This window comes from Leeuwenhoekiella marinoflava DSM 3653, from assembly GCF_900129005.1.
In the GTDB taxonomy this organism is placed as follows: domain Bacteria; phylum Bacteroidota; class Bacteroidia; order Flavobacteriales; family Flavobacteriaceae; genus Leeuwenhoekiella; species Leeuwenhoekiella marinoflava.
The window spans coordinates 172,474-228,517 of record NZ_FQUN01000007.1 but is presented as its reverse complement, the minus strand read 5'-3'; the positions used below and the strand labels follow the sequence as shown (position 1 = coordinate 228,517).

Below are 56,044 nucleotides of genomic sequence, written 5' to 3'. Positions count from 1 at the left end.
GCAGCAAATGGATTCTTGAAGTTAAATAAGGGGTAGACTTCATAGTCCAGGGCACTGATGCTATTAAGTCCAAAATCTGTAATTACGGCGTGGGTAGGCTTAGGCCTGTGTTTTGTGATTGTTGATTGTGCAGAAGCTGTACGGCACTCGTGAGGCATAAGATGCTCGAGCTCTGCTATGAACTTACGACCCAGACGTGCACCACGTGCAAGCTTATACTTACTAAAGCTACCTTCTATATGATTGAAATCAGTAAGGTTGCGCAGCAGGTAATCCTTATAATCCCAATCGTTAAGCCAGCTCTGTATATCCTTATCGTATAGCCATTTCTTAACCGGTACATTGTCCTCAATCTCTTCTGTGTAGAGCATAGGACCACGCCCCCAATCGAGCTGTGTCTTCTTAGCTAACAGTCCAGGTGCAGCGTTATTCTCATACACCGCCTTTTGTATGACTGAGGGCAGGTCATTGTTATTCCCATAGGGGTGAATGTTCCACCCACCAATGTGATTAACTGATTGTGCCCAGTCTAAATCATTTTTGCGCTCTCGTTGCTCGTCAAAGTCCCGGGGGTTATCCGTCACTTCAAATGTGAAGCTGACATCATCTGCACATACGATCGCATTACGTTGATGAAACTCTATTGATTCCCGCATAGTAGCATTTCGTTGTATTTCATTAATAATGGGAGATAGAAGAAGCCGGGCTTGCCGGTGTCTGCATCTGTGAAAGCTATAAGAGATTGACTCTTGATTCCCTTAGAGCGGCTGTAACCTGTACGCAACAGGGCACGCTGCACCTTCTTTAATCCATCACTGGTTGCGTCTGTCTCGTTGCACGAGATGTATTCAAAGGAGAATGGAATGTTAGCCTTGGTTGACTCTCGCATCCTGTCTAGTGCCTTGTAGGCTTTGAGTAGTGACATCTGTTAAGCTTTGATACAATAGTAGTAATATCGAACGCCTGCGGCTGTGACAACTGGTTGAGGCTAGCAAAAACAAGGGCTGAGAGAGGGCGCGCGCCTGCCCTGCCGTCATATATCTGCAAAAATGCACCCCTGCACGTGCAATACAGGAAACTAGCGGGGCGTGTCGAAAAGAGTATCAAATATTTTCTAAAAAAATATTTTGGGTTTAAAGGCTCAAAAACAGTCTTTTAGGCTTAGAGCTTTTTAAAATGCGAACTGAACACGGTCAAAATTTTAGCAAACATTAAAAAACGAAGAAAAAAGACAAAGCACCTTAAAATACATCATAAAAACACGTGATTTTCTCGTGTTTTATTCGTATATTTAAGTATAATTAATAACAAAAATTATATTTTATGAGTACTACAAAAACAGCCGACAAGGCACAGACAGCAAAGGTTAACAGTAAAAACAACCTTAAAAAAGTGGAGAATCCAAAACCACAGGAAACCAAAAGCACGGAAACAATTAACCAACTGATAAACCCGACCGCAGAGGGCAGAATTAAGCGCATGGAAAATTTTAAAATTCTATCAAAGAAGTACAATTTTTTACAAAACAAGGCGGAAGAGTTACACCGCTTCGAGATTAGCCAGGACGGAACCAAAGAAAAGTTAACGCTCTCTAATGCTAGCGGATTTCAAATTGAGGTATCTAATACGCAAGTCGTTGAAAAAGTTGTCGAGTTACTTAAAGCCGAGTTAAGCACTTTTCTAGCGCACAGCGAAAAGGAAATCCTAAACTACACGATTTAAAATGAAGTTAAACAAAAACCCTCGCAGCTTTGGACGGGTGCGAGGGTTTTAAAAATGTAAATATCATGAGTACTACCACACAAAATCTACAAGGCGAAGTTAATAAATTTCAGACTTCAAGCATTGTAAAAAATATACTTCACGAAAAGGGATTTTCTTTTCTTTTCAATTGGGCAGATTACGAGTTCTACAAAAACCAATGCAAGAACGCATTTAATAAGGCGTACAGCATAGCCGAGAAATTTCTAGAGCAAGCAGAGCAGGACAGCGATTTTAACCAATACCCTTTTTAATATGACCTTAGAATCACTTTACAACATTGCAAAAATTAAGGTTTCATATATACCAAACGCCCTAAAAGCAGAACGGCACAAGGTGACAGGATCTCACGCAGCCTTTGAGGTTTTAAAAGTTGCCTTTAATGAAGAAATGCACCTTTTCGAGAGTTTCAAAGTATTGCTTCTTAATAATTCTAATGATGTATTAGGCATTTATACTGCATCTAATGGCGGTATGACAGGCACTTTAGTTGATGTGCGGTTAATATTATCGCGCGCACTGGTAGCGAACGCAACCGCCATGATTTTGGCGCACAACCACCCGAGCGGAACACTAAAACCAAGCCAAGCAGACAAAGACATAACCGCCAAAATTAAAAAAGCGGCTGAATATCTTGACATCAAAGTGCTTGACCATTTAATCGTTACGGCAGAAGGTTTTCACAGCTTCGCCGATAACGGACAAATTTAAAACCTATCGTAAAAGAATACCCAATGGAGCGATTTTTATAAAAAAATCGCCCTTCGGGCGATGTGCAGTCTCCCCTCCATAAGTCAATGGCTATTGACTTATTTCCAAAACAAAAATAAAATGATGAAAAATAGACACCTACCCACGCAAATGCGTGAGTTTAATAATGCGTTTACAGGACTTGTAAGACGCTACGAACCCTCAAGAGTATTCGATGACCTATTAAGTATTATTGTGTGCTGTATGGCGCGAAAAACGCAGGAAGAATGGTATTTTGAAGTAATAAACCGCTACGAAAAGAAAGAATTAGACAGCTTCGTAAAGATGTTAGGCCATTTGATGATCATTTATGATAATTGCATAACAACAGGCAGCTGGTACGATCCGCTTGGTACTTTTTATGAGGAGCTAGCAAGCAACTCAAAAAAGAGCGGATTTGGACAGTTTTTCACACCGCCGGCACTCTGTGACCTGATGGCTCAATTGACACTGGAGAAGGATCAGTGGGGCAAAGAAATAAACGAACCTTGCAGCGGTAGCGGGCGGGCTATTCTAGCAGCGAACCAACACGCGCCCGGAAATTATTACATTGCCCAGGACATTGACCCCGTGTGCGCAAAAATGACGGCTATTAATATGTGCTTTCACCACATACGAGGCGAAGTACATTGTATGGATGTTATTGCAATGAGTAAACCCCGCTTTAGCCTATCTATCAACTACGACTGGCATAAGCACAAAACACCGCTTATCCTTAAAATTGAAAACCCGTCTTAGTGACGGGTTTTATCTTTTGGTTCCTCTGAATTTTCCCAGGAACCAAAAATTAATTTTTTTCGGTACTCTTGATCTTTTAGTTTTCTAAATAAATCAAAAGTGCTTTCTACCGAACCGCCTGAAGAATCGATGCCATACAATACTCCATCGTGAATAGAAAAACCATTCCCCAGATCCTGATCCGGTACCGGTGAATTTCCCCTTAATTCTTTTTCAGGATCTGATTGCTCAGGCATAGCGATCTTAGAACCATTGGCCATTGTTAGATATTTTTTAATCATGGCTTTAATTTACTTAATGCTAATGAAAGTTTTCTTACCTCTTTTGCTGCCTCTGCACCAGCGCAAGCCATACAAGGTTTTAATAAAACAGGCTTTCTTACAGAATGAATGTCAATGTTATTCTCACTCATCCTTAAAATATTTAGTAGGGGTTATCCACACGTGAGGCACTTCGCTTTCTTTGACTTCCTGCCACTCACAGAATGCAAATGGCCTACCCTCATAACACATCATAGAGATACGCTGATTATGCTTGAGCTCTTCTACTTTTTCAAAGTCTTCCCGCTCAGGATCACGATCTAGCATTAATTTTAAAACGTGATACAACGCCTGCTTTTTTGCACCATCTAAAATGGATTCAAAAACATCATCTGGCCAACCTTTGCTATTCTGAAGAAATTTGTTCAGATTTTCAATTAGAGCTTTGTATGAAGGATTATTCTTGTCCACAAATACTCGAGGTGGAGCATACCAATTTGGATTTGCCGTAGGCAGATTAATAGGTTCCTCAGTCCAGGCATCAGGGAACTTAACTCCAAACTTATAATCTGGGTAAATTTTTACTTCTGGCTTTTTACTCATTTTCAAAATATTTTACATCCGGATTAAAAACCGCTTTAAACTCAAAGCCTTCGCCCATATCAAAAGAGATCATTCCCAGCGTCTGACCTTTATAAACTAGCAGATACTTCATTGGGAAATCTACGTGATGTAACCGCTGCACTTCTTTATACGAGATCTCCTTATCTCCTGAAACTTGTTCCAATACCTGAAATTCCAGTTTACGCTGCTGACCTTCAATGATCATATGCGTAACACTTATGGGTTCTTGTTTTTTACAATATTCTAGCCAGGACTCTTGTACTTTATTAAGATCGATTTTTGTTAGTTTAATAGGATAAGGATCAGGTTCCGGAAATTTTCTGGGTTTACCCAATACTTCAGCATTGGATCGCATTGGGATGACAAAATCTTTAACCTTACTCTTCCAGCCCATCAATCAAATCTTTATAAAATTCGTAAAATCGCTTTTCCTGAGCAATACGCTCATTATTGTATTCGTGAATTTCTTCCTGAGGGGTGTTTTTCCATCCCTGAAAATTCAACTGAAAAAAATTGTCGAAGAACATTGTAGTGGCATCGGAGTAAACTTGATATCCTTCAGAAAAATTAGTATACTCCGGTCGCTTTCCGATTATTCGATCAACTTCAGACCTATATTGGTTCTTAGCCTGTTCCCGCGTCATCCTACCACCTTTAAATTGGACGGGATAAGAAACTCCGTCTCCTTGATGAACTTTAAGGTAATATTCACGCATATCCTGTGAGGGAATCTGTTCCCTCCCATTAGGGCCTTGAGTTAAGGCACGATTACTAATAAACAGCTTAAAATCGTCCTGCAGTACTTCCGGGATCTGATCCATGTAAACGGATCCAGACTCCAGTGCAAGTTCTTTAAGTCGCCCAAAAAGTTCAGACACAGTTAGGTTCGTTTTTTTCATAATTCACGGAATTTCAATTATATAAAAGTAGGTAATGATTAAAATACATTCAACATATTAAAAGTATATTTACTGAAAACCAAAACAATTATGAGTAGAAAATTTTGGATTCTGATAGGTGTATCAATAATAGTTATTGTTCTAATTCTAACCTTTAATTGGTGGTATTTAAATGATATACCACTGGAATCTAGAGGTGTTTATGGAGATATGTATGGCTTCTCAAACACTCTCTTCTCAGGTTTAGCCTTTGTAGGAGTAATTGCTGCAATACTAATACAAAGTGAAGAGTTGAAATTACAGCGAAATGAGCTTAAAGCAACTCGAGCTGAATTTGAACAACAGAATGCTACATTAAAAAAGCAGTCATTTGAAAATACACTTTTTAATCTGATTGACAATTCTCACAAAACCCTAGAACGTATTACAATCTTGGAATCCAAATTAAATGCTAGATCCTATATTTCAGATATTACGGCTGATATGCTGAATAAGTTTAATAGCCTAAATCAAGGCTACAATTCACCTATGTCTACTAATGAAGAAAAAAGGTCTATTTCTGAATTCCATCGAATCCATCGAAACACTTTCGAAAAATTCAAAAAATCATCTATTTCACTTTCACCTTGGATAAAAAATATTAGCTCTGTGGTTGAATTAATTCAACAAGCAGAAATTCTTCATAATGAGCGGTTAATGTATGAAAGAATCTTTTGGAACCAATTTTCAGATAATGAAATAAAACTCCTTGTGGCCTATTTAAATTTTAATGTTTTATATAAATCAAAAAGTAAGGATGTTCTCGAAAAATCTATTCTTAATGATTTAAGTATAGATATACTTAGAGGAAATCAAATTATTTATTTCAACCAACAATCACAGGATCATTAAATGTCTGCGTCGAGCTCCTGTTGGCGATCTTGACATAGCTTTTGCGATACATCAAGTATTTAAAGGCGTCGCTCATATTGGTAGAGTACATCGGGAGTTTTGAAAGCGGCAACTTTTCTGAAGTTTTATCTTTCTGCAGGATATTGGCACCGGTGGCCGTGCGCTTCATTTTGATCTTCGCCAGGCGTATGCTGCTGATGAGCTGCATACATTGAAACTTATCGATCTTGAGCTTTGGCATACGCGTCCAGTGCTCCCCCATAAAGCCTTTCATAAAACGAAACTCCTGATCGTGGGTAATATTTGCCTGATTTCGTGACATTAGATTCACACGCCAGCCGGTACTCACGCCGTCGTATTTCTCTATATGGTCCTTAATTTCCCCAGCCCAATCACGTCCTTGTTTCTGGTACTGGTTCCCACTACGGTCGTAATAAAGATCCAAAACTTTATACTGATGGTCCTCAAAAAAGTCGATGAACTTTTTAGCCAGCTCCTTACTACTCTCCGGAGCCAGGGTAAACATATTCTTCAGTAGGTAATAATAGTTCCCTCTAGGCTGGCCAATTACCAGGCTACACATATCTCCAAAGTCAAGCCCGGCATCTAATGCCTTTTTCCGATCGAGGTATTTTAGCGATAAACAGGATTCTTTCTTTTCATCAAGAATACCAAACTTATCGTAATAATCATTAAGACCATCATCATACAAATGATGCTCTCCAAAGTTTCCATAGAATTTCTCCCCTTTTTTAACATCCGGTTTCAGAGATAGAATACTGCTTTTAAAGGCTTCGATACCGTCACTCTCGAGAACGTCTTTAAAATAACCTACCTGAAGAATGTCTGCGTTCGCAAAGCTGCTCACCATATAGAAAAAAGAAAGATCCTTACGAGCTCTCGCCCATCGCTCTACCCATCGCTCAAGATTCTTTTTATGTAGATTGGCTTTTTTATAATCGCCTTTATTAAAGGCTTCATAGTATTCTTTGCGGATATCACTCACCACACAACCACAACGTAGGGCGAGTATGATCTGATCTTTATCCATCAGATCTGCACGCTCTAAGATCCAGTCAAACTCGCCTTCTACCACGTTAGGCATATCTGTTGTAAACGTGGTACCGCGATAATAGGTAGATCCTGATACCTCGGGAAACCCACGCCTTGCCGGCATTAGTTTCTTAAGCTTATCCGGATTGAAAAACTTTACTTCATCCCCAAATACGTGCTGAAAACTATCACCGGCAAGGTTGGCGATACGGTCCAAACTACCTAATTTGAAGATACAGCCGTTAAACAGACTAATCGTATGCTTGTATTGTACAACCGGCTTGTAGGGCTTTTTAAAATGCTCTGGTGGGCGCTTGTCAGTCACGTAGTGTACATCTTCGATCCATCCTTTTCGCTCCCGCCAACCTTCTATGATACCAGGAACGATCTTATCAAGCGCGTTAAAGTAGGTATCACTCACCATTGCAAATTGCGCACGAGGCATATCGTACGATACATCCTGTGTACGCTCTGCCTGTATATCAGTAGATTTTGCAGTACCACGGCCACCTATAAAAAAAAGGTTTTTAGGGGATATTAAATCAATAGACTGTTTTACCCAACTACCGTAACGGCCTTCTACATTGTCATTAAGTGGAACGTGGGTCTTCACCGACATCTATAAATAATTTGGGGTTATCAATCAAAGCTTCCCGCTTGGCCATCAAACGTTCTTTTTCGGTAAGTGCCGGCAGTTCATCTATAAACTTGGCCAGGTCATACCTGTTAATTGTGGGTAGTCCCAAAAATTCAGGACTCAAAGAATACATTTTAAACGGTTTGCTGAGTAATTCCTCAGGAAAAGGAACAGGATCCGGTTCATCCAATCGCAGTACTTTGGCCAGAGAAAGCAAACTCTTATTACTACGCTCCATATCCTGGACCGTCATTGCCATCGTACGCATTACACTTATATTTTTGTACATAGACTCTGCTATAATACCACGCCATGCATCTCTGGAGAGTTGCTTGTCTGCGTGAAAATATTCCATCGCAGTATCGTGATACTTCGCTGCCATATAATGGCTGAGACCGTCAAATTTGGTAAGGTGTTTTATGATGGCATCCCGGGAACCGTACTGATCAAAGCGTACGTGCATACCCCGTACTTTTTCCATCATTTCTACAAACTCCACAATCTCCGGAGGGGCTTTGCTAAAATCCCCGTGATCGCGAAACTCAATGATGTGCTCCAGTTCTATATCCTCAATGCGCATAGCTTTCTTATTTCAGAAATAAAATGCGGTCCTTGGCCGCTTGAAAATCTTTCTCTTTTCGTTTGTTATCAAAAATCTGTACTGCAGTAATGTTTCCACCTTCTGCGTTATCGCGTAAGCTTTGCGTAATGGTGTTTTCACTCTCCAGGCGACCGACTAAAAAACGTTTCCGGATCTCGCTATGCTCCCGGTCATATTCCGCTTGAAATTCCTCTGGATCCTGCAACAGAATAACCGCAATTTCACTTAGGGTAAAATTGTTAGCTGCACAATGGGTTATTTTCTCGTAATCTTCTTCGTATAGATTCATAACTTATCAATAAGATCAGATAGCAGTAACGCACCGAACAGAATCACCCAAAACAGTAACCAAAAGAGATTATCACCGATATCAATTTTATTTTTACTCATAACTTTTAACTTCTTACTGATTCACCGGCACCAGTTTTCCGGCTACCGTCTTATACCTAATTTCGGTTTGCGCGAAAAGCTCTTTTCTAAATTCAAAGAGTCCGCGGCTTTCTGCGAAAGTGTATTGCTCATACTTCGCGTTTTCGCTCCAGTTCCCGGAGCCTTCTACTACAAAATGATGTGCTGCAGTTCTGGCCAAAGCGACTTTGGCGTGGATCCAGCCAAACAACACTTCTACATTTCCCCTGGTACTTTGCATGGCTAACAAGTTGTCAATGGTCTGGGGGTTCCGCTTGATCATACTATCGCTGATTAAAAGCGTCACCCGGGCGATCATTCCGCTGTCGTGCATTTCCATTAAAGCCTCAATAACACGCCGGCTAATGCTATACGTGGTCGCATACAAATGCTCAATGTGAAAGGGCTTCGCAATGAAAGGGATGAACGTAAACGCATTAAATGAGGCTGCACTTTGCAAGAAGATGAACTCATCTTTTGTGGGCAGCCGGCACAGATCCTGCTCGAGACTCTCGAGCTTTTTAAAATGCGTTGCCAGGTACTTAGATCGATAAGGCAAGGAGGCTTTCACCTGGGCTACTTCCTCCTTGCGCTTATTTAAATCAAAAAGACTACCCATTAATTGCCGATTGGTAACGGTCTTCTGCAGGCAGCTCCATACGCTCCTCTACAAGAGCGAGCTCTTTTTCCCAGGTTCTGATTTTGATTACTGCAGCTGCTCGAGCTTCAGCTTCCATACCTTCAAGTTTTTTACTCTCACGGCCTATGTAATTCTTCAGATTCCCACGGCGTGTTGCCAGATACGTAGCTTTGTAGTCGTTTACTTTTTTATCAAGCATACGCTCCTCAAAAATGGGATGCTTTCCCAAAACTTCTTTGTGCTCCTGGTAGTAGTCCAGCTCTTCGGTCCCCTCTAGGTTCAATTCAAAATTTTCAACCGCCTTAATTGCCAGGTTAAAAATTTCTTCTTTAGACATTGGTTCCTCAACTGGTGGAGTATCATCTCCTGAAGGAATTATTTTTTTAAATAATTCTTCCCGAGCTGCAAGCATCTGGAAGTATGCCCGGCCATTTATCCCTACAAGGGTGTAGAACTCTTCCGGAGTCTCCTCCTCATTCAAGAACGGATAGCGCTCACGGAGTTTGATATCCTTTTTTACTTCATCCGGAGCCAACTCAAAAACATTCTCCAGCGTTACGCTATCGCCTGTTTTTTTCACGTTTTCAGCTTCTTTTGTTTCGTTTTTGGAATCTTCTGTACCACTTTGAGCAACTTGTTGGTCAGCAGCTTGCTGCGATTCTTTAGAGTCCTGGTCAGTTCCCCCTTGGGGGGCGGAGGGGGATCTCAAATCTGCATTACTAATCCCGTAAACCTGCTTAATATCGTATTCTAAACTTTTTAAGTTTGTAGCCGAAAAGCCTGCACGGTTGTAATATCGGTGCTGCTGTGGGGCTTTCATACCGCCAAGAAGTGGCAATAATTCGTTAAATCTCAAACCACGCTTCGTCTCTTTCTGAAGCAGCTTGATTGCATCTTTTTTTGTTGTCATAATACCGGTGTTATTTGAATTCTACAGCAAATAACAAATTGCACTTGCAAAAGGTTGTGACAAACAAAAACCACGCTCCATTACAGAGCGTGGTTTTCTAACTAACCAACCAAAAAAAAGAAATTATCTTCTGGCCACCTCTCTAAAAAAGAGTGTGGTACCATCGTCAAATACTTGTAAGTCTAAAGTTGCATCTGCAAGGGCGGTCCAGTCTACTCCTTGCACCAGCTGTACGGTACCGGCAGTTGCTACACCGTTGCTTAACGTAGCCGGACTTGCACCGCCGCCACCTACTAAGGTCACGATATCACCGTGCTCTTTGTCTGTGGATGCCACATCAATAGCATCTGCAGCTGCAGATGATGGTAATTGATAAATTTCGCCGTTAGCATCAGTGATATCAAGATCAAAGTCTGCAGCTACGTAAGGAGCTTCTAAGGTGATCGCCCCTTCATACGTTGCAGGCACATCGCTTGTTTTCTGAATACTTTCAAATGTAAACGTGAAGCCTGTTTTTTCGTTATCTGCGATAAATGAACCCTTCATTTTTAAAGGTGCACAAGGCGTCCCATACACTTCCTTACCGGTAGCATTATTACAACCGCTCCAAATCGCAAGGAAACCACGGCCTAAGTTGTTTTGAAAAAACTCTTTAGCCTCCAGTTGATTTCCTGGGTGCATCCCTTCTACTTTATGCGTAAAGCTCTCGCTGTCTTCAGGACCATCACTTTCGTAAGAAGGTACCTGAGTACTTGGCGTTAAATAGAGCTCAATCATTTTAGCACCGCTTTTTAAAACGATATTTCCAACCATCAACACCCCTTTGCTATTTCTAGCAGGAAGCGTTAAAATATCTTGAGTATCTACTAAAAAAATATCGGGCTTTTTAGCAGTAACAGCACCAGCATTTTGTTTAACCGGCTTTCGTAATGAAAATTTTAATCCACTCATTGTGTAAAATTTTTAAAAGGCAGCCTGCAGGAGCAGACCGCCTATAAGATTATGCTTCAATATTTCGCTTAACCTCGGTGAATACTCCGTTAATGCGCACGAGCGTGATGTAGTCTGCTGCTACGGCAAGCGCTGCATCAGATTTAACGCTTACTGCGCTCTCACCTTCTGCAGGTGCAGCGATATTGCTCACCGTTAAGGTTGCATTAGCTGTCGCGTTACCTTTGATGGTAATTTCCTGACCATCAACACCACCTTCAATAGCTGCTAAGGTTTGATTACTATCACCTGTGTAGTTAAACTCATTAGACTCCTGAGCGTTGATGCTATCACCGTCAAAGTTTACCGGAACTACTTCTGGAATGATTTCAGGCTCTGTAGTTCTGGAAACTTCAGTAAGGGTCAGGTCACTATTCACATACAGTGTAAGTGTACCACCAGACTGCAGGTTAAAGTTTCCGGTTAAGGTCATATTACCCGCACTGGTTACATTCTTAACAGCTGCCAGTGCAGTATTCCCTTTGATCTTAACAATCTGTCCTGCATACGTATTCTTGATATCTGTAATATCTGTAGCCCAGGCAGAATCTACTTTTACATTGCTGTAGGGGATTGTAAGTTCACCGGTTGTATCGTCAAATACCGGTACGGTCCAGTTGTCTGGGAACATAGGTAGACCATTATCCCAAACTGTTTGTACTTTGAAGGCGTCTGGATCACCGGCTTTGACCTTTGTCCCAATATGAAGGAATCGTGCTCCCCATTTGTAATCGGCATACACAAAGATGTCACGCTTCAGTGTATCCATTCTGTAAATGGATTTTTCCTTAGGAAGGTTCTCCATCAACTCCACATTGTCATCAAAAGTTATAAACATATACAATGGGTTAGGCTGGTCGTAAATTGGCTCAAAACGAATATTTGGATAGTTCAAAATTGTTTTTTCGCCATCCTTGGTCCAATCAGTTTCCATACCGTGTACAGCTCGTTTTCGCAGAGCATACCATCTGATGGTGTCAGGGTGTGTGTTGATTACAATACCACTTTGATTACGTACTTCTTCAGGTAGGTTTGATTCGATCAAAGCCTTTACGTGATCCAAAATGTTTTGAGGATTTGGAATACCAATGTTTGCACGTTTGTATTTCTTCTCATAATGGAAAGCCCTAAACAAGTGTACAAGCAATCCGTCTCCACGGTTTATAGCATCACCCGCCTTAGTTTCTTTACCTTTTGCAGGTGCAGAATAAATACCGGCAATGGCTACTTTACGGTCCTCAACACGGGCCTTTTTATCCAGTTCAACAATCAAGAATTCTACAAATGACATTTTGTAGGGTGAAGAACCGGGCTTGCTCCAGGCATTTAACCAAGAAGTTTCGTATTCCTGAAGATCAATTCCTTGCCATTCGATGTCAATATGTACCGGGAATACTTTACCTTCTTCAGGCTGAATCAATTGCTTGTTCTTTGGTAACCAACCGGCTTTACGAGACTGGGTGATCTCTGCAGTCACAATGTTACCGTCTGCCACACGATCTGAAACATTAGATCGTAATTTAAAATACGCGGGGAGCTTAAGCATATCGCGGTGTAGCGACTTAATACGATCATTAACCTCTGTGTAATGATTGTACATGTCAGACTTTAGCTTTTCAAAAGCGGCACTACCGCCATCTGCAGCCCAGTCTGTTGGTTTATCAATTAAACCTGCAGCCCTCTGGTTCCAGGGGCGATCTGTGTAAGCATCAATCTCGCGATTGCGACCTAAAAAGTGTGTTGCTGAGTGTTCCAAGTTATCCTCTCGTTTTATAGTCCCCTTCGCTACCGGGTTATCGGGCTCGGGTTCCTTCATTAATTTTTGAATGAGCTCGTCTTGGTTTGTAACCAATTTATTTACTGCAGAAATCATATCCTTAAGTGAAGGATCTGCACTACCATCTTTAGCTATTTTCTTAGCCTCGTCTTCAGTAAGCTCATGCTCATCTAATAACTTTTGAAGTTCCGCACGTGCTGCAGCATCTTCAGCATTTTCACCACCTTCTTTTTCTTGATCTTTCACGATATCATCGGCGAATTTGTCTAACGCAGCGATCACACGCTTTGCATCCTTTTCGCCAAGACGTTTGTTTAAATCTTCTACCTGCTCTGCAGAGAAAGAAGTTTTTCCTTCAGCAATAGGAATCTTTGAGATTGCCAGCAGTGCCAGGACTTTCATTACAATTTGTTTCATACTTCAATTATTATTTGGGTTTAAAAATTATACTCCTGCAGCTTGCAGATCTGCAAGCAGTGTGGCTTTCTGAAACGCATCGTCCATAGTTCCGATGGCGTCTATCATATTCACACGCAGCGCATCTTCGGCCGAAAAGGTTCGACCGGTCAATACGCCTTCTTCTTCAATTAGATTGGGGTGTGCGGCTTTTACCGCAGCTTGAAATTTTTGTGCTATAGGCTTCAGCTGGTCGCGAAGCATTTGCATCCCGGCTTCTTCGTCTTCCTTGAGCTTTCTCCAGATCTCGTTCTTGTGGGTACTCTCATCCGGATAGACTTCTTTTTCAAAAATGCCCATGTCTTCCCAGTACTTGCGCACATCTAACCAGGAGGAAACGACACCAACGCTTCCAAAACGTGCGCTTATGGTATTACCTGCTATCTGGTAATCTGCGATTGCATCGGGGATCCAGCGATGAAGACTTAAGGAGTTGTCCATTATCGCCACAACCGGCTTGAGCTTCCTGAGCGCAAAATCGATGAAAGGAGAAATAGCAGATACACTACCGCCGGGACCGTCAATAACTACGATGATGGCCTTAATGTTCTTGATGTTATTGGCCCAATCCAATTGGTAAACCAACTCATCTGCTCCCCAGGCATACCAACTGCCGTAGCGAATCATAGGTCCTACCATATGAATCACAGCAACACTGCCCTCCGGTATTTCGTCAATACTGTTTGGCCGTATCGGCTTCATCTCGTCGTTATAAACTGACAACATTTTTGCTTCACGCTCTGCTGCAGCTTCTTTTAATGTCATACCTGTTTGCGGTGCCTGGTACGACTTGTCCCAAAAATGCCGGTACGAGAATAAGTTGTGAGCGCTCATCAGCCACTCACCACGTACCAACTCATCTAGTAATGTGTTTTTCATAGCCCGAAGATGGTCACAAACAAAAAAAACCGTTGTGACACGGTTTTTGGGAGTTAGCAGAAACGCTAATTTTGCAGTATGTTCAAGTATCGATTTGTAAATACAGACGAAAAGGCTATAACCGAAGTCCTTAAGACTATTGGGAAAGTGCGCTTTGATTTTGCTATCGAAAGCAGGGGAATGGCTAAGCCGGTAAAACTTGCAAATTTTAAATTGATTTGGCAGTTCAGGACCTGCTCGCTAGCTTACAAATACCCGGGAGATTTTCGCTATTCAAAAATTATGGAGATTAGAGAATACGAAATGCCGGAGAAGGGATGGATCTGGGAGAAGTATCGGGATTGATTATTTCCAAAACTTCCAGCCCCGAAAATAAATAAGAGCTCCAAGAACTACTGGAACCAAAAGAAACCAAAACGGCCAGCGTGTAGCTTCGCTATTACTTGTCCGGCCGCTGTCTAGTGTTTGTCCACTTTCTGTCGAAGAAGTTTCTAACTCTTCACTGCTGTTATCAGTCTCTTTTTTTGCAACCGAATCATTTCTCGTTTCTTTTTTCTGTTCCTGGCTTTTTCCGGAGGATGCTTTTACATTCTTTCCTGTGAAATTAAAACCACCTTTTCCATCTGGAGAGAGATTTGCATAACCTTCCTGATCAGGATCTATCAATTCAAACTGAATATTTTCATTGATTGCAGACCAGTCGGTTTCTGTTTTGCTTACTGCAGTGCAATCTTTGGCCTTATCGTTCTCAATTTTTGCACTGGAGCTTTCGCTCTTGTCAAACTCGGTCGTATTCCGGTAACGCTCAGTCGCTTTCTTTTTGCTACTGCAGCTTTCGGTGGCGCAAACAACAGCTGTTAGCAATAGTGCTAATACACAAAGTCTAAGTAAGAGTAGGGCTGCTTTTTTCATTAGAATTGCTTTCTATACATATTATCAATCCGCGCTTGGATGAGCTCACGCCGATCTGGATCTACTTCGCGCTTTTTCATCGCGTAGAGCTCTGTGCTTTTTTTGATACTTTGCACCTGACTTACAAAATCGGGATCCTGCTCGCTTAACTTTTCATGAAGGGTTTGGTTTGTGTTCATCAGGCTATGTTTTTAAGTTGATCTTTTCGCACGCGGGCGATTACTTTTTGTTTGATTTCCCAGATTTGTATCTGCTTATTCTTGTCTACATCAAAGCCGGGATTCCACTTTGCGATGCGCTCCGGTGATAGTCGTGCGGTTTGTAACACCCAACCGTCGTGGCGGCCGATTGCCCTGGGAAAAAACACGGCCAGATATACATCTGCAAGCTTTTGCATTCTGCGGGTGTAGGGTTTCAAATAGCGATACACATAGTCCAACTGCTCCAGAGCATTCATCTTGCGCAATTGCGCAGTGGTAATACTCAAATCTGCAGCTGCAGCTGTACCAAATTGAATCAAACCCGTATATCCTAAAGAATTGGTTATTGCAGGATCAAAGGTTCCGGCAGTCTCGAGCTCCATCACCACCATCAACCAATGCGGATTGATATACAGGCACCGGCTGATCTCTATAACCTTATCTACAAATGCCTGAGGATCGCATTTAAGAACGTCTGCTTTTAATTTATACCCGAAGGTGATTTCTGCTACTTTCATGCTACTTGGTGGTTTTAAGTTTTTCATTCTCCCGCTGGAGCTTCATGACCATCATATTAAGCTCATTATTCTTGGTCATCAACTTTGATATTTCGATATGCAATTTTGAGTTGTCCTTCTGGAGCGCTGTAAGTGCTATGCGCTGATCGCGGTTTTCTTGCTTCATTGCATCTATTTCACTGATCAATCGATCTATTTGTTTGTTGCTTTGGCCTGTCCAGGTGTCATAAGCTGCTTGCATATTCTGAAGCGCACTGGCCTGCTGGTCCTGCTCGCTGATCTTCTTAGATTTTCGCCCACCAAAAAAGGAGACGACCCCGGTGATTAGGGTTCCAAGTACTGCAGCTATAGCCTCCCAATTTTGTGATAGGAAATTCATAATTAAACGGATAATGCATTATTCAGAGCGTTCAATGCATCCTTAAAATCTTCTTCATTTTGCGGAGTCCATTCGCCACTTCCCCAAGCAAAAGCACGCATTGAAATATTTGGAATGTTGCTGTCAAATGAATTCAAAATATCAATTTTTGAAGCAGCCGGAGCATTGCCTGTAAAAGGCGTTACTGATTTTGAACCAATCTCAACACCCCCATCATACAACTTGACTGAAGTTGTTTGTCTTACTACAGATAGTAGCCCAGTCTTAGTAGTGTCATACCCCACATCTGCGCGAACAAGACCCTCTGTGTCTGAAGTGTATAATCCAATAACACCTAAAGTTCTTCCGCTTTGGTTTCTTATTAATTCAACAAGAAAATCATTTCCAATTGCAACTCTAATCAATCGTTGAGCCGGTGAAGCTTCAGTATCGGGAGTCGTATTGTAGGCGTGAAAATGCATTGTATCAACTGGAAGCGGAATAGTACTTCCACTATTACTCACATACTTCCCTTCAGATGATGAAGATGTATAACCTAAAGCTTTCGTATGATCGGTGGCTTCGTCATTTTCGTATACAAAATCAGTGTTAGCAGGGTTCAGAAAATCAATTGCATCACTGCTCGCTTTTCCTGTTTGCAAAAAGATCTTAGACAATCTATTGATTAAGCCTTTTGACCTCAATGCAGCTTCAAAAGTTTCTAACGCTGCAATTGTATCAGCATCAGTTATTCCACCACGACTGATGTATTGCTTGTTTAGAAAAATATTACCAAGCCCTTGATCACTTGCATTTGCTATTGTTGTTCCTATTGCTATTCCCATTGTTTTACAGATATTGATTAAGTGAAATTTTGAATGAAGGGCACCAATTGTGGAGCGGATATTCTCCAAGATTTGGGTCTTTGAACTTTACGACATCTCCTTGATTGTCTCTCAGGTTTCCACGGCTACCTGTAGTAGGTCCCGGATTGTCACCAGTGGAACCTACACGAAGTGCATAACGTAGTTCTAAGGCAGTTGCAGCCAATGGAGCAAGGTCTACACCTGAAACGACTACTATTGTATCATCATTGACAATATCAATGGATGCAATTGAAGTTAGAGAAGTACTACCATCTGAAGTCAGACGAAAACCATAAGCCCCGGGATTGTTGACTGTTACTTCATCGAAAAGGAATTTGAATCGTGAGTCCGGGCGATTCAATTTGAATCTGATGATTCTGCCTTGAATACTTACATCGTACGGGTATATTCCTTTCCAGTTGTATTTTTCAAATGCCACCCGAGCCATAACATACCCCATTTTCGCCCCTAGCTTCAAGTAACTTTCAGATACCATATGAATAGGATCCTCGGGGTTGTGAGGCAAATGATATTCGACGTCTGCAAGATGAAAACCGTTGTTTTCCTCAGCTGCTAACTCATAAGCTGCAAGTACAGGTCCAGCATTGTGCTTTCGTGGTATATCTGTTTGCTGAATGATCCAATCTAAGTCTGGGTGATCTTTGATTATTGTCTTCAGATCGACATTGAGATCATCTCGCAAGGTTTTCAACTTCAAAACGTAGTCGGTAACGGTGAAATCAGCATCAGATTGGCCATGAATCCAAATTACCGGCAATACACTGATAGACTTTCCGGCAGCTTGAGCAAGATCGTAAGCCTTCTGAATGCCCTCTATAAGATTTGTGTAGTGAGAGGTACCCTTGTCGAGAGCATCAATAGATATACCTGATTGTCCGGGAGCAAAAGTAATAAAGTCAAGCTCCCCTAATTCTTGCCCTGAATCTTGAATACGCTTCAACGCAGAACTAGCAACTCCATAGCAAGGCGTTTCGGTATCAAAATTGGGATTGATCCCCTCAATATGCGCCACTCTGCTACCGTAACCAAACACATCGTCGGCATATTCATTAGTAACAACACCGCCAGCAAAGGTGTACAATCTGTCAAGTACGGCTTTAGAAATCGAAGTGTCTGAGGCACCTCGGGTGAAAGACTGACCGTAGACAATTATAATTTTCCATTGGTCAGTAAGGTAAATTTGGAATTTGACTCCATTACTTTCGCCCTCACCAACAAGCATCTTACCCTCTTCATCAAAGGCTTGGTATATCCATCCGGTAGTCTTGTCGTAAATACAAAGCGGAAACTTATCGGTACTTTGAATGTCAAGATCTTGTTTTACCGCATCCGGTGCCTCTGATAACTTTTGATCAGCGTACAATTGTGCCGCTATCTTTTCATCGTAAAGTTGCCCCTCAGTTGTTACATTAGCTCCATTCTCAATAGGTCCCGTCTGTGAAATATCTTCTTCCGTCAAACTGCGCTCCTTCAACACCTGCGTAGTATTATCACTCGCTCGACGGTAATAATCTGCTTTTGAAGCTGCAGCATCTGTGTATTTAAACAATACATCCTCTGCCGGTGGATTGTTGGTAAAAAAGGTGTTGGCAGCTGTTTCGTTTGCAAAAAGGATAAAGCCGTTTGCAGCTGATACGATATCCTCTTTTGATGCCTTAGTTTTAAATAGCTCTTCGGTGGCGCGGCGCATCTTGTCGAGCTCTTCAGCTGAATAGTAGAATTTAGATTCTGTACCGGTTAGATCTTTCACGCGCTGCGGGTGATCTTGTTTGTCTTCTATACCTAGGGTTCCGTCTTGTTGAAATTCGCTCATTGGGGCTCAATTACTTTAATAATAAGCCTAAAAGTATATGTAGCACGCAGCTTACGCTGTGACAGGTGTTTAACCTGCTGGGAAAAGATTGTCTGTTTTTTCTAACCAACGGTAGAACCGGCGGCGTACAGCTGCTACATCATAGCCGTGCTCAAAGAGGTCATACTTCACGCAAAACTGCTGTATTCCCTTACTTAGGCCTTGATCGCCATCCTTCTGATGCCAACCGAGCAGAAAAAACATCATACTGGAGATTAAAGAATCTTCGAGTTCGGCATTTATGAATTCGATTGCCTCCTGGTCAAAATGCAAAAATGAATTTTCACCGCTTTCAAATTTGTAGAATTGCCCAAAATATTGGCGACCGCGCGGAAATTCTTCCAGGCTAAAAAAAATACTGTAAGTTGTGTCACACCCCTTTTTTGATGGCTTTTTTTTGGCTAAAAACCGAATCATCTTACCAAAAGGCGTACGCATATCTATGATGAAGCTCTTTACGCGCTTGTTATTGATGCGTGCCGTCTCGCCTTTAAAATGCTGATACAGAAAGGGTATTAAGTGGGGTTTTATCGTGACCGGTACCAGCGTGCGCGCCATTAATTTTTACAATAGGGATAAAGGGATTAATGCCGGCAAAAGTTTTCCGGAAACGTCGTTGAATCTCCCTGCAGGGAAAATGCTTTGGGCTTCAAATGTGATTTGCGTAGTACGGGTGTTATTTTCTGAAGTGATGGTTGGTCTCGTATTTTGCTCCAGATCATTGCGACCGATGATCATAAACTCATTATTGGTGAGTTTTAGAATCATATACTTAGCGCGCTTGATTTCTGTAATACGCGCGGCCATTTCTTTATCGCCATTGGGAAACTGAAACTGCAGCTGTTGTGCAAAGCTGTCTCCGGATCTGGAGGGTGTGCTTTTTTGAGAAAAGCGTATTGCACTCAAACTCGCATATACATCCTGATAGGCTTCCTCCAGCAGAATAGTGTCTGTAAATCCTTTAGATCCTACTGCAGCATACGACTTATCCCCTTTTGAGTAGTAGAGGCCACAAATAAAAGGGGTTTGGGTAGCTTTAGCAGCGAGATTTATAGACATAGTTACGATTTGGGATTCGTAAATATATCTTAAAATCCAATGAAAAAAAAGTGGTTAGTATACATTTTAAATGAGGTATGTAATATTTAAAAGAACCAAACACTATTATATTTTTTAGATATTTAATCAACATTTTTTAAAGTTATAAACGTTGGTTATTCTCTTCTTATTAATACACGTAAACACCTAATAATCAATGAATCAATTATTTGTGCTAAGATTAAAAAATAATTTCAAATTAATTTTCTATAAACTTTTTGGATTTTCAAAAAGCATTAAATATTGACTATCAATCAGTTGAGCACTACATAGTGACAACTTTTGACCATTTAAAAATAGCAATGTTGATAACAATGTTGAATAAGTTAGTAGCACCACTCATTAAGCAACTTTTAAACAAACTAACTTTACATAAGTACTGCGAATCATAGGTGCTATGCAGTTCAGCTCTTTGAGAATCTGGAGTATAAAACAAAAAAAAACCGAGATTGTCGGATCTCGGTCTTGTTTAGTGCCTCACAAATTCCTTACAAAAATGGAAGCGGTATACTTGCTTTTGATTTTTCTAATAATTAAGGAGTCTAATAAAAAGGCTCCAGAAGATTAGAAACCAAACCCGTCGTAAGGCGGGTTTTCTATTTTTTTGTTACACAATTGTTACAAGTGTGGTACAAATGTAACACAAAAGTATTTGTACATGTCTAATTTGGATAAATTAGATATCAAATAAAAATCGCTTAAAATTGTTTATAACTCATCTTCTAAAATTAAAAGTCCTGCGTTTTACGATCGATGCAGCTTCAATCGCATATTTCTGTTCCTCATTAAAATCACCTGACCTGCAGAGGTAATTGACAATATTCATTACAGTGCAAAACTCAATAAGGTTTTTGCAGTGTAGCAAAGCCTGGCATATTTCCTTCACCGTATACATACCTATTTCTTTTCTTTATTAAAATAAACCAGGTAGTAATACATCTGGCGTTCTTCATCCCAACCTTTTTCAACGAACTTTTCAAAGCTTTCAGCATTGACAAAATCCATTTTAATGGCCACGTTTGTATCTAACTCAATCAGGCTCTTAAAATTGCGTACCGCAGGTTTAATCGCCTCGTTTACAATAGCGAAGCTGCTCAAATCTTCTATACCATACTTGGGGCCCTGCTCCACTTTATAATGATCAAACTCGGCCTGCATTCCCGGATCCTCCAGAACCTCGGTAAGAAACTCGTCCTGGTCATAGGTGTCGTGGGTGCCAAAATGATGGATGGCCTTATTCATAAACAGCAGCTCGTCGCGCTTATCCCCTGCAGGTCTGATCACCTCTTTAGCAAAATCCTGAAAGAACTTCAGGTATTTTTTGGTATACAGGTTGTCATTGAGGATCACATCTACACCTAGTACCTTTTCGGTCCAGTACTTTGTGTCGTACCGGTTTGTATCTATATTCAATATGCGGTAGCCTTCGTCCCCGTCCAGGTCTATAATGATGGCGCCTTTGTCTAGCTTGCTGAGACTGATCCCCTGCTGCAGCAGCATCTCCATCTGGCTTTCCTTTTTTTTAAACTGAAGAAAGTCGTGCTTCAGCTCTGATTTGAAAATTCCGATCGCATTGTACTTTGTGTTATCCAGGATCACACTACTAAGCCTGGCGATATACACTTCGCCCGGCTTCACGTGTGGATGATTACTCTGATCATACATATGCTTGCAGACCTTCAACGCCAACTGACTTAGAGGCACTTGCGCGTCAAAACATTTTTTTATACCTGGGTACAAGTCGTGATACTCCAGATCTACTTCGTGTACAAATTGAAACAGGGTTTCTTCTTTCTCCCGAAATAGCTTAAAAAAGAATTCTTTTACGAGGGGCGTGATCTCATCGCTTAGATACGTAGGATGATCATTCCAGAAAATGCCTTCCCCTCTGCACTTATTGCCTACCTGATGGATGTAGAGCTCCTCGATCTGAGTATTGTATAGATTGATTGCCATTAGTTTCAATTTTTGGTTAGTGAATTTGATTGAATTTCGATTTGCATTTCATTAAGCTCCCTTTTCAATCTCTCAATTTTTTGATTTGCTTTGATATAAAGTTCATTCTCAGATATTGGAAAAAGCTCATTCCATTCATCTTTGGCCATTTTCAGCTTTTTACTGTACTGAGTTATTTTAGCCTTTTTAGCTCTGATGCGAGCTTTTAATATTGTATTCTTTGATCTTGTTGCTGGTTCTGGTCCCCAGGCAGTGCGGATGTAATATCTGGGATATTTTATCTGTAGTAATGCTGCTCTGTATTTAAAATACCATTTCCAGCGGCTAAACTGCTCTAATGTGTAATCCCCCCAATAGAATCTTTCAACAAGCTTATGGCTGAATTGTGAAGTGTAAACTTTTATACTCCAGAAATAAGAATTGACTATCATTTTATAATTTTAGCGTTACGGTTGCGCTACCGTTACCGGTAACAGTTGATTAACGCGCTCTAATAAGCGATAAGCCCGGGCACGTTCTAAAGAGTGTTCTACTTTGCCGTTATAATGCATCAATGCATTTTGCAAAATGAATGCACTGTGTACCTCCAGATTTAGCAGACTCGTTGCCGGAACCCGGCGTACTTTTAGTCTACCGGCCAAAGTATAGGCAAGCTCCAAAGCAATGGACTTATAAATAAGTATTGCCGGTCCCGGTTCTGCCTGAGCAAAGAAATCTAAGTATTGATCGTACAATACACAGGCTTCATTGAGCGTGCTGAGATCATCTGGCTTTAGCTTATTGAGCACGATTTTGTTCATAATCTGACGATTTTAAAAGGTTGGCTACGGTCACCATTGCGGTAGAACTGCAGCTGCTGTATCTTACCCGCATATTTAGAATTCATCTGGACGCGTTCTACCATCTTAGCTGCTATGCGCTCCTCATCGTAGCGATTGAATTTGAGATAGCTATACCACACCGGATTGAATAATTTATCTGAAGAAGGTGATTTAAATTTCAGTTCGTCGTTGCCGTTCTTCAGCATCAGCATCATTCGTACTTTACTGCAGTTCTTGCAGGTAGACGAATTGGCCAAGCCGCACCGGCATCGTTTTATAGGTTTCATTTCGGTCATAAAATTTCGTAGGATATGTATATAAAGACTTCGTGAGGCGCTTTGAAATAAATCATCTGATAGCCTTCGTCCTCAGATTTGGTTTGAATAAACATTATACCACGCCTGGATAGCTCTGAAATCACAAGAGAAACTTTATCCGTTTTAACTTCAAGGTTCTGAAGTTCGAAGACGCCTCTCTCATTTTCAATCTCTGGTTTTACACGAGCCAGATGTTTTACAGAAAAATAACCTGAATATAACTCGAGAAAAACAACCTCATTCCCTAATTGTTTTTTACTATCTGCGGAACAAGTAAATATTCTACCATAGTTTTTTGGATTATTAGCCTCTATGCAACTGTGCATTACAACCTGGTCTCCCTTTTTAAATTTTGGTTCGTTCATAATTTTAGCGTTACGTTATTCTTCTTTTTGACTCAAAAGCTTCACTACTCGCTTTTGATATTTAGGTTGCTGAATGAGCATATCAAGCTCTATCAGTTCCTGATCACTGCAGGCTTCCAGAAATCGCTCTGGAGTTACCTCTAGCGTGAATACTTTTTGAATTTTTGGCATACTATATTTTTCGATCTGATTTTCTCATTAGAAGCGGAAAATAGATTTGACCCTCTTCTTCAAACGGCTTTCCAATTAAAGCGCGTAATGATCCCATACTGTCATCATAATTAAGAAGTGGACGGATTTTCTTAGCCAAATAACTAGATGAGAAATGAGCTGATTTCTTATCAGAATGCAATTTGATATGCAATGCTTCTGTAGCATCTGAAAAACTAAAATACCAGGACTCCGGGGATTCTTCATCCTGAAAAAATTCAACCTTTTTATCGATGAGATTGTGTTCTTCACAAGCTTTGGAGCTGAAATGAAATGATCCTTTTTTTGCAATGTTAATGCAGCTCACACCCTGGCGAGTGCTTTTTACGTTTTCTACTTTTTTGAGTTTCATGATTAAAATATTTAGCGTTACGTATTAATTTTCAAATTGTTGATCCCACTCCCGTTGAATGAGGTCGTTTATTTTCTCATTTACTTTGCGGTCCAGATTATGCTGGGCAAAATCATATACATCCTGCAGATCCAGCTTGCCTCGTAGCCAAAGCCGTATTTTCTCTTGAGCTTTTTTGACATCGGTTTTATGGCGAAGAGATTTATTCGCGTTGATCTTTCGGCGCTTGTAGGTATCTACACGCTCATCTTCCAGACGGAAATTTCTATAGGCAAACTCAAAACTGTTATGCTCACTTTGCGTACGTGCCGGATCAAAGTAGAGACTGGGGAAATGCGGGTACCACTCCGGATGATTTTTTGCATAAGCTTTTACCTCCTTCAGGACCTCGAGGCATTTACCCCAACGTTCAAAAATGTTAGGCTTGTTGAGACGATGCCCGTTAAAAGACTTGAATTTATCGGCAATCCACAGCTTGTAGGCATTCATCCAGCTGCCCGGATGCACTTCGTCGAGTTTTTCAAAAATCGAACTCGAGAATTTAAACAGATCCTGAATGGCCAGCTCTACAAAATCATCGGGATGCATCGCGCCGTAATAGGCTTCCTGCTGAAATACTTTTGGCTCCAGATGCCTGTATTTTATGTACTTCCCAGATGACAGGGCTTTGACAAAATAGGCGGGATCTATCAGCGAATTGGTAAGGACCGCACTCTGCGGATTCTTATCGACCGGTTTTTCATTTTCAACAACTGCTGTTGAATCGCCCCCTGATTTTCTTGAAAATTCAACAACTGCTGTTGAATTTTCTGCGGGCGGGTGCAAAAATTTTTTTTCAGGCGCAGCGCCTGGTGAATTTTTTTTCACTGTGGCCGCGCCACTTTTTTTGCCGGTATCAAAATTTTTCGCATCCTGCTTTATGGGTGACCTTGTAGAGCCTTGCGCAGCAAACTGCGTGGTTTCTGCGGTAGCAGAAACACCACTATAGCCTTCCGCAGGAATAATAGTGGTTTGCGCGCTAGCGGAAACTCCTTTATCCCTTATCTTATTCTTATTAACTACATGACCTCTACTAGATACATTATTATGCGGAACTTTCTTTGTTTGACTCTCCGTAAGCTGCTGATTTTCAGAAACGGTCTTTTTTTGTATTCCGTTGTCTGTAATGCTTAGAATTTGGGGGTTTATACGCACTTTAACGGCTCTGTGATCGCCTCTAAATTCGTAATGACTAAGCACCCCCGCTTCTTCTAAACGTTCGCGATGATGCCTTACAGTCTCAACTGAGACAGGTAGTACTTTGTACCCATCACGCTCGAGCTCTACAATCTTATTAGGATAAATCTCGGCTTTAGGTATTTCGGCCAGGTGTGCAATGCCCAGCTGCTTGCGTAAGCTTTGCCGTTTGAAAAGCTGCATGTTAAACTGGTGGAGGATCGCGATAAAAAACTTCTCGCTATCCTTTTTAACCGGCTGCTTTACATTCTTCTGACGCAGCTGTGGACCATTCTCTTTATTGTATTTCGCAACTGCAGTATTATAAGCTTCAGGATCCAGATGCGAATGCTCTTCTTTCCAGATCGCTTCTTTTACGCGTTGCTCTGTGGTTACTGTTGCCTGCTTCCGGTACCGGATCACCTCTTTGTTGAACTTCCGCACTTTTGCATTCTCCAGAGCAACCTTATGATTGTAATCCTTTACAAAGCGATTGTAGTTCCTGATGGTAACGGCAAAATCATTCTCTTTTCCTTTACTGGTGAGAATGGGATAAACAAATCTATTTGCTTCCGGTTCTGCCCCGATAGCTATCGGGGCCGGTGACTTCGACTCCTGAGGCTGCGCAAGATGCTTAAGCCCCATCCGGTTATTAATCAGATGTCCTAATGCTGTGGGTTGCGATTGTGCTTTACTCATAACTATCCTTTTATTATTTCTTCTGAATTTTCATACAAAGGCTTGCCGGTGAAGGGACAGAAGTTTGCATATATATTTAGCTCCTTATAGGACTTTGTAAATACCTCTTTGCCATTTTTTCCGCGTTTACTTCGGTATTTAATAGGAATCATTAAATGCCTACCATCTTTACTGCCGAGCCAAAAAACACCGGCATTAAATCCTGCTTCAGGATCACCAGTGCGTTCCCGGCATAATTTCTCAGCATCTTCTATTGCTTTCCAATTCTCAGGAATCTTGTTACCCTTTTCCATTACTTCTTCAGTTTAAATGCTTTCCCGTGTACGTTATCGTACCAGGTTATTTTCTTTTCGCGGCAGAGCTCGCGTATCGCTTCCTTTAGATCCTCTATAGGAACCTGAGTTTTAGTGGCCAGGTCGTTGAATAAAATACCGGTATGACCGCCGCTCTTTTCGTGCGCCTTGGTTATTTCAGTCAATGCGAAATACTTGTCTGTTTCTTTAGCTACCGGCATCACTCTCTTTTTTAATTCCAACCTCACAAGCGCTGCACAGATCTTCTTTAACCCAATGACAGGCTTCTCCATTTTTTTCTATGCACTTACTGCAGTCTTCATCTGTGCAGCCACAGGCTTTGCACTTAAAGCTCGAGGTCAAACGGGATCGAAAAGCTTCTACAATGTTGAAGTGATCCTCGTCAAAAAATATAGCCATCTTGTATGTATGCCTGAGGTTCACATTTTCAATCCGGGTACCAGGATAACAACCGAAGTTTTTGAAATAGTCTGCTGCAGTCATATCGAACACCTTGGGGAACGGATCCCCTAGATATTCCTGAAGCACATCTTTAACTGTTAGTGTTTCCATGTCAGTTTTGTTCTACGCTTGGGAAATCTTGTTTGTTCTCGAGACGATCTGCAGTCTCGCGCAACATCTTGATCATATCTGCCCGCTCAGAATCGCTTATATAATTCGCGATGCCGGGCTTGTTGTGCTGATAGGTGAGAATAGTAATTCCCCATCCTTCCGGAAGAACAGATTTGCACGCACTAATAAGTGTGCGCATCAGATCACCGGTTAATATTTCTTTAGATTTTCCCATAATTCTAGTCAATACATTCCCTGTCCGGCGCTCTGCCAGCTTCGTTCAGTTTGGGCAGTTCTTACCCTGTGCGGCAAAACCGCATTTTCTAAAATACAGACATTCAGTCCGTTATGTTTAGGCAATAAAAGCCCGGGGCACCTTGTGCCTATTTTTTTTTTGCAACGCGATCAGGGCTCGAACCTGAAACCTTCGGTTTTGGAGACCGACGCTCTACCAATTGAGCTATCACGCTATGCGGCGGGGCACATCCCCCGCCATTTTTGCCGGTCGCTATTCCCCGGCAGTCAGCCTAATCTTGTATAGGCACCTGTCGTGATCAAGGCAGGACTCGAACCTGCATTAGCATCGTCGCCGCGTTTTACCGGGCGCTGTCCTCGGATCGTGATTAATTCCTCCGCTAATCCATTTAATCTATGGTGCGTCTACCAGTTCCGCCACTTGATCATTAAAAAAACCCGCTCTCAGTACTTCCAACTAAGAAATCTCAAATCCATTCTATTTAACCTTGAGCGGGTTTAAAGCAATCTGCTTTAGGGTCTCTTAATTTGCCATAACAGCATTTACATTATTTTCAAACTGGATGCGGATCCCTGCACCTGATCTGTCAAGCTCCAGTTCGCAGTTCCACGCATCAGCTGTTCCCATCAACGCGTTTAGTTTAGTGCCGTCTAGCGTTTCTTCAGTATTAACCTTGGCACTATGAAGGATTCCGGTTTCATCGATTATAGGCTTGATTTTACATTCATCACCAAGTATCTCTTTAATCTGCTCGTTAAATCTTCGGGTTTGTAATTCTTTCATAATAAAGTGGTGTTAACCTCCGTGCATAATCTCGCTTACCAACTGCTCCCGGTTATCGGGGTGAAAAATCGCAGGCATCGAGTCGTACACTGAGGGTTTCTTTTTGGTTACTTTTTTAGGTTTGTGTGAATCCAGCTTACTCACTATTTGCAGAAAGGCCTGTTGCTCCTCTAGGGGAAGGGCTTTAAATAGCGGCAGAACTGTATGTGCGGTAAGCTGGCTCACTGGGGTTACTATCTAAGGGTGAAACGCAAATCTTTAAACCAGGAAAAAAGCTTCCGCTTTTCTGGCGTTACGGTTAAAAAATGTCTTGATGTGATTTTGCCCGGGCGAATGAAATGGATCTGATGGCCGGATAAATCGTATTTTCGATTGGTTTCTTTGAGCTCAAGAAAGTAATTTTCAAATCGCGTATCTTCTCGATCTGAAAAGGTTGCAGTAATATACCTGTCGCTTACCTCCAGTGCATTTTCAAATGCCGGACACTCCAGTAGGAACGTCATAAGGCTTTGATCATCTATAGGCTGCTCCGTATTCATATCGCGCGGCCTATTAATATGCGTTCTTCAAAAACTTTTACCATAAGTCCGATTTTTGTAGAAACTCCTGATTTTCCAAATAATTCTTTTTTATGCTTATTAAGCGTCTGCCTCTTAATGCCCAGTTCTATAGCTACGATCTCATCTTTATCCTCCTGAGAAAAAGAATCGATCATCCGGATCTCCCGGTTCTTTAATGGGATCCCGTTTATCGTGATCTCCTTAGAATCAAACTGCAGCGAAATACACTCCCGCTCGTGCCGGTAATTCTCTGCCGGCTGCAGCTTGCCATTTTTAATATCCGGCTGATTGTCTAAATCACCGTAACAATAGTACGTATAGAGCATTACTTGCCTTGTGACATCTAACTTTACGTGGCGGCCGTTGCGGTCTGTTATACGCTCCAGAAGCCTGCGGGCAGAAGCATCACACATATACGCATTCAATAGCATCATATAATGCCGGGGTGAAAGGTCTTCAAATGCGTGATCCTGCCCATTTTGCAGCCATCTTACTTCTTTAGTTTCGGGAATCCCGTAAAATTCAATGTCTTCACTTCCCGGTACCAAACCTGCAATTAGGTGTTGCGCGGGTGCTTGTAATAATGTACTTTTGTCATTCATGATATTTAATTTAAGCGTTACGTATTATGATCAAGCTCGGCCTCCACGCCGGGCTTTATTTTTTGGTACTATTTGCATAGCGTCATTTGGTTGACCGCTACGAGTAGCAGAAGACCAAAGCAAAACAGCAGCAGAATCACTTCTACACATCTCAATCTGCATTCTGCCGCCAACTGTTTTGCTATTTTTTGATCCAGGTTAGACATCTGCGAGAAATTTTTGCTTAGCATTCTTCTTCGCATCGATTTTTTGTTTGTAGTCAATAGCAGCTTCCAGAATGCCATTTTCGACAACATCGTGTCTGTCTCTTCCGTTAAAAATTCTTGAAATAAAAGTTTGGCTGTAAGGTTCCTCCTCCCGGTTGTGGATTTTCTTCTCTATAAAGTACTCGCGGATCTTAACAATATGCTTGTGACCGAAGACTTTTTTGAGCTTTTTACGTTCTTCATCTGTTATCATACAAAGCTTCTATTGCTCGCACACACATAGTTCTTTATATTTGTGCGGGGTTTTGTTTCTATTTACACTACAAACATAACTACTATTTTACGTAACCACAAACTATTTTACGTAATTATTTTAATTATGGCCAAAACTATCGAGCGTATTGATCAATTTAGACAGCATAAAGGCATAAGCCTAAACGCTTTTGATGCCAGTATAGGAAGGCCTTCAGGATACACCGGTAAGCAGATTAGAAGTAGCGGATCTGTTGGCTCTGATATTCTAGAGACTATTTTACGTACTTATGAGGAAATAAATCCTGGATGGTTGATTTCTGGAGAAGGTGAAATGCTGAAAAATGAATCTGATTTAGTTAAAGAAGAACAGGAACCCTATCCCAAACCAGAAATAAATCAGAGCACTGCTTTGATTAGAAAAGATATACAACAATTAAGTGAAGGGCTTGCTCAACCATTAGAACGTTTAAGTGATGGTGTCTTAAAGCTATTAATAGATCAGCAAAAAATACTTCGAGTTACTGAAGGCCTTAATATCAATCGGCTCAATAAAATAGGTGATAAGCTTGATCAACTTTTAAAAGAGCTATAGTATGAGGAAAATCTTTATAATTCTATTTTTTATAGCACTTTCCGGAACAGCACAAACTATAAAGCTCAATCCTGACACTAATATCTACGAAGTAGTTGTCATTGATTCTTTGACAAAACCGGTTCCTGATAGGATCTTAGAATTTAAAAAACAAATGGATCTGCTGAGTTATGCAGATATATCAAGTACAGACTCCAGTGTCTCTGGAGAGTCTTACTTCACTAAAAAAATAATGGGTAGTGCAATGGAAGTGCACTTTAATGCCATTGTACAATTCAAAGAAAATAAATATCGAATAACCCTAAACAAATTCTATGTAAATGACGTGCGTTATGGTCAGTACACCTTTGAAGATATGAAAAGTGGAAACCGTAAACGCTGGATAAAACTCGTAGACGAAAAAGCCCCTGAAATTATAGATCAATTAAAATTTGTAGACAACTGGTAAAACTAAATATATGGGGCAAGAAGATCAATCGTATCGTATTTATACAGCCAAAATGGAGGCTGATAAAGCTTTGAATTCTTTAAAAGGAATCTTACAAGGCATCAATATTGACAAAAAAGTAAATACTGCGGAATTACAAGAGTTAGATAAATGGTGTGAGAAACATCAAAATTTAATTAGAAAAGAACCATTTAAAGATTTTATGCACACTATTCGTATGGCTATACGTGGTGATGAAAATCCGGAAGAAGCAGTTCAAGATATGTTTTGGCTTTGTCAAAAATACGAGGATGACAACGTTTACTTTGATGCCCTTACCGCAGATCTACAAACCCTTCAAGGGGTTTGCCACGGCATACTCGCAGATGGTGAAATAAATACAAAAGAGATTAAACAGCTCGAGATTTGGCTTGATAACAATCAGCATCTTAGTAATTACTATCCCTATGATGAACTTAGAACCGTTTTACTGAAAATTCTTAAGGATGGCCTTGTTGATGATGAAGAACAAATATTACTGAAAGCATATTTCAAAGAATTCGTAAAGCTTAATAATACAGACCTAACGAAAAAAATTAACGAAGAAACTGAGAGTGTTTTAGTTAAAGGGCTTTGTGCTTACGACCCCGATATAAATTTTGATGGCACTCATTTCACATTGTCTGGTAACTTTAAAAGAGGAACCAAAAAAGAGGTCTCAAATCGTATTGAATCTCTAGGAGGTAAAATTGAAAAAAACGTAGTTCTTAAAACAAATTACTTGATTATAGGCGCAGATGCAAATGATTGTTGGGCTTTTGCTTGCTATGGTCGAAAAGTAGAAAAAGCTTTAAATCTTAGAAAAAAAGGTCAAGAACTTACAATTATTAATGAGTTGGATTTCTGGGACATTGCAGACGATTTAAATTAACCCTTCCAGTTGCGTTCAAAATCGGCTTCAATTTGCTTTTGTTCTTCTGGTGTGTAAGAATCTTTCACTTTTAAATACTCGAGAAATAAACGCAAGCTATCGCCCTGCTCTGACTGTGAGCTCATTAAGTTGGTTAGGTAATCAGGGGGCGGGTAGTTACAATATACTAGTAGAAAAATTATTAAAAAAAGATGTTTTTTCAACACCTGTAACCGTACCTGTTTTGAAGTAAAAAGGAATAAATAAAAATGAAAATTAACTTAAAAGCAAGGGCTTAAGGTATTTGGAGAATGGATTTTCAAACTTAAAATCCAATGAACATTAGTTCGTACGGGTTCAAGTCCCGTCCCGAGTACTTAAACCCTTATAATCCTAGTGATTGTAAGGGTTTTTTAGTTAAAAACCTAAAACTTTTTAAACCTTAAAATGATTTTGCCGTTTTACTTCTGTATCTTTGCAAATGCTTTTTTTAATGTACTCTACTAATTAATAGTTTCGCTAAAAATACACCCCCTACAAAAGATGTAAAATTTATGTTCACCTTGACTATAAGGGCATACATTTTGCATTATTATTAAAAATGATTTTTAAATTGATTGTTTTAGACATTCAAGAGAATCTTTATGATATTTAACTTTGTAGTAATTGCCCCTGTGCCTTGATTTCAATACATGATTTTATCTAAATTTTTTAAAAACACAAACAACCTAGACAAAGACTTAGAACGTAACTTACTTTTTTCTCCTAACTATTTAATTAGGGAACAAAAATCTGGAGAAAACAGACAATTCGTTTTAGGCGGTCATTCCATAATCACCATTGAGCAAATTAATGGTAGCCACAAAGGCTTATACTTTGACCGAACAAGAACTTCTAAGTCCAACAAACTAGATCTCGATCCTAAAAAACAGTTACACTTAGGCTTTCAAACACTTGACGACACCAACTATTTGATATTAGGAACTCGTCAAAAACTTACGGAAGTAAAAGCTGGTGATACATTAAATATCACTTTTAAAAATGAGCAGAAGGTTACTCTTACTCTCGAAGCCGGATCAAAATTATCTGTAAAAAATAAGAATTACTCTTGTAATTTACGCACAAAACTATCCAAAGAAGAGCTTCAACTTTTCAAAACCAGACTAATTCAGTCCTATAAATTTATTTCTAAATCGATAGATTCTGATTTAAATGAAGATTTTGATAAAGAGTTTAGTCGCAAGTTTAGAGAAGTAGCACAATCTTATGTTTTTTGTTTAGATAGTTATTATTAAAATTACGAAGTCGTATCAACACTTAATTACCAAAAAGGACTTCTTCAAGAGGTCCTTTTTGGTTTTTAATGAGTAAATTCTGCCTTAAAATTTTTAAAATGCTAAAACGATTTTCCCTAATCTTAGCAGCCTCACTCAGTTTATATGGCTGCAAAACTCAAAAAAACACATTATCTCAAAACTCTGAAAAAAGCAGCTTAAAAAAATCAAAGTTTAAATCTTATCATGAAATCATAACTGATGATGCAGAAAGGGACCCTGGTCTTTTTACAACACACCGTATAAACGATAAATTATATTTTGAAATTCCCGATTCGCTCTTAGGAAAAGATATGCTACTAGTAAGCCGTATCGCCAAAGTACCTGCCGGCTATGGTGGAGGCTATGTAAACGCAGGATCAAAAGTCAACGAACAAGTAGTCCGTTGGGTGAGACGCAGTGATAAAATTGATGTTAAAGTAATCAGTTTTGAAAATCAAAGCGATGAAGAAAGCCCTATTCACAAGTCTGTAGAAGCTAACAACTTCCATCCTATTCTTTTCAGCGCAGAAATCAAGACCTTTAGCAAAGATTCTACAGCGGCTGTGATAGATGCCACTGATTTATTCACTCAGGATATTGCAGCTATAAATGCGGTATCTCCTCGTTTAAGAAAAGAGTACAAGGTTAAAAGACTTGACGGAAGCAGAAGCTATATAGAATCTGCTGACGCGTACCCACAAAACGTAGAGATCAAGCATGTAATGACCTACGATGCCGAAGAACCACCAGAAAGAGACCAGGCCAGCACGCTTACTTTTCTTATGAATCAGTCAATGGTTTTATTACCTGAAGACAAGATGCAACCCCGCATAGCAGATCCACGTGTTGGTTGGTTTACTATTAAAAAATACGATTATGATTCTGAAGCTTTAAAATCTGATGATTATCGAATACTTCGCCGTTGGAGATTAGAGCCTAAAGACATGGAAGCGTATAAACGCGGCGAACTCGTAGAACCTGTTAAACCAATTATTTATTATTTAGACCCTGCAACTCCTCTAAAATGGCGCCCATACTTTAAACAAGGTATTGAAGATTGGAATAAAGCCTTTGAAGGTGCCGGTTTTAAAAATGCAATTATCGCTAAAGACCCACCAACTAAAGAAGAGGACCCTGAATTTAGTCCAGAAGATGTAAGATACTCTGTAATCAGATATGTTGCCAGCACTACCCGTAATGCTGTTGGCCCTTCAGTTTCTGATCCGCGAACGGGTGAGATTTTAGAGTCTGATGTGATTTGGTATCACAACCACCTGCGTTCTTACCGAAACCGATTTATGATTGAAGCCGGAGCACAAAACCCTGCTGCCCGCACACTAGAAACTCCTGAAGAAGAAATCGGCGAAATGATGCGTATGGTTATTGCTCACGAAGTGGGCCACGCGATAGGCTTACCACACAATATGAAAGCCAGTTCGGCTTATCCTACAGACTCGCTACGTGTAGCTTCTTTTACTCAGAAATATGGCCTTACCCCTTCTATTATGGATTATGCTCGCGTTAACTACGTAGCTCAGCCAGAAGACAAAGGTGTTCGCTACATTCGTATGATGGGACCATATGACATGTATGCAGTAAACTGGGGCTACCGCTACTTACCGGAAGCTAACAACTCAGAAGCTGAGAAGAAAACCTTAGATAAATGGATCTTAGAAAAAGCCGGAAACCCCTGGTATGAGTTTGGGAGCTCTAGAGGTATAGACCCGCATTCTCAAACCGAAAGCTTAGGTGACGACAATATCAAAGCAAGCACATACGGATTAGCTAACCTTAAAAGGGTTGTTCCTAATTTGATTGACTGGACCACAAAAGAGGGTTATGACTATGATGATTTGCAAGAAGTTTATCGCGAACTCAATTATTTATGGAGAGGTTATGTAAATCACGTAATCACTAATGTTGGTGGAGTTTATGAAACCATCAAAACAGCAGATCAAGACGGTACTGTTTACGAACCGGTTCCTGCGGAAATTCAGAAGGAAGCAGTTGACTTTTTAAATGAAAATGCATTCAACACCCCAGAATGGCTCTTAAACACCGAGATTTTAAATCGTATTGAAGCTAGCGGAGCTATTAATCAGATTAGAAGCATTCAGACTTATGCACTCAATCGCCTGTTAGATGACTCACGCATCAGCAGAATGATTGAAAATGTCCAAACTAATGGCGCTGAGGCTTATTCCCCGGTAGCGCTAATAAACGATTTAAGAACCGGTATTTTTAGTGAATTATACCGTAGTCAGAAAACCGATGCGTATCGCAGAAACCTGCAACGCACCTATGTTGATATCGCAACAAAATATCTCAAGAATCTGGAAGCAGGAGAAAATCAAAATGTTTTGATTTCTGATATTTTACCGCTTATGCGTGGTGAATTGAGCCGCCTGCGCCGGGATATCAATGCACGCAAAAATAATACTTCAGACACATTAACGCGTTATCACTATTCAGATTTAATTGCTCGTATTGACATTGCTTTTAAAACCGAATAAATAATCTCAAAAGCATTTTAAACTCAATTATCGAGTGAAAAATATTCTTTGATTAACGCTTCTTCTTAACAGAAGGAGCGTTATTATTTTAACAGAAAAATTCTTAATCCAGCTGTTAATTTCACCTAAAACAGGTTAAAGCCTGTTAATTACAACTACCGAAAACATATCTGCAATAACTTGAAGGTAGTTTCAATACTAATTGAGACTCCAAAAAAATTACAACTATGAGTTATTCAGAAAAAATGGGCGAAAAGCTCAACGATTTATTAAAGAAAAATTATGATGCAGAAGCAGGTTATAAAAATGCTGCTGAAAAAGTAGCCAATACTTCTCTTAAAAATTACTTGCAAAGTCGTGCACAAGATCGTTATGATTTTGGTCACGAATTAAAAACGGAATTAAAAACATTCGGTCAGGATCCTGAAAAAGGAACGAGTCTTGCCGGCGATGCACATCGGTTGTGGATGGATTTAAAAACGACGCTTTCTTCAGATAAGGACGAGGCAGTTTTAGAAGAGACCATTAGAGGAGAAAATGCTGCTTTAGAAGAGTATGAAGACATTTTAAATGACAGCACTCTACCGGCCTCAACAAAAGCCATTATTAGCAAACAGCGCAACAGTCTTAAAAGCGCCTTGGAAGATGCTAAAGAATTAGAAGTATTAGCCTAAACTTGGATTTTTTATTTAATTCAAAAGGCACTGTTAAAGTAAGTCTAGCAACGTTAAACACTCTTAATTAATTTGTTATCAGACACTTTAACCCTTATATTAATAATGGACGTTAACGAAACATCCGTCTTACTAACCAAAAATTGTTTCGATAATTAAAAAGAAGATAGAAGATGACGTATAGTGAAAAGATTTCGAACAAGTTAAATGAATTATTAACCAAAAATTACGATGCTGAAGCCGGTTATAAACTCGCTTCTGAAAACGTAAAAAATAATAAGCTGAAAGAATATTTTAATCGCAGAGCCAAAGAACGTTATGATTTTGGACATCAGATTAAAAATGAAATCAAAGTATATGGCGAGACTCCAGACAAAGGAACAAGCCTTGCAGGAGATGCTCACAGGCTTTGGATGAATGTAAAATCAACAGTATTTAATGATAATGAAGAAGCGATTTTAGAAGAAACCATTCGTGGAGAGAAAAATGCCATCGAAGAATACAACAACATTCTCAAAGAGCCTAACATCCCGCCAACGACTGAGTCTATTCTAATAGTTCAACGGGATAACATTAAAAGTGCTTTAGAAGAAGTAAAAGCATTTGAAATTATGGCATAAAAACCATAATTATTTGAATTAGCCGACACCATTGCGTGTCAGAAAAGCAATCCTAAATTTTTAGGATTGCTTTTTTTATGGACTTGACCTTCGTTAATAACTCTCCAAAACTTAACTTTTTAAAGCCTGTCTTTTTCTTTAATTTTAAACTTTTCCCTTTTTCTAAATCCTAGAAAAGCAACCTAAAGAGAATCAGCGATGTACCTAATATTTGATACTGAAACTACCGGCTTACCCAAGAACTGGAACGCTCCCATTACCGATTCTGACAACTGGCCCAGAGCGATACAAATCGCGTGGCAGTTGCATGACGATATGGGGAACTGCATTGAGCATCAGGATTATTTAATTCGTCCTGACGGATTTGACATTCCGTTTGATGCCGAGCGTATTCATGGTATTTCAACAGAATTGGCACAACGCGACGGTTTGCCTTTGGGGGAAGTTTTAGGGAAATTCAAAGCCGCTTTGGATAAAACCAAATTTGTGGTGGGTCAAAACGTAGGTTTTGACGTCAACATTATGGGCGCAGAATTCCATCGCTTAGATGTTACAAACCCACTTCAGGAACTTCCGGTTTTAGATACCTGTACCGAAACCACTGCACAGCTTTGTCAAATTCCTGGAGGACGTGGTGGTAAATTTAAATTACCCACACTTACTGAGCTGCATCAGTATTTGTTCGGCAAACCTTTTGGCGAAGCCCACAATGCAACTGCCGATGTAGAAGCCACTACCCGTTGCTTTTTTGAATTGGTGCGCCGCCGCATGTTTACGCAGGAAGAATTAGATGTACCTGCAGGCTATTTTGAAGATTTTCAAGAAGTCAATCCACAGCCTATCGAGTTCATCGGTTTAAAGCACATTAACCTTAAAGCAGCTTCAGACGAAATACGCAAAACCCTGCAAAAAGCAGATCAGGCTGATATTTCTAAGGAGGAAATTAAAGAGAATAAAGAGCAACTTGCCAAGGTTGATTTTGTGCATTTACACAACCACTCGCAATTCTCCATTCTTCAGTCTACCTCAAGTGTTCACGATCTGGTTGCCGCAGCAAAAAAACACAAAATGCCTGCTGTTGCGATTAGCGATATGGGAAATATGATGGGAGCTTTCCACTTTGTAAAAGCATTAACCGCGCACAACAAAGCAGCTCTTGCTAAAAATGCAGCACTTGAGGAATCCGGCGAAGAACCTACAGAAACGGTAATAAAACCTATTGTAGGCATCGAACTCAACGTCTGCCAGGATCACACCAATAAAAGTCAAAAAGACAACGGCTATCAGATTGTGTTCATCGCCAAAAACAAAAAAGGCTATCACAATCTGGCAAAAATGGCATCGCTCGCCTACACAGACGGTTTTTATTATGTGCCGCGTATAGACCGTAAAATTGTAGAGCGCTATAAAGAAGACCTCATCGTTCTTACCGGTAACTTATATGGTGAAGTGCCCAGCAAAGTGCTTAACGTGGGTGAAAAACAAGCCGAAGAAGCTTTACTGTGGTGGAAAGAAACTTTTGTCGAAGATCTGTATATTGAGATCATGCGCCACGGGCAGGAAGATGAAGACCGCGTAAATCAGACCTTGGTTGAATTTTCTAAAGCACACGATGTGAAGTTGGTTGCGACTAACAACACCTTTTACATTGATAAAGAAGATGCGACGGCTCACGATATATTGCTTTGTGTAAAAGATGGTGAAAAAGTAGCTACGCCAAAAGGTCGCGGACGTGGATATCGTTTTGGTCTGGATAACGAAGAATATTACTTCAAGTCTGCGGAAGAAATGAAAGCGCTGTTTACAGATCTGCCGGAAGCAATAAGCAATGTGACCGAAGTTGTAGATAAAATTGAAGCTTTTGTTTTAGCCCGGGACGTACTCTTACCCGCGTTTACTATTCCTGAAGAATTTCAGTTTGAAGAAGATAAATTGGATGGCGGAAAACGCGGTGAAAATAAATTCTTAAAACACATCACCTTTGAAGGAGCAAAAAAACGTTACCCTGAAATCACACCAGATATTGAAGAACGCCTCAACTTTGAGCTAAGCGTTATTGAAAACACAGGATATCCCGGATATTTCCTTATTGTGGAAGATTTTATTCGCGAAGCTCGTAATATGGACGTATCGGTTGGTCCCGGTCGGGGTTCAGCTGCCGGTAGTGCGGTGGCCTACTGTCTGGGGATTACTAATATTGATCCGATTAAGTACGATTTGCTTTTTGAGCGTTTCCTGAATCCGGATCGTGTGAGTATGCCCGATATTGATATCGATTTTGATGATGAAGGCCGAAGCCGGGTGATGGACTATGTAATCAATAAATACGGGGCTAATCAAGTGGCACAGATCATCACCTATGGTACGATGGCTGCAAAATCTTCGATACGCGATACAGCGCGAGTTTTAGACCTTCCGTTAGGAGATGCCGATCGTATCGCGAAGCTGATCCCTAATATGTCTAAACTCGCCAAGATCTTTGGGCAGAGCGAAGCTGAACTGAAGAAGAAATTCCGTTCTGATGATCTGGTTAAAGTAAACGAATTGCTCAACCTTGCGGAAGGCGATGATTTGGAAGGTCAAACGCTGCGTCGCGCACGTCAGCTAGAAGGTTCGGTGCGTAACACCGGGATTCACGCCTGCGGGGTAATCATCACACCGGATGACATTACCAATTTCGTTCCTGTTTCCACAGCAAAAGATTCAGATCTGTATGTCACGCAGTTTGACAACTCGGTTGTTGAAGAAGCCGGACTATTAAAGATGGACTTCTTGGGTCTGAAGACCCTTACGCTGATTAAAGACACCGTAAAACTGGTTAAGCATAAACACGGTATTGATCTCGATCCGGACAGTTTTCCGCTAGATGATCAAAAAACCTATGAGTTATTCCAGCGTGGAGATACGGTAGGGATTTTTCAGTATGAATCACCCGGAATGCAAAAACATATGCAGGCCTTAAAGCCTACCGTTTTTGAAGATCTTATTGCGATGAACGCCCTGTACCGCCCGGGACCTATGGAATACATCCCGAGTTTTATCGCACGGAAACACGGGGATGAAGAAATTCAGTATGACCTTCCTGCGATGGAAGAATATCTGGAAGAAACCTACGGAATTACCGTTTATCAGGAGCAGGTAATGCTCCTGTCGCAGAGTTTAGCCGGCTTTAGTAAAGGTGATGCCGATGTCTTGCGGAAAGCGATGGGTAAAAAAATCTTTGCCCTGCTGGAAAAACTAAAACCGCAGTTTCTTGACGGTGGTGAGAAAAACGGTCACGACCGAAAAATCCTTGAAAAAATCTGGAAAGACTGGGAAGCTTTTGCCGCCTATGCCTTTAACAAATCGCACTCTACCTGTTATGCATGGATTGCTTATCAGACCGCGTATTGTAAAGCCCACTACCCTGCCGAATATATGGCGGCGGTACTGTCTAACAATATGAACGACATCAAGCAGGTGACCTTCTTTATGGAAGAATGTAAGCGTATGGGACTTGAAGTATTGGGTCCTGATGTCAATGAATCGTTTAGAAAGTTTACCGTAAACGATCAGGGCGCTGTGCGTTTTGGCATGGGTGCTGTAAAAGGTGTTGGTGCAAACGCCGTTAAAACCATTGTAGAAAACCGGAAAGACGGCCAATATCGATCGGTTTTTGACCTTGCAAAGCGTATCGATTTACGAGCAGCTAATAAAAAAGCTTTTGAAAGCCTGGCGCTTGCCGGCGGGTTTGACAGTTTTCCTACCTCGCATCGCGCACAGTATTTTAAAGATGAAGGCGACGGGATTACCTTCTTAGAAAAGGCGGTAAAATACGGAGCGAAATTCCAGGAAAATGAGAATTCTGCTCAGGTAAGTTTGTTTGGCGAAGCCAGTGAAGTACAGATTCCCGAGCCGGTTGTTCCGCCTTGTGAAGAATGGGGAACGATGGAAAAACTGCGTCGTGAAAAAGAAGTGGTAGGTATTTATATAAGTGGTCATCCGCTGGATGATTTTCAGTTGGAAATGGATAATTTCTGTAACGGAAAAATCAAAGATTTCAACAATTTGGATCAGCATCTTAATCGCGAACTTACCATTGGCGGTGTGATTTCTGACGTGCAACATCGGGTTTCTAAAAATGGGAAAGGCTGGGCTGCGTTTACTGTTGAAGATTTTGAAGAGTCTTTTGAATTCAGGATGTTTGGTGAAGAGTACCTCAAATTCAGGCACTTTTTAATTCCAAATTCGTTTATACATATGCGGGCTTTTGTACGGGAAGGCTGGACGAATCGGGATACCGGTAAAAAAGGCGATCCGCGGATACAGTTCAATAATTTTATGCAGCTGCAGGATGTAATGGAAACCTTTAGTAAAAAGCTCACCATCAATCTGGATCTAAAAGAAGTGCAAAGCAACCGTATAGAAGAACTACGCGAAACTTTATTCAATCACCGTGGCGATCACAACCTGCATTTTTATGTGTTTGAGTCTGAACAAAAAATCGCCCTTCAGATGCCAAGCCGCAAGAAAAAGGTGAAAATTAGTAGTGCGTTGTTACATGAACTGAAAGCGCAACGGTTTAGTTTTAAATTGAACTAGATGGCTTTAAAATAACTAAGTTAATTATTCCGGCGTTCCCCTAATGGTCGGGCCTGCCCCTTGTGGTCACGCCCAAAAACGTTTTTAAAAAAATGTGCTAAAATCAATTAAACTGATAAAAACATAGTCAAATCTAATTCGCTCCTTGTAAGCTTTGGAAGAATAATTGACTAATTTTGCATTAATAACCTAAATAACAGAATAAAAATGGCACTAGAAATAACAGACGCAAACTTTGAAGAAGCGGTATTACAATCAGAAAAACCGGTCTTAGTAGACTTTTGGGCTGCTTGGTGTGGACCTTGTAGAATGGTAGGTCCTGTAATTGAGGAAATCAGCAAAGAGTATGAAGGGAAAGCCGTAATAGGTAAACTGGATGTAGATGCGAATCAAGAGTTTGCTGCAAAATATGGTGTGCGTAATATACCTACTGTTTTGATGTTTAAAGGCGGTGAAGTTGTAGGGCGCCAGGTAGGTGTTGCTCCTAAAAATGTATACACAGAAGCGATAGACGGTTTGTTATAGTCTATAGTAACGTTTCTTAAAAATAAAAAAGGTTTGGCTTAGCGTCAGACCTTTTTTATTTAAAAGCTTTTGCCGGGCCTGCAAGGCTTTGTTTATTTATAAGCATTTCACAAGTTTATTGTTTATACTTGTTAGGGAGATTTAAAAAATTGTACCGAAATTTACGAGATAGTCAAAACGCCAAGTTTTGACACATCGCAACATAAAAAAAAGAAAATTTTATTCGAATTATACTCTTTTCAGGTTGTGTTTCCTGAAACTTGAATACCGATTAAAACTATTTAAAATTAAATTATGGAAACTAAAAAAGGAAAACCACAAGATAGTATAGATGCAAAATTGCTTGAAGAACGCAAAGTATTCTTATGGGGGCAGGTAGATGACAAGAGTGCTAAACACGTTGTAGACCGTTTGTTATATCTAGATGCCTTGAGCAATGACGAAATTCAATTTTACATCAACAGCCCGGGGGGGTATGTAACTTCAGGCTTCTCAATTTACGATACGATAAAATCTATAAAAAGTCCAGTTTCTACCATTTGTACTGGTCTTGCTGCTAGTATGGGAAGTATTTTACTTTCGGTAGGTGAAAAAGGACGTCGTTTCATTCAGCCTCACGCACGCGTGATGATTCACCAGCCTAGTGGCGGTGCTCGCGGACAAGCAAGTGATATTGAAATCACCGCTCAGGAAATCTTGAAAACAAAAGAATTGAGTGCCAAAATTCTTGCTGAAAATTGCGGTCAGGATTACGATAAAGTGATGAAAGACTTTAACCGGGATCACTGGATGGGTGCAGACGAGTCTGTCGCTTATGGTATTGTTGACGGAATCATTTAATAAAGTTAGCAGTCTCAGTTTACAGGTGATATTTTTTTTACCGCATCCGTAAACTGAGACTAAATACTGCCCTGCTGAACATATGGATTTACAAGCGCATCTGAATACAATAACCGGTTTTAATAATCTGGAGCTCCTCGCAGGTCAGATTGTTGAAGGCTTTATTAGCGGGATGCATAAAAGTCCGTTTCACGGGTTTTCTGCAGAATTTGCAGAACACAAGGTTTATAATGCAGGTGAAAGCACCAAACACATAGATTGGAAACTCTACGCCCGCACAGACAAACTGTATACGAAGCGTTATGAGGAAGAAACCAACCTGCGGTGTCACCTCATTATAGATAATAGCAGTAGTATGCATTATCCCGCTTTAAAAAGCAGCGATTTAAATAAACCCAATAAGATTGCGTTTTCGGTTTTAGCCTCGGCAGCTATCATGCAGCTGATGAAAAAACAACGCGATGCCGTAGGCTTGAGTGTTTATGCTGAAAAGTTTGAATTTTATGCTCCTGAAAAAGGCGGCGAGCGGCATCATCATATGCTCCTTAACCAACTCAATCAGGTTTTAATCAAACCCAATAAAGATCGAAAAACAGATGTGTATACAAATCTGCATTTTATAGCTGAAAAGTTGAAGCGCAGATCTCTGGTGTTTTTGTTTAGCGATTTGTTTCAGAATGAGATTCAACAGGAAAAAACCTTTGAAGCCTTGCAGCATTTAAAGTATAACAAACACGAGGTTGTATTATTTCACACCTTCGATAGTGCTACGGAATTAAATTTTGATTTTGACAGCACGCCTAAGCGTTTTGAAGATATAGAAACCGGAAAAAGTATAGACGTTTTTTCTGAAAATCTAAAAGACGCTTATTATGAATCTGTAAACAAGTACTTTAACGCGTTAAAATTGCGCTGTGCGCAGTATAATATTAATTATGTAAGCGCAGATATACAGCGAGGTTTCGCTCCTATTCTGAGTACTTTTTTAGTTGAACGCAGGCAGTTTTTATAGCATTTAAAAAAACTTTAAAAAATTGTTTGCACACTTAAAAAATGGATGTATATTTGCACCCGCAAGAAAGGAAATAATCAACACTTCTAATCTTGAAAGTTCTTAAAATATTGGTCTGGTAGTTCAGTTGGTTAGAATACATGCCTGTCACGCATGGGGTCGCGGGTTCGAGTCCCGTCCAGACCGCTAGGAATTGGTCTAAATTCCTGTAAAAGCCTGTAAATCATATGATTTACAGGCTTTTTTATTTTCTATAATATCGTTTAAATTCAAATAATTGCAGAAAAAAGGTGCGCGATTCGGTGAGTCATTTTTTTCTTCAAAAAGACTCACCGCGCAACCTCATAAAGTGTTAAAATAAAGGCTATTACACGATTTCTTTAACACAATTTAAATATGCAGTTTGTACCTTGATTGCCTAATCAAAAGACAATCAGTTATGACTACTTCAATCTCCATCCTTTTCTATCCAAAAACTTCAGCTAGAAAATCCCTCAAAAATCCCACGATTTACGCCAGAATTACGGTTAATTCTAAACGCAGTGAATTTTCAACGCATCACAAGGCCTCCAACAAATGGGATCCTAAGCTAGGTAAAATGACCGGGTATAGCGCAGAGGCCCGTATGATCAATAGACACTTAGATGATATTCGAACAAAGGTCTATGAAATTTTTGATAGACTCTCAAGAGAGGGAAAACCTATTTCTGCTCAAATTATAAGAGATATTTATCAAGGAAAAGATGATGAGCAACGCTGCCTTCTTGAATTATTTCAAGAACATAATGACCGCATTGAAAGCCTTGTTGGCAAAGGATATTCCCAGGGCACATTGCAACGCTATAAGGCTGCTAGAACCCATTTAGAAAACTATTTATTATTTCTGAAAAGAGCTGGTGATATTCCATTAAGAGAAATTGATTACCAATTCATATCAGGCTTCGAGCATTATTTAAAATCCGAAAAAAATTGCGCACACAATACAGCGACAAAATACATCGTCAACTTTAAAAAAATTATGCGTATAGCCTTAGCAAATCAATATATAGAAAAAGACCCTTTCTTTCATTGGAAATCCAATTGGAAAACAAAGGAACGGGAGTTTTTAACTAGTGATGAATTAAATAAACTCGCTCATAAAGAATTTTCAATTCCACGTCTAGAACAGGTACGCGATATTTTTCTCTTTTGTTGCTTTACCGGCCTTGCGTATGCCGATGTAAATAAGCTAAATCCAAATGATATCATTCCAGGAATTAATGGTCAACAATGGATAAAAACAAAAAGGCAAAAGACTAAGACTTTAAGTAGCATTCCGCTACTACCAACAGCGTTCGAAATTTTAGAAAAGTACAAACATCACTCTTGCAGAACGGAGCAGGAAAAATTACTTCCCGTACTTACCAATCAAAAGTCAAATGCGTATTTAAAAGAAATAGCAGATGTTTGCGGAATCTATAAAAGTCTAACTACGCACTTAGCGCGGCATACATTTGCTACAACAGTAACCTTATCACGTGGAGTGCCAATGGAAACAGTGAGTAAAATGCTGGGGCATACATCCCTAAAAACCACCCAGATTTACGCCAAAGTTTTGGATTCTAAAATAAGTTCAGACATGGAACTATTAAAACAGCAAGGAACATTAATCAATCCTAAAGCCGAAAAAGTCAACTAAGTTGGCTCTAATAAGTTTGATCCGATTAAATGGTATTTGTAAACCATAGAAGATGTACCAAAATGCACTAAGTACTGCATTGAGAAGTGACCTACTACTGCACCAACAAGCGCACTAAGTAGTGAATCGTTATATAAAACATGTATAAACATTATAAAACATATATAAACATGCCATGGCAATCTAAATATAACTTTTTTATTTTCAGCACCCTAACAATTTTAAATAAAAGTCTCTCTTCAGAAATAACGATGTTTTAAAGCCTCAGAATTGACAATCTAAGACGCGTTAACAACTTGCTTATGAAAAGAAAAAAAGTTTCTCAAATCAGCCTTAAAATTCCGTTTGTAAATGGATATTCCAATAAGGGTTGAATTGATGGCACCTATCAAGTTTTTTCTTTTATTTCGACTATTTCGTTTATTTCGTTTAATTTTGTGTCAGATCAATTAACTAGAACAATGGAAGAATTAAAAAATATAAAGAGACCCTCTAAGGAGGAACAATCTACAGCATTTGAATCGTATAATGCGCTAGAGGCAGTATTGAAAGATATTAAGGATAAATCTCCTGAAATTGAAATTGAAGAAACTAGAGAAAAAATTAGAGTTCCCCTAAAAGCCCTGAAATTGTTGGCTAAAATCCTAAAAGCTATGGGTGATGGAAAACCAATTTCTATAGTTCCAATAGCTGCAGAAATGACGACTCAGGCTGCAGCAGAATTTTTAGGCTGTTCCAGACCTCATTTAGTAAAATTATTACAGGAGGGTAAAATTCCATTTACAAAAATTGGTAAACATCGAAGGGTAAAGTTTGAGGATGTTGCTACTTATAAGGATCAAATGAAGAGAGAGCAGGAAGCTTTAATTATTCAAATGATGAAGTCAGACGAAGAATCCGGACTATATGATTCATAGTGTTCGCTTTATTTGTGTGCTAGACACCAATGTAATTTATCCGCTACTAGTTAGAGATGTAATGTTCTGGTTTGCTTTTTATGAATTATTTACTCCCAAATGGAGTCAGCATATTTTTGACGAATGGGATAGTGTAATGGAAAGGAAAGGTATACCAAAAGAGGAAAGACTAAAACGAATCCATGTTGCTAACAGGGCATTCCCTGATGCTATGGTTAATAACTATGAGCAACTTATAAAAAGTTTAGAATTACCTGATGAAAAAGATCGACACGTTTTAGCTGCCGCTATTAAAACAAATGCGAATATTATTGTGACTGAAAATTTAAAAGATTTTCCTAAAGAGTATTTGGCTTCATTTGGATTAAGCGCTAAATCTAGTGATGATTTCTTAACTGATATAATTGATTTAAATCCCGAAAAAGCAGTGGAAGCTTTCAGGAAGCTTGTTATGAATAGGACAAATCCGGATTTAGATGAATTTGAAATTTTAGATAGGCTAAGAGATCTCGGTTTAAAGGATACAGCAAATTATTTGCACGCTTGTCTTTAATAATTGTAGCTAACGGCAGTTCATCTCATACTGTTTAAAATTAAGAATTATTACACTTCAAAACAGTTCGGTTTAAAGGGATGCTTACATAAAGAAGTAATGTTTATAAACTCTTTTCTTGCTTTCATGTTAATTTCCGCTCAACAAACTTTGGTTGCTCCTCTTCCTTGTAGTTAAAAAGCCGATCCAATAGCACTTTGGTCGGTTTGGTTTGTTGGGTTTCAATTCTTCGTAATATAGCTTCTACCCCATCCATCCGTTTATTGATTAATCTTTCCAATCGCTGTTTAGAATCATCAAAGGGCTCAAACGGACTGATGGAGTTCTGCTCAAAAAAGTCTAAAAGAGCCTCTAAGGTTTCAGTATAATTGGCATCATTTGCTATGGCATACTTTTTAAAGCGCTCCACTGTTTCGGTGTGAAAATTTATTCGGGAAAATCGTTTACTCATCACTAGGTTTTTAAAGATTAGGATAATCAATCGCCCTGTTTATAAGGGTTTTGAAGCGTTTCACGGAAAATTACTACAAAGCAGTTGTTTTCAATACTTTATAAAATAAAATAACTTACTTAAAAACAGTTGTTTACAAATATAAATAAGCTGTATAACCTCGCGCAGCGGGTTATCCTCTTGCTTCTCATTTTTATCCGCTTCGCTACTCAAAATGATAACTTTTACACCCTAAGTTATCAATTAAAATCCGCATTAATTTTGATATCAAATGCTTTCAAATTTTATGGAAGATAAAAACCATTTACTTGGTATATCTGGAGCGTTTTTCTTGAAGTTTGATAGAAAATAGTTGCTCCATATTATTTAGATTTCAATATCCATTCAAACGAAAAATAGTTGCTTCTAAGCATCCATTTACTTTCCATAGCGCCATCGCGTTTCCTTTTCGATTACCTCGATTTAAAATTTAGTATTGAGGAAAGCTTTTATAAAAAGAGCGACAGCGGAGCCTGATTATGCAAAGCGGCTCAAACTAAATTTTAGTTCTTTCAAGAAAAGGAAAGGTGCGTTTGAAAAAGTGTGTTGGTAGTTTTTTGAGTTTGACTCAGCCTCTTTTTGAGCAATCATTTTATAGTTCACTTGAATCAAGCGAACGTAATCCCTTTTTCCGGGATTGGGTTCAAGATTTTTGAATGAACCGCTTTTACCGTAATGAAGCTATTTTGCGGAATGGAGGGAAATGGGGTGAAGAATTATGGATCTAAAATTCTATTCTATAGAACCAATAAAGTCAAGTTTCTTAATTCTGTTTTTTGCCCATTGGATTACTTGCTCTTTATCACTATCAACTAATCGATTATTTTCAAGCACCAGTATAAATTCCTTCAGATTTTCAACACGTTTCCATTGATCCGCTAATTGTAAAAGCTTTTCAAATTTTTGATCATCTTCAATCCTTTTCCGTTTTAAAGCTTCAGCCCTTTCTGATTCAATTTTATTTCTTCGGTGTTTTACATTACGATAAATAGATTCTGCACGTTCGTTCTTGGCTAAATATTCAAGCCTGGCAATGATTTCAGAAATTTTATTCTCTAGAGTTAGAGTCTTTTGATCTTGCCATTCTTTACCGCTCCATCTATCAATTTTTAAAGCAAGCTTTCCTGTAGGTATATAATCAGATCCCCATCCATCACTTCTAGGAACCCGTTTATTAACCTCACGAAGACTAAACGGATAGGACACCCCGCAAATATAAATTTCATATTGGTAGTTCCGGATTTCGAAATGGTGTCCTCGCAATCTTAAATTTTTAATCAAGCAGTCTACAAATCGCAGCGCACGAGACTCTTGTTCTTTAGAGGTGTTAATAGAAATTGTAGGATTGTCATAACTGCTTAAGTATTGACCTCTCTTACGTGCCTTTTCTCGCTGTTCTTTTATTCTTAGATAGTCTTCGACCAACCTATCAGGTTTACTGAGTCTTTGAGACACATTTAAATCTAGACTTTGGTCCTCTTCTATTTCTTTTTTTAAGTGTTTTTCTAAAGCCTTTCCTCTTAAATTGACCCAAGAAATAGAGTCATTTTCTTCATTAATAGCTCCCCAAATAATACGTTCATCATCAGAGTTAGGCAATTCTGGTTGAGCTGCTTGTTTGCCAAATTTTAATTTCAACCAATAATTAGATGGAGGTCGAGGTATATCGTGTTTTTTACAAAGCGCTACTATTGTATGGTAGTCAATCTCCAGCTCCTCTGTTATCTTAGTTAAGGGCTTAGACCAAACTAATTCATAAAACTTCTTACGAGTATATTGATCCATTCTACGTTTGTTCAACAATTCGAAGTTTTAAAATAAAGAATGAATGAGCCTGAATATCATTCGATTCAAGTTTAATAAACTATTTCAAGAATCTTACAAAAAACTGTTTACTCTTCTATTTTCAATAGGCAATTATTCATCCAAATTTTCAGGGTATAAGATTAAAGTCGCTTGATTCTTTGTAGTCAAATATTCTTTTAGTTTTTTACTAGCCTTAATAGTAGTCAATGAATCCAACTGTTTTTTATATTGTTTCAACCTATTTAAATCAAGATCATAATCATAACTATTTTTAATATAACTAAGCCAAAAATTATTATTCCTAAGGTTTAGTTCATGTTGCCTTAGTTCTTGTGCCTTAAATTTATTTAGGTCTTCTAAACTCACACCCGATTTGATAATTTTTCCTATTTCCTCTTTTGCTGCTGCAATTAAGCTTTCTGCTCTTGAGGAAGCACAGCTAAAAGAAATCGAAAGAGAATAATAAGGTTTAGGAATTCTACTAAGGCTTAATCCTATAGAAGGGCTATAAACTCCAGCCTCTTTCTCTCTTAGCCTTTTTAAAATTTTATCCTCTAAAATTATCTTAGTGGCTTGAAGGGCCTTGGTATTCAAATCTGAATACTTAAATAAATCATGATAGATTAAAACTACAGTTGCCTTATCCTCCAATCCTTTGTATAGCTTTTTCTCAACCTCACCTTGTAAAGCAGCAATCCCTACATCCTTGTATGATTCTTTAATTCCTGAATCAGGAAGAGCTCCTAAATACTTTTGAATTAACGGTGTTATTTTTTCAATATCAAAATTACCTACAAAAACAAAGGTAAAGTCTCCCGCATCATCAAATCGGTCCTTGAAAAAGGATAAAGCTTGTTGAGGGTCCGCTTCATCTAATTCTTTTGCAGTTAACGGTTTAACCCAAGAACTCTCCCCTTGCATTACTTTTGTCACTGTATCTTGAAATACCGCGATGGGGTTTATTGTTTTCGCCTTAAGTGAAACTTCATAGTTCTGCTTGAAGGTTGCAAATACCGTAGTATCAAATTTAGGCTGTGTCAAATAAAGATAAGTGAGTTCCAATGTTTGTTCAATGTCCTCTTGATTGGAAGCACCGCTTATACCTTCGGAATATGTACTGATAAATGGTCGGATACTTATTGTTTTACCAGCAAGCATCTTTTGAACCTGGGTGGCATTGAACTTAGATATTCCTGAAGCAGGAATAATATTATCTGCAATTTTTGCTGCAGGAAGATATTCAGAATTGGCTAAAGAGGTTCCTCCTGCGCTAAAACCAGTAAAAAGTATCTGATCATTTTTAAAATCTGTGGGTTTTAAGATAACTTTTAACCCATTTTCTAAGATAATTTCCTTTGCACCTATAACATCTAACGTTTTTTCAGATCTGATAGAACTTTGAGGAAGCTTCTGTTCTAATAATGCCCCTTCAATTACATCATCTGTGTAAGCGTTTAACTCTTCAAACTCTCCATTAACCCATTCTTTTAGAGTTTCTTCATCAGGTAAAATATTTGCATCTGATGATGAAGCTTGTAAAAAAATAATCTGATTTTTGTCAGAGACCCATTCCTTTATAATCGAATTTAAATCCTCAACCGATATTTCATTTAATTTTTCATTGTAGAAAGAATGTGTATAGTCAATACTTAAAATTGGTTCATCCTTTAGAAAATGATTCAAATAGGTGTTTACATAAGATTCAGAAGGAATTTTATCCTTTTCTGCGAAGGTATTGTTAATGGAGGTTAAAAAATTTTCACGCACCCGTTGCCATTCTGTAACATTGAATCCATATCGTTCTGCTCGCTCCAACTCTTGCATTACCGCTTTCACTGCTTTCTTTGTAGTAGATGCATCCTTAGCAACCACTTGTATATTAAATGCATCTAGCCCCCCAATTCCTCCTTGATAACCTCCATATTTCATACTAGCATTGAGAAATGGAGCATTCCCCTTTTGTATAATTTCGCGTATTCGTGCTCCTAACATAGCATTTACAGCACTCCTTTTTATCGCCTGTAAAAAATCAGCCTCTGTTTTTAATGGTTTTGAACGATGTTTATATACTACTGAGACAACATTATAGGAAAACTCTGGATCAGTTACTATTTTAACCTTTGAATTCTGATTATTTGGAATAGTATAATCCTTAGGGTAATTCCTTAAGTTTTTAGAACGTATTTCTCCAAAGTACTTTTTAATATAAGATTCAGCCTGATCTGTTTCTATATCACCAACCACTACTACAGCCTGAAGGTAAGGCTGATACCAAGTGTTATAAAAATCCCTTAATTGACTCGTTTTAAAATTTTTGATATTTTCTGTTTTTCCAATAGGAATACGTTCTAGAAATCGTGAATCTTCTAAAAGAACCGGTAATAGCTGTTTACTTAAACGTTCATTTACATTCTTCCCACGTTGGCGCTCCTCTTCTATAATAATTCCGCGCTCACTTTCTATATCTTCCTCATTTAATAACATTTTGTTTGACCAATCCGAAAGAATCTTAAATCCGGACTCTAATAATATATTATCATCAGTTGGTAAGGGTAATTTATAAACCGTTTGATCAAAACCGGTATGTGCATTGAGATCTGCTCCAAAACGGACACCTGCACTTTGTAAATAATCAATAAGCTCATTTTTAGGAAAATGTTCTGTACCATTAAAGGCCATATGCTCAGTAAAATGTGCTAGCCCTGATTGTTCATCGGTCTCCTGAAGAGATCCAGCTTTTAAGACAAGGTATAAATAAGCTCTATTATTTGGCTCATCATTTTCTTTAATGTAGTATGTTAGACCATTATCAAGACTATCTATTAGAACCTCCTGATCCAACGGCAAAGTTTTCTCATTATTAGTTTCTTGAGCCTCTAAAACATTCGGCAAACTCAAGATAAGAAATAAGGCCTTAAGGATAATATTTTTCATTTTTTTAATTTCTTTTACGCTTAATTAATAACAGAAGTGCAATCACAACAATAAATCCTGGAAAAAGTCCCATATAAACACCCTTTATCCATAATATTCCTGTACGATTTACTTTAATAGATTTATCTATAGCACTTGGCCTTGAACTTGAGAAAGGATATTTATCATCGTTAAGCCATTTAAATAGGCCCATTGTAAAAATAGAGTTACGTGTATTCAAATTATTACGCGCCATCTCTGCGTTACTCATAAAGTCAGCATCGGAGAGAATCACTATTTTCTGATTATTGCCATTTTGCTTTCGTGTTAAGGCTATCGCTAATGGCAACTCTACTTTCGAGTTTCTTTCTGGATTAAATGTTACTTGTTCCTTTTCTAAATCAAAATCTTCTGTTTCATTCCATACCCTATTGGGATTACTTTTAAGTAGTGTTTTTATTTGATAACCCGCAGTAGAATCTTTTATGATCAATCCCGAAGCAGTTGGCATACTCACAATAAAATTGTCTCGAAATCGGATTCCGATATCACTGACTTCTTTTGTGTACTGCGCCTGAATTAAATCTACTTCATAATCCTCACTTTCTTCTAAAAGAACACCAGGCTTAACTCCTAAACCTAAAGTATCTAATATAGAATTTAAATAAGGTGAATTTGGTTCGATAGCCAAGAGCATATTTCTCCCTGATGCAATATAGTTTTGTAGTATATCTAATTCTTTCTCATTATATGCAGCTCTTGGATCTGCAACAACTAGAGCTTCAATATCTTCTGGAATTGCAGCTACAGATTCAAGATCAATCGTCTTAGGCTTGAACCCTTGATTCACCATAGAACCCCTAATATTTGTCCCATTTGTGAAAATTTTATAGTCAGCGCTTTCAACACTTGTAATATCCCTCTCTCCATTGGATTCTGCAAAACCTATAACAGAAGGCCCATATAAAAGCCTCTTAATCGCAACTGAAATCTCTTTTTCATTTGGATACACTAATAAATCATCAAACATCCTTAATGGTGTCGTTTTTCCTTTATAAGAGATAAATCTTACGAGTCTATTTTGTTCTGGAAGCAAATCAATTTTTGATCTAATTTGCTTAGGGTTTAGAACTTCATCGAAATTGAATTTATGAGCAGAAGCTGCTGTTTTAGCTTTCTGCAAAAGAGTCTTTGTTGTATCCGTCTTGTATGGAAGCGTATCATAATAAGAAATATAGGGCATTTCCATCTCTGGAATGAATCTGCGGTATTGATCAAAATGATGTAAATCATTTATCCTGTTCAAAGGACTTCCTTGTTTAGCACTATAATGCACCAAATTGACATATGTTGTAATTGTTATAGGTTCTTCTAGTTCCTCAATAAGTTCAATAGAGCTTTCAGTTAATGTACGATCATCAAAGCGCGTTGAATCGAAGTAAAAAGTAAAAACAGGTCGTGAAGATACATATCCCACAATAGTAACAACTAGAATAAGCAAACCATACCTGCTCCATTTTGCAAAACCTTTTTTAAGATTTCTCTCATCCTTAAGTTTTAAAATAGTAAAGCTTATGAACATTAGAATTACCAAAATAAAATAGATAATATCCTTACTAATAATAAGACCATTTACCATATTCTCAGACCTACCAGAAATAGCAAACCAATAAGTTAGATCCCTAACAAAATCATACTGCTGACCAACACCTCCAATAAAATTGAGAACCGCCAGCACGGCCAAAGTACTTACGGCAGCGACTACCTGATAATTCGTAAGACTTGACATAAATAATCCAATTGCGGAATATGCACAGATTAATAGGAATACCCCTAAGATACCTCCCAGAACAAAAACTATATCCAAACCAGTTATCGAATAGTAAGCCGTTATAATAAATGTTGCAAGAACCAAACAAAGTAGAAAGGCATATCCAACCATAGAAAGATATTTACCCAAAGCTATCTGCACTACTGTTACGGGTGAAGAATATAGTAATTTTATAGAACCACTACTAGTTTCTCTACTCATCAGCCCCATAGTCAAAATAGGGATGTAAAGATAAAGAGTGCCTTGTATTTTTGCCAAAACACCATCTTCTCCAGCAAATAGAGCCTTGGTCATTACTGGTAAAGCCCTACCTAATTGTTGTCGTGTTTCCTGATCATAAAGCATTTCCGCATATATGACTCCAGATTGAATAATAAATAATATTAATACTAACCACGCGATAGGAGAATAAAACATAATGCTTAACTCTAATCGGGCTATTTTCAAAATCTTTTTCATGAGTTCCTTTTCAAGTAATATCTAAGTTCTTATGCCTTTCCTGAAAGTTGAGCAAATACTCCATCTAGATCTGTTTTTTCTAAATATATCTCTTTTAGATCCCAACCTTTTTCAACACTTTTATGAATGAGGGTCTGAGTGATATGATCTGCATTCGAGAATCGTAAACGGATTTTATTGGAGTTAATAATTTCAACTTTTTCAATATGTGGTACATTTAGCAACTCTTCTTTACTAGGTAAGACCTCCCCCTCCATAATAAGAGAGTTTGGCGCTATATAATTATTAAAGGCATACATAGAATCTGAAAAAACGATCGTTCCTTGTTCAATCATCACAATATGATCACAAGTTGCTTGAACTTCAGATAAAATATGGGTAGATAAAATTACAGCGCGATCTTCAGCAATTTCTTTAATCAATTTTCTAACCTCCTGTATTTGATTGGGATCAAGACCATTAGTAGGCTCGTCGAGAACTACCAATTTAGGGTTATGAATAATTGCTTGAGCAAGTCCTACCCGTTGTTGATATCCCCCCGATAAATTTCGGAGCACTCGTTTACTAAAATGACTTATTCCACATTTAGCTTTAGCTCGCTCTAATGCATCTGGTATCTCGACCTTAGGTATAGACCTCAGATGCGCACAATGTGTAAGATATTCATCTACAGTTAGTTCTATGTGCAGTGGTGCTTTTTGAGGCAAAAAACCAATTAACTTTTTTGCCTCAACAGGCTTTGACCGCATATTAATACCGTCGATAAAGGCATTGCCTTCTGTTTGATTAATTACTCCACAGAGAATATTCATAGTAGTAGATTTACCGGCACCATTTGAACCTAAAAGACCAAGAATCCCTCTATTAAAAACTTCAAAATTTATATCACGAATTGCCCAGTCTCTACTGTACTTATGAGATAGGTTTTCAACCTTTGCTATTACCTTATTCATTTTTATTGTCTTTTTCTTTTAATTAATAATCCAATCCCCGAAATACCTAAAACTACAGGCAGGATAATCATAAAAAACAGTTGCAGAAATTGTATCCCCTTTTGATTAATTGTCACTGTATTGTCAATTGTTTCCTTTCTTGTCACATCAATAGGAAACCTATCGTTACTCAACCATCGAAAAAGCTGCTTTGTAAATGCACTATTTCTATTGGTAAGATTAAAACGACGTATTTCTCCATTACTCATAAAATCAGCATCTCCCGAAATTATAATTCGTTGGCTTTTTTTGTTTAATTGACGGCTCATTGCCACAGCAAGTTGAGGCTCTATTTTTTTATTCTCCTCATAACTGAGAGAGTCACTCTTAATATCTAATGGCAAGTTCTCTTGCCATACTTTTGAATATTTAGGTTTTAAAATAGATGTGATCTCAAAATTTGTATCTGACGGAATTTTAATTCCTGTGGTACCACTCAAGCTTATTACATCTTTTTCTTCCATATTAATTCCAAGTAACTTAGATTCTTGTGTTACTTCAGTCTGAACTAAATCCGGCTCAAATTTCTCTGACTCTTGCAGTAAAATGCCCTCGTCGAACTCAACTCCTAAATGCCTTAAGAATGGATCAAGCATTTGGTTTTTTCCTGGTTCTCCCGCGATCAAAGCATTTCCGCCACGATCCAAAAATTTTTTCACTTGAAGTATCTGATTTTCTGAGTAAGGTATTAAGGGATCAGCAATAACAAGAACATCTAGAGAATCCAATTCTTTGGAAGATTTATCCAAGTCTATTATATCCATATCGAAACCGTGATTTACTAATGCTGATCTATTTTGTAAAGCACTAGTTAACTCATAATAGGATTTATC

The 56,044-nt window shown here is 39.1% G+C and carries 66 protein-coding genes and 3 tRNA genes (2 of these 69 running past the window's edge); 21 read left to right on the top strand and 48 right to left on the bottom strand.

Annotation, left to right across the window (positions count from 1 at the left end; all coding sequences use genetic code 11):
- Window positions 1-656, bottom strand: the beginning of a protein-coding gene (locus tag BUB91_RS07065; RefSeq protein WP_073098531.1) for a hypothetical protein. The gene continues 721 nt to the left of window position 1, outside the view; the window shows 656 of its 1,377 coding nt (coding positions 1-656); it begins with the start codon at window positions 654-656; its stop codon lies beyond the left edge, outside the window.
- Window positions 641-925 carry a hypothetical protein gene (locus BUB91_RS21130; protein WP_083557867.1) on the bottom strand — a complete coding sequence of 95 codons (285 nt, stop codon included), beginning with the start codon at window positions 923-925 and terminating at the stop codon, window positions 641-643. Before BUB91_RS21130 ends, BUB91_RS07065 begins: the two co-directional genes overlap by 16 nt.
- Window positions 926-1,323: 398 nt before the next feature.
- Here BUB91_RS21130 and BUB91_RS07055 point away from each other — a divergent pair, with 398 nt between their 5' ends.
- From BUB91_RS07055 to BUB91_RS07040, 4 genes are all read left to right on the top strand, one after another.
- Entirely contained in the window at window positions 1,324-1,722 is a 399-nt protein-coding gene (locus BUB91_RS07055) for a hypothetical protein (RefSeq protein ID WP_073098530.1), read from the top strand.
- A gap of 65 nt (window positions 1,723-1,787) precedes the next feature.
- Window positions 1,788-2,015, top strand: a complete 228-nt coding sequence (locus BUB91_RS07050; protein ID WP_073098529.1) for a hypothetical protein — start codon at window positions 1,788-1,790, stop codon at window positions 2,013-2,015.
- Window position 2,016: 1 nt separating this feature from the next.
- The gene (locus tag BUB91_RS07045; RefSeq protein WP_073098528.1) at window positions 2,017-2,472 is read left to right on the top strand and encodes a JAB domain-containing protein; all 456 of its coding nucleotides are present in this window, start codon (window positions 2,017-2,019) and stop codon (window positions 2,470-2,472) included.
- Between the two features lie 123 nt (window positions 2,473-2,595).
- Window positions 2,596-3,249, top strand: a complete 654-nt coding sequence (locus BUB91_RS07040; RefSeq protein ID WP_164917836.1) for an N-6 DNA methylase — start codon at window positions 2,596-2,598, stop codon at window positions 3,247-3,249.
- On the opposite strand, the gene BUB91_RS07035 is transcribed toward BUB91_RS07040, so the two are convergent.
- Genes BUB91_RS07035 through BUB91_RS07020 form a run of 5 tightly spaced genes read right to left on the bottom strand, consistent with a single transcriptional unit; the run spans window position 3,246 to window position 5,032 of the window.
- On the bottom strand, window positions 3,246-3,530 hold the full coding sequence (locus tag BUB91_RS07035) for a hypothetical protein (RefSeq protein ID WP_128759320.1): 285 nt from the start codon (window positions 3,528-3,530) through the stop codon (window positions 3,246-3,248). The genes BUB91_RS07040 and BUB91_RS07035 overlap by 4 nt on opposite strands.
- On the bottom strand, window positions 3,527-3,661 hold the full coding sequence (locus BUB91_RS21470) for a hypothetical protein (RefSeq protein WP_262490537.1): 135 nt from the start codon (window positions 3,659-3,661) through the stop codon (window positions 3,527-3,529). Before BUB91_RS21470 ends, BUB91_RS07035 begins: the two co-directional genes overlap by 4 nt.
- Window positions 3,654-4,112, bottom strand: coding sequence for a hypothetical protein (locus BUB91_RS07030; RefSeq protein WP_073098525.1), 459 nt, complete (start codon window positions 4,110-4,112; stop codon window positions 3,654-3,656). Before BUB91_RS07030 ends, BUB91_RS21470 begins: the two co-directional genes overlap by 8 nt.
- On the bottom strand, window positions 4,105-4,527 hold the full coding sequence (locus BUB91_RS07025; RefSeq protein ID WP_073098524.1) for a hypothetical protein: 423 nt from the start codon (window positions 4,525-4,527) through the stop codon (window positions 4,105-4,107). Before BUB91_RS07025 ends, BUB91_RS07030 begins: the two co-directional genes overlap by 8 nt.
- Window positions 4,511-5,032, bottom strand: a complete 522-nt coding sequence (locus BUB91_RS07020; RefSeq protein ID WP_073098523.1) for a hypothetical protein — start codon at window positions 5,030-5,032, stop codon at window positions 4,511-4,513. Before BUB91_RS07020 ends, BUB91_RS07025 begins: the two co-directional genes overlap by 17 nt.
- 90 nt (window positions 5,033-5,122) lie before the next feature.
- Between BUB91_RS07020 and BUB91_RS07015 the strand changes: the two genes are divergently transcribed.
- On the top strand, window positions 5,123-5,923 hold the full coding sequence (locus BUB91_RS07015; protein WP_073098522.1) for a hypothetical protein: 801 nt from the start codon (window positions 5,123-5,125) through the stop codon (window positions 5,921-5,923).
- On the opposite strand, the gene BUB91_RS07010 is transcribed toward BUB91_RS07015, so the two are convergent.
- The 8 genes from BUB91_RS07010 to BUB91_RS06975 form a co-directional block, all read right to left on the bottom strand.
- Window positions 5,898-7,595: a hypothetical protein gene (locus BUB91_RS07010; RefSeq protein ID WP_073098521.1), complete on the bottom strand. Its 1,698-nt coding sequence runs from the start codon at window positions 7,593-7,595 to the stop codon at window positions 5,898-5,900. The two genes, BUB91_RS07015 and BUB91_RS07010, sit on opposite strands and share 26 nt — an antisense overlap.
- On the bottom strand, window positions 7,567-8,193 hold the full coding sequence (locus tag BUB91_RS07005; RefSeq protein ID WP_073098520.1) for a protein kinase family protein: 627 nt from the start codon (window positions 8,191-8,193) through the stop codon (window positions 7,567-7,569). The genes BUB91_RS07010 and BUB91_RS07005 overlap by 29 nt, the downstream gene beginning before the upstream one ends.
- Before the next feature lie 7 nt (window positions 8,194-8,200).
- On the bottom strand, window positions 8,201-8,503 hold the full coding sequence (locus BUB91_RS07000) for a hypothetical protein (RefSeq protein ID WP_073098519.1): 303 nt from the start codon (window positions 8,501-8,503) through the stop codon (window positions 8,201-8,203).
- 114 nt (window positions 8,504-8,617) lie between these two features.
- Entirely contained in the window at window positions 8,618-9,082 is a 465-nt protein-coding gene (locus BUB91_RS06995) for a phospholipase D-like domain-containing protein (protein WP_241652580.1), read from the bottom strand.
- A 151-nt stretch (window positions 9,083-9,233) separates the two neighbouring features.
- Window positions 9,234-10,172, bottom strand: coding sequence for a hypothetical protein (locus tag BUB91_RS06990; RefSeq protein WP_073098517.1), 939 nt, complete (start codon window positions 10,170-10,172; stop codon window positions 9,234-9,236).
- Between the two features lie 123 nt (window positions 10,173-10,295).
- On the bottom strand, window positions 10,296-11,123 hold the full coding sequence (locus BUB91_RS06985) for a hypothetical protein (protein ID WP_073098516.1): 828 nt from the start codon (window positions 11,121-11,123) through the stop codon (window positions 10,296-10,298).
- Between the two features lie 49 nt (window positions 11,124-11,172).
- A complete protein-coding gene (locus tag BUB91_RS06980) occupies window positions 11,173-13,356 on the bottom strand; it encodes a hypothetical protein (RefSeq protein WP_073098515.1) in 2,184 nt (727 codons plus the stop codon).
- Between the two features lie 27 nt (window positions 13,357-13,383).
- Window positions 13,384-14,229, bottom strand: a complete 846-nt coding sequence (locus BUB91_RS06975) for a S49 family peptidase (RefSeq protein ID WP_164917835.1) — start codon at window positions 14,227-14,229, stop codon at window positions 13,384-13,386.
- A 123-nt stretch (window positions 14,230-14,352) separates the two neighbouring features.
- On the opposite strand from BUB91_RS06975, the gene BUB91_RS06970 reads away from it, so the two are divergent.
- Entirely contained in the window at window positions 14,353-14,619 is a 267-nt protein-coding gene (locus tag BUB91_RS06970) for a hypothetical protein (RefSeq protein WP_073098513.1), read from the top strand.
- Here the strand turns inward: BUB91_RS06970 and BUB91_RS06965 are convergent, their stop codons facing one another.
- The 26 genes from BUB91_RS06965 to BUB91_RS06845 form a co-directional block, all read right to left on the bottom strand.
- On the bottom strand, window positions 14,620-15,186 hold the full coding sequence (locus BUB91_RS06965; protein WP_073098512.1) for a hypothetical protein: 567 nt from the start codon (window positions 15,184-15,186) through the stop codon (window positions 14,620-14,622).
- Window positions 15,186-15,365 carry a hypothetical protein gene (locus tag BUB91_RS06960; RefSeq protein WP_073098511.1) on the bottom strand — a complete coding sequence of 60 codons (180 nt, stop codon included), beginning with the start codon at window positions 15,363-15,365 and terminating at the stop codon, window positions 15,186-15,188. Before BUB91_RS06960 ends, BUB91_RS06965 begins: the two co-directional genes overlap by 1 nt.
- The gene (locus BUB91_RS06955) at window positions 15,365-15,904 is read right to left on the bottom strand and encodes a hypothetical protein (RefSeq protein WP_073098510.1); all 540 of its coding nucleotides are present in this window, start codon (window positions 15,902-15,904) and stop codon (window positions 15,365-15,367) included. The genes BUB91_RS06960 and BUB91_RS06955 overlap by 1 nt, the downstream gene beginning before the upstream one ends.
- Before the next feature lies 1 nt (window position 15,905).
- Window positions 15,906-16,283, bottom strand: coding sequence for a hypothetical protein (locus BUB91_RS06950; protein ID WP_073098509.1), 378 nt, complete (start codon window positions 16,281-16,283; stop codon window positions 15,906-15,908).
- A gap of 2 nt (window positions 16,284-16,285) precedes the next feature.
- On the bottom strand, window positions 16,286-17,107 hold the full coding sequence (locus BUB91_RS06945) for a hypothetical protein (RefSeq protein ID WP_073098508.1): 822 nt from the start codon (window positions 17,105-17,107) through the stop codon (window positions 16,286-16,288).
- A 4-nt stretch (window positions 17,108-17,111) separates the two neighbouring features.
- Window positions 17,112-18,962 carry a hypothetical protein gene (locus BUB91_RS06940; protein WP_073098507.1) on the bottom strand — a complete coding sequence of 617 codons (1,851 nt, stop codon included), beginning with the start codon at window positions 18,960-18,962 and terminating at the stop codon, window positions 17,112-17,114.
- 69 nt (window positions 18,963-19,031) lie between these two features.
- A complete protein-coding gene (locus BUB91_RS06935) occupies window positions 19,032-19,559 on the bottom strand; it encodes a hypothetical protein (RefSeq protein ID WP_073098506.1) in 528 nt (175 codons plus the stop codon).
- 6 nt (window positions 19,560-19,565) lie between these two features.
- Window positions 19,566-20,060, bottom strand: coding sequence for a hypothetical protein (locus BUB91_RS06930; RefSeq protein ID WP_073098505.1), 495 nt, complete (start codon window positions 20,058-20,060; stop codon window positions 19,566-19,568).
- 936 nt (window positions 20,061-20,996) lie between these two features.
- Entirely contained in the window at window positions 20,997-22,055 is a 1,059-nt protein-coding gene (locus tag BUB91_RS06925) for a nucleoid-associated protein (protein ID WP_073098504.1), read from the bottom strand.
- A gap of 5 nt (window positions 22,056-22,060) precedes the next feature.
- The gene (locus BUB91_RS06920) at window positions 22,061-22,486 is read right to left on the bottom strand and encodes a hypothetical protein (RefSeq protein WP_073098503.1); all 426 of its coding nucleotides are present in this window, start codon (window positions 22,484-22,486) and stop codon (window positions 22,061-22,063) included.
- Window positions 22,487-22,501: 15 nt separating this feature from the next.
- The gene (locus tag BUB91_RS06915; RefSeq protein ID WP_073098502.1) at window positions 22,502-22,855 is read right to left on the bottom strand and encodes a hypothetical protein; all 354 of its coding nucleotides are present in this window, start codon (window positions 22,853-22,855) and stop codon (window positions 22,502-22,504) included.
- Window positions 22,852-23,082 (bottom strand): hypothetical protein, encoded by a 231-nt coding sequence (locus BUB91_RS06910; RefSeq protein WP_128759319.1) that lies wholly within the window; start codon window positions 23,080-23,082, stop codon window positions 22,852-22,854. Before BUB91_RS06910 ends, BUB91_RS06915 begins: the two co-directional genes overlap by 4 nt.
- An 86-nt stretch (window positions 23,083-23,168) precedes the next feature.
- Window positions 23,169-23,558 carry a hypothetical protein gene (locus BUB91_RS06905; protein ID WP_073098500.1) on the bottom strand — a complete coding sequence of 130 codons (390 nt, stop codon included), beginning with the start codon at window positions 23,556-23,558 and terminating at the stop codon, window positions 23,169-23,171.
- Window positions 23,559-23,573: 15 nt separating this feature from the next.
- Complete coding sequence (locus tag BUB91_RS20965) at window positions 23,574-23,729, bottom strand: hypothetical protein (protein WP_164917834.1); 156 nt, start codon at window positions 23,727-23,729, stop codon at window positions 23,574-23,576.
- A 1-nt stretch (window position 23,730) separates the two neighbouring features.
- Complete coding sequence (locus BUB91_RS06900) at window positions 23,731-24,120, bottom strand: hypothetical protein (RefSeq protein ID WP_073098499.1); 390 nt, start codon at window positions 24,118-24,120, stop codon at window positions 23,731-23,733.
- A 24-nt stretch (window positions 24,121-24,144) separates the two neighbouring features.
- Entirely contained in the window at window positions 24,145-26,034 is a 1,890-nt protein-coding gene (locus tag BUB91_RS06895) for a hypothetical protein (RefSeq protein ID WP_073098498.1), read from the bottom strand.
- Between the two features lie 2 nt (window positions 26,035-26,036).
- Window positions 26,037-26,327, bottom strand: coding sequence for a hypothetical protein (locus BUB91_RS06890; RefSeq protein WP_073098497.1), 291 nt, complete (start codon window positions 26,325-26,327; stop codon window positions 26,037-26,039).
- A complete protein-coding gene (locus BUB91_RS06885) occupies window positions 26,327-26,548 on the bottom strand; it encodes a hypothetical protein (RefSeq protein ID WP_073098496.1) in 222 nt (73 codons plus the stop codon). Before BUB91_RS06885 ends, BUB91_RS06890 begins: the two co-directional genes overlap by 1 nt.
- The gene (locus BUB91_RS06880) at window positions 26,535-26,900 is read right to left on the bottom strand and encodes a hypothetical protein (RefSeq protein WP_073098495.1); all 366 of its coding nucleotides are present in this window, start codon (window positions 26,898-26,900) and stop codon (window positions 26,535-26,537) included. Before BUB91_RS06880 ends, BUB91_RS06885 begins: the two co-directional genes overlap by 14 nt.
- A 1-nt stretch (window position 26,901) precedes the next feature.
- A complete protein-coding gene (locus tag BUB91_RS06875) occupies window positions 26,902-27,135 on the bottom strand; it encodes a hypothetical protein (protein ID WP_073098494.1) in 234 nt (77 codons plus the stop codon).
- Between the two features lie 162 nt (window positions 27,136-27,297).
- Window positions 27,298-27,370, bottom strand: a tRNA-Trp gene (locus BUB91_RS06870).
- 81 nt (window positions 27,371-27,451) lie between these two features.
- Window positions 27,452-27,582 (bottom strand) — tRNA-OTHER (locus tag BUB91_RS20960).
- Between the two features lie 96 nt (window positions 27,583-27,678).
- Window positions 27,679-27,939: a hypothetical protein gene (locus BUB91_RS06865; protein WP_073098493.1), complete on the bottom strand. Its 261-nt coding sequence runs from the start codon at window positions 27,937-27,939 to the stop codon at window positions 27,679-27,681.
- A gap of 233 nt (window positions 27,940-28,172) precedes the next feature.
- Window positions 28,173-28,478 carry a hypothetical protein gene (locus tag BUB91_RS06855; protein ID WP_073098491.1) on the bottom strand — a complete coding sequence of 102 codons (306 nt, stop codon included), beginning with the start codon at window positions 28,476-28,478 and terminating at the stop codon, window positions 28,173-28,175.
- Entirely contained in the window at window positions 28,475-29,101 is a 627-nt protein-coding gene (locus BUB91_RS06850) for a hypothetical protein (protein ID WP_073098490.1), read from the bottom strand. Before BUB91_RS06850 ends, BUB91_RS06855 begins: the two co-directional genes overlap by 4 nt.
- A 198-nt stretch (window positions 29,102-29,299) precedes the next feature.
- A complete protein-coding gene (locus BUB91_RS06845; RefSeq protein ID WP_073098489.1) occupies window positions 29,300-29,560 on the bottom strand; it encodes a hypothetical protein in 261 nt (86 codons plus the stop codon).
- A 126-nt stretch (window positions 29,561-29,686) separates the two neighbouring features.
- Between BUB91_RS06845 and BUB91_RS06840 the strand changes: the two genes are divergently transcribed.
- From BUB91_RS06840 to BUB91_RS06830, 3 genes are read left to right on the top strand one after another with little or no spacing between them, the layout of a single operon-like run.
- Window positions 29,687-30,154, top strand: a complete 468-nt coding sequence (locus tag BUB91_RS06840; protein ID WP_073098488.1) for a hypothetical protein — start codon at window positions 29,687-29,689, stop codon at window positions 30,152-30,154.
- A 1-nt stretch (window position 30,155) separates the two neighbouring features.
- On the top strand, window positions 30,156-30,602 hold the full coding sequence (locus tag BUB91_RS06835) for a hypothetical protein (RefSeq protein ID WP_073098487.1): 447 nt from the start codon (window positions 30,156-30,158) through the stop codon (window positions 30,600-30,602).
- A gap of 10 nt (window positions 30,603-30,612) precedes the next feature.
- Window positions 30,613-31,512 carry a BRCT domain-containing protein gene (locus BUB91_RS06830; protein ID WP_073098486.1) on the top strand — a complete coding sequence of 300 codons (900 nt, stop codon included), beginning with the start codon at window positions 30,613-30,615 and terminating at the stop codon, window positions 31,510-31,512.
- Here BUB91_RS06830 and BUB91_RS21465 read toward each other — a convergent pair.
- Window positions 31,509-31,637: a hypothetical protein gene (locus BUB91_RS21465; protein WP_262490536.1), complete on the bottom strand. Its 129-nt coding sequence runs from the start codon at window positions 31,635-31,637 to the stop codon at window positions 31,509-31,511. The two genes, BUB91_RS06830 and BUB91_RS21465, sit on opposite strands and share 4 nt — an antisense overlap.
- 546 nt (window positions 31,638-32,183) lie before the next feature.
- Here BUB91_RS21465 and BUB91_RS06825 point away from each other — a divergent pair.
- The 12 genes from BUB91_RS06825 to BUB91_RS06770 all read left to right on the top strand — a co-directional run bounded on the left by BUB91_RS06825 (window position 32,184) and on the right by BUB91_RS06770 (window position 46,720).
- On the top strand, window positions 32,184-32,786 hold the full coding sequence (locus BUB91_RS06825) for a hypothetical protein (RefSeq protein WP_073098485.1): 603 nt from the start codon (window positions 32,184-32,186) through the stop codon (window positions 32,784-32,786).
- 98 nt (window positions 32,787-32,884) lie between these two features.
- The gene (locus tag BUB91_RS06820) at window positions 32,885-35,320 is read left to right on the top strand and encodes a zinc-dependent metalloprotease (RefSeq protein WP_073098484.1); all 2,436 of its coding nucleotides are present in this window, start codon (window positions 32,885-32,887) and stop codon (window positions 35,318-35,320) included.
- Between the two features lie 227 nt (window positions 35,321-35,547).
- The gene (locus BUB91_RS06815) at window positions 35,548-35,994 is read left to right on the top strand and encodes a ferritin-like domain-containing protein (RefSeq protein WP_073098483.1); all 447 of its coding nucleotides are present in this window, start codon (window positions 35,548-35,550) and stop codon (window positions 35,992-35,994) included.
- A gap of 173 nt (window positions 35,995-36,167) precedes the next feature.
- Window positions 36,168-36,614, top strand: a complete 447-nt coding sequence (locus tag BUB91_RS06810) for a ferritin-like domain-containing protein (RefSeq protein WP_073098482.1) — start codon at window positions 36,168-36,170, stop codon at window positions 36,612-36,614.
- Between the two features lie 198 nt (window positions 36,615-36,812).
- Window positions 36,813-41,195 (top strand): DNA polymerase III subunit alpha, encoded by a 4,383-nt coding sequence (dnaE, locus tag BUB91_RS06805; RefSeq protein ID WP_073098481.1) that lies wholly within the window; start codon window positions 36,813-36,815, stop codon window positions 41,193-41,195.
- A 207-nt stretch (window positions 41,196-41,402) separates the two neighbouring features.
- Entirely contained in the window at window positions 41,403-41,720 is a 318-nt protein-coding gene (trxA, locus tag BUB91_RS06800) for a thioredoxin (RefSeq protein ID WP_073098480.1), read from the top strand.
- A gap of 294 nt (window positions 41,721-42,014) precedes the next feature.
- A complete protein-coding gene (locus BUB91_RS06795; protein WP_073098479.1) occupies window positions 42,015-42,560 on the top strand; it encodes a ClpP family protease in 546 nt (181 codons plus the stop codon).
- Between the two features lie 82 nt (window positions 42,561-42,642).
- Window positions 42,643-43,572, top strand: a complete 930-nt coding sequence (locus tag BUB91_RS06790) for a DUF58 domain-containing protein (RefSeq protein WP_073098478.1) — start codon at window positions 42,643-42,645, stop codon at window positions 43,570-43,572.
- A gap of 112 nt (window positions 43,573-43,684) precedes the next feature.
- Window positions 43,685-43,758: transfer RNA gene (locus BUB91_RS06785), tRNA-Asp, on the top strand.
- Window positions 43,759-44,011: 253 nt separating this feature from the next.
- Complete coding sequence (locus BUB91_RS06780) at window positions 44,012-45,250, top strand: site-specific integrase (RefSeq protein ID WP_073098477.1); 1,239 nt, start codon at window positions 44,012-44,014, stop codon at window positions 45,248-45,250.
- A 461-nt stretch (window positions 45,251-45,711) separates the two neighbouring features.
- Complete coding sequence (locus BUB91_RS06775; protein WP_073098476.1) at window positions 45,712-46,167, top strand: helix-turn-helix domain-containing protein; 456 nt, start codon at window positions 45,712-45,714, stop codon at window positions 46,165-46,167.
- Entirely contained in the window at window positions 46,157-46,720 is a 564-nt protein-coding gene (locus BUB91_RS06770) for a PIN domain-containing protein (RefSeq protein WP_073098475.1), read from the top strand. Before BUB91_RS06775 ends, BUB91_RS06770 begins: the two co-directional genes overlap by 11 nt.
- Window positions 46,721-46,844: 124 nt before the next feature.
- On the opposite strand, the gene BUB91_RS06765 is transcribed toward BUB91_RS06770, so the two are convergent.
- From BUB91_RS06765 to BUB91_RS06740, 6 genes are all read right to left on the bottom strand, one after another.
- Window positions 46,845-47,171 (bottom strand): BfmA/BtgA family mobilization protein, encoded by a 327-nt coding sequence (locus BUB91_RS06765; RefSeq protein ID WP_073098474.1) that lies wholly within the window; start codon window positions 47,169-47,171, stop codon window positions 46,845-46,847.
- Between the two features lie 771 nt (window positions 47,172-47,942).
- Window positions 47,943-48,995 carry a hypothetical protein gene (locus BUB91_RS06760; RefSeq protein ID WP_073098473.1) on the bottom strand — a complete coding sequence of 351 codons (1,053 nt, stop codon included), beginning with the start codon at window positions 48,993-48,995 and terminating at the stop codon, window positions 47,943-47,945.
- A gap of 132 nt (window positions 48,996-49,127) precedes the next feature.
- Window positions 49,128-51,950, bottom strand: coding sequence for a M16 family metallopeptidase (locus BUB91_RS06755; RefSeq protein WP_073098472.1), 2,823 nt, complete (start codon window positions 51,948-51,950; stop codon window positions 49,128-49,130).
- 4 nt (window positions 51,951-51,954) lie between these two features.
- Window positions 51,955-54,219: a Gldg family protein gene (locus BUB91_RS06750; RefSeq protein ID WP_073098471.1), complete on the bottom strand. Its 2,265-nt coding sequence runs from the start codon at window positions 54,217-54,219 to the stop codon at window positions 51,955-51,957.
- Between the two features lie 29 nt (window positions 54,220-54,248).
- Complete coding sequence (locus tag BUB91_RS06745) at window positions 54,249-55,172, bottom strand: ABC transporter ATP-binding protein (protein ID WP_072981505.1); 924 nt, start codon at window positions 55,170-55,172, stop codon at window positions 54,249-54,251.
- Between the two features lie 2 nt (window positions 55,173-55,174).
- A protein-coding gene (locus BUB91_RS06740) for a Gldg family protein (protein WP_073098470.1) crosses the window boundary here: on the bottom strand, window positions 55,175-56,044 show its end. Its footprint extends 1,392 nt past the window's final position; the window shows 870 of its 2,262 coding nt (coding positions 1,393-2,262); its start codon lies beyond the right edge, outside the window; it ends in the stop codon at window positions 55,175-55,177.

Coding starts and splice junctions, on each gene's coding strand:
- BUB91_RS06845 (WP_073098489.1), bottom strand. CDS start 29,560: ATGATAACAGATGAAGAACGTAAAAAGCTCAAAAAAGTCTTCGGTCAC.
- BUB91_RS07010 (WP_073098521.1), bottom strand. CDS start 7,595: ATGTCGGTGAAGACCCACGTTCCACTTAATGACAATGTAGAAGGCCGT.
- BUB91_RS07005 (WP_073098520.1), bottom strand. CDS start 8,193: ATGCGCATTGAGGATATAGAACTGGAGCACATCATTGAGTTTCGCGAT.
- BUB91_RS06940 (WP_073098507.1), bottom strand. CDS start 18,962: ATGAGCGAATTTCAACAAGACGGAACCCTAGGTATAGAAGACAAACAA.
- trxA (WP_073098480.1), top strand. CDS start 41,403: ATGGCACTAGAAATAACAGACGCAAACTTTGAAGAAGCGGTATTACAA.
- BUB91_RS21470 (WP_262490537.1), bottom strand. CDS start 3,661: ATGAGTGAGAATAACATTGACATTCATTCTGTAAGAAAGCCTGTTTTA.
- BUB91_RS21465 (WP_262490536.1), bottom strand. CDS start 31,637: ATGAGCTCACAGTCAGAGCAGGGCGATAGCTTGCGTTTATTTCTCGAG.
- BUB91_RS07045 (WP_073098528.1), top strand. CDS start 2,017: ATGACCTTAGAATCACTTTACAACATTGCAAAAATTAAGGTTTCATAT.
- BUB91_RS06745 (WP_072981505.1), bottom strand. CDS start 55,172: ATGAATAAGGTAATAGCAAAGGTTGAAAACCTATCTCATAAGTACAGT.
- BUB91_RS06825 (WP_073098485.1), top strand. CDS start 32,184: ATGATTTTATCTAAATTTTTTAAAAACACAAACAACCTAGACAAAGAC.
- BUB91_RS06820 (WP_073098484.1), top strand. CDS start 32,885: ATGCTAAAACGATTTTCCCTAATCTTAGCAGCCTCACTCAGTTTATAT.
- BUB91_RS06945 (WP_073098508.1), bottom strand. CDS start 17,107: ATGGGAATAGCAATAGGAACAACAATAGCAAATGCAAGTGATCAAGGG.
- BUB91_RS06910 (WP_128759319.1), bottom strand. CDS start 23,082: ATGCTGAAGAACGGCAACGACGAACTGAAATTTAAATCACCTTCTTCA.
- BUB91_RS06835 (WP_073098487.1), top strand. CDS start 30,156: ATGAGGAAAATCTTTATAATTCTATTTTTTATAGCACTTTCCGGAACA.
- BUB91_RS06895 (WP_073098498.1), bottom strand. CDS start 26,034: ATGAGTAAAGCACAATCGCAACCCACAGCATTAGGACATCTGATTAAT.
- BUB91_RS07020 (WP_073098523.1), bottom strand. CDS start 5,032: ATGAAAAAAACGAACCTAACTGTGTCTGAACTTTTTGGGCGACTTAAA.
- BUB91_RS06865 (WP_073098493.1), bottom strand. CDS start 27,939: ATGAAAGAATTACAAACCCGAAGATTTAACGAGCAGATTAAAGAGATA.
- BUB91_RS06935 (WP_073098506.1), bottom strand. CDS start 19,559: ATGGCGCGCACGCTGGTACCGGTCACGATAAAACCCCACTTAATACCC.
- BUB91_RS06765 (WP_073098474.1), bottom strand. CDS start 47,171: ATGAGTAAACGATTTTCCCGAATAAATTTTCACACCGAAACAGTGGAG.
- BUB91_RS06850 (WP_073098490.1), bottom strand. CDS start 29,101: ATGAATGACAAAAGTACATTATTACAAGCACCCGCGCAACACCTAATT.
- BUB91_RS06960 (WP_073098511.1), bottom strand. CDS start 15,365: ATGAACACAAACCAAACCCTTCATGAAAAGTTAAGCGAGCAGGATCCC.
- dnaE (WP_073098481.1), top strand. CDS start 36,813: ATGTACCTAATATTTGATACTGAAACTACCGGCTTACCCAAGAACTGG.
- BUB91_RS07000 (WP_073098519.1), bottom strand. CDS start 8,503: ATGAATCTATACGAAGAAGATTACGAGAAAATAACCCATTGTGCAGCT.
- BUB91_RS06970 (WP_073098513.1), top strand. CDS start 14,353: ATGTTCAAGTATCGATTTGTAAATACAGACGAAAAGGCTATAACCGAA.
- BUB91_RS06885 (WP_073098496.1), bottom strand. CDS start 26,548: ATGCCGGTAGCTAAAGAAACAGACAAGTATTTCGCATTGACTGAAATA.
- BUB91_RS06925 (WP_073098504.1), bottom strand. CDS start 22,055: ATGGCAATCAATCTATACAATACTCAGATCGAGGAGCTCTACATCCAT.
- BUB91_RS07040 (WP_164917836.1), top strand. CDS start 2,596: ATGAAAAATAGACACCTACCCACGCAAATGCGTGAGTTTAATAATGCG.
- BUB91_RS06750 (WP_073098471.1), bottom strand. CDS start 54,219: ATGAAAAAGATTTTGAAAATAGCCCGATTAGAGTTAAGCATTATGTTT.
- BUB91_RS06975 (WP_164917835.1), bottom strand. CDS start 14,229: ATGAGCGCTCACAACTTATTCTCGTACCGGCATTTTTGGGACAAGTCG.
- BUB91_RS21130 (WP_083557867.1), bottom strand. CDS start 925: ATGTCACTACTCAAAGCCTACAAGGCACTAGACAGGATGCGAGAGTCA.
- BUB91_RS06955 (WP_073098510.1), bottom strand. CDS start 15,904: ATGAAAGTAGCAGAAATCACCTTCGGGTATAAATTAAAAGCAGACGTT.
- BUB91_RS06930 (WP_073098505.1), bottom strand. CDS start 20,060: ATGTCTATAAATCTCGCTGCTAAAGCTACCCAAACCCCTTTTATTTGT.
- BUB91_RS06880 (WP_073098495.1), bottom strand. CDS start 26,900: ATGGAAACACTAACAGTTAAAGATGTGCTTCAGGAATATCTAGGGGAT.
- BUB91_RS06985 (WP_073098516.1), bottom strand. CDS start 11,123: ATGAGTGGATTAAAATTTTCATTACGAAAGCCGGTTAAACAAAATGCT.
- BUB91_RS06950 (WP_073098509.1), bottom strand. CDS start 16,283: ATGAATTTCCTATCACAAAATTGGGAGGCTATAGCTGCAGTACTTGGA.
- BUB91_RS06855 (WP_073098491.1), bottom strand. CDS start 28,478: ATGAATACGGAGCAGCCTATAGATGATCAAAGCCTTATGACGTTCCTA.
- BUB91_RS06990 (WP_073098517.1), bottom strand. CDS start 10,172: ATGACAACAAAAAAAGATGCAATCAAGCTGCTTCAGAAAGAGACGAAG.
- BUB91_RS07050 (WP_073098529.1), top strand. CDS start 1,788: ATGAGTACTACCACACAAAATCTACAAGGCGAAGTTAATAAATTTCAG.
- BUB91_RS06755 (WP_073098472.1), bottom strand. CDS start 51,950: ATGAAAAATATTATCCTTAAGGCCTTATTTCTTATCTTGAGTTTGCCG.
- BUB91_RS06900 (WP_073098499.1), bottom strand. CDS start 24,120: ATGAAACTCAAAAAAGTAGAAAACGTAAAAAGCACTCGCCAGGGTGTG.
- BUB91_RS06775 (WP_073098476.1), top strand. CDS start 45,712: ATGGAAGAATTAAAAAATATAAAGAGACCCTCTAAGGAGGAACAATCT.
- BUB91_RS07035 (WP_128759320.1), bottom strand. CDS start 3,530: ATGATTAAAAAATATCTAACAATGGCCAATGGTTCTAAGATCGCTATG.
- BUB91_RS06980 (WP_073098515.1), bottom strand. CDS start 13,356: ATGAAACAAATTGTAATGAAAGTCCTGGCACTGCTGGCAATCTCAAAG.
- BUB91_RS06770 (WP_073098475.1), top strand. CDS start 46,157: ATGATTCATAGTGTTCGCTTTATTTGTGTGCTAGACACCAATGTAATT.
- BUB91_RS06965 (WP_073098512.1), bottom strand. CDS start 15,186: ATGAAAAAAGCAGCCCTACTCTTACTTAGACTTTGTGTATTAGCACTA.
- BUB91_RS06830 (WP_073098486.1), top strand. CDS start 30,613: ATGGGGCAAGAAGATCAATCGTATCGTATTTATACAGCCAAAATGGAG.
- BUB91_RS06760 (WP_073098473.1), bottom strand. CDS start 48,995: ATGGATCAATATACTCGTAAGAAGTTTTATGAATTAGTTTGGTCTAAG.
- BUB91_RS20965 (WP_164917834.1), bottom strand. CDS start 23,729: ATGCCAAAAATTCAAAAAGTATTCACGCTAGAGGTAACTCCAGAGCGA.
- BUB91_RS06920 (WP_073098503.1), bottom strand. CDS start 22,486: ATGATAGTCAATTCTTATTTCTGGAGTATAAAAGTTTACACTTCACAA.
- BUB91_RS06790 (WP_073098478.1), top strand. CDS start 42,643: ATGGATTTACAAGCGCATCTGAATACAATAACCGGTTTTAATAATCTG.
- BUB91_RS06905 (WP_073098500.1), bottom strand. CDS start 23,558: ATGAACGAACCAAAATTTAAAAAGGGAGACCAGGTTGTAATGCACAGT.
- BUB91_RS06875 (WP_073098494.1), bottom strand. CDS start 27,135: ATGGGAAAATCTAAAGAAATATTAACCGGTGATCTGATGCGCACACTT.
- BUB91_RS06810 (WP_073098482.1), top strand. CDS start 36,168: ATGACGTATAGTGAAAAGATTTCGAACAAGTTAAATGAATTATTAACC.
- BUB91_RS06815 (WP_073098483.1), top strand. CDS start 35,548: ATGAGTTATTCAGAAAAAATGGGCGAAAAGCTCAACGATTTATTAAAG.
- BUB91_RS07025 (WP_073098524.1), bottom strand. CDS start 4,527: ATGGGCTGGAAGAGTAAGGTTAAAGATTTTGTCATCCCAATGCGATCC.
- BUB91_RS06890 (WP_073098497.1), bottom strand. CDS start 26,327: ATGGAAAAGGGTAACAAGATTCCTGAGAATTGGAAAGCAATAGAAGAT.
- BUB91_RS07030 (WP_073098525.1), bottom strand. CDS start 4,112: ATGAGTAAAAAGCCAGAAGTAAAAATTTACCCAGATTATAAGTTTGGA.
- BUB91_RS06795 (WP_073098479.1), top strand. CDS start 42,015: ATGGAAACTAAAAAAGGAAAACCACAAGATAGTATAGATGCAAAATTG.
- BUB91_RS07055 (WP_073098530.1), top strand. CDS start 1,324: ATGAGTACTACAAAAACAGCCGACAAGGCACAGACAGCAAAGGTTAAC.
- BUB91_RS07015 (WP_073098522.1), top strand. CDS start 5,123: ATGAGTAGAAAATTTTGGATTCTGATAGGTGTATCAATAATAGTTATT.
- BUB91_RS06840 (WP_073098488.1), top strand. CDS start 29,687: ATGGCCAAAACTATCGAGCGTATTGATCAATTTAGACAGCATAAAGGC.
- BUB91_RS06780 (WP_073098477.1), top strand. CDS start 44,012: ATGACTACTTCAATCTCCATCCTTTTCTATCCAAAAACTTCAGCTAGA.
- BUB91_RS06915 (WP_073098502.1), bottom strand. CDS start 22,855: ATGAACAAAATCGTGCTCAATAAGCTAAAGCCAGATGATCTCAGCACG.